Raw genomic sequence first — 54,003 nt, forward strand, 5'->3', positions numbered from 1 at the left:
TACCACGCCGCCACAGCGCTGCTCAACGCTCCCGACCGACCCGATGCCATTTTCGCCGCATCCGGGCGCGGCGCCATCAGCGCCATCTGGGCGGCCCGCGACGCTTCGTTGACCGTGCCCGACGACGTCGCCATCCTCGGCTGCGGCAACCTGCCGGAGAGCTTGATCACGCAACCGACTCTGAGCACGGTCGGCCCACCGGCCGCAGACGATTTCACCGAAGTGGCTCGCCTGCTCTTCGACCGCATCGCAGCCGGCGTCCCCTCGAAGGGCCATGAGGTCACCGAACCCTGGATCTACAACCGCCGTGCCTCGACATAGATCGCGACCGGCTCGCCCCCGACGTGAAAGGAGCACCATCATGGCTACTCCCTCTCCCTCTCGCCGTGACATCCTGCGCTGGAGCGGGACCGGTGCCCTGGCTGGCCTGGCAGCGCCGTGGCTGAGCGGCTGCGCTGGCGCGCCACAGGAGGACACCGAAGGAAGCTCCGGGGGTGACGGCGGATCCGGTGAGCAGTTCACCATCTATTGGAACGCCGGGCATGCCTACCCGACCTACGAGAAGGTGATCGCGGAGTTCGAGGAGGCCCACGGCATCACCGTCAACTTCCAGAAGTTCCAGTGGCCGGACCTGCGGACTCGGCTGCTGTCGGACTTCGCGTCGGGAAACGCTCCGGACTTGTGCGAAGACAGCCTCTGGACGCAGGAGTTCGCGATCTCCGGCGACGTCATGTCGTTGCAGAAGTACGTCGACCGCGACGGCGCCGAGATGGGCTTCCCGGACGATTGGCACCCGCGCACCATCTCGCGCAACTCCTACAACGGCGAGGTGTACGGCATTCAGCTGCATCTGACGTGCACGATGCTGTTCCACAACCGGACGATGTTCGACGACGCCGGCCTGGAGGTGCCGACGACGTGGGACGAGTTTCTCGACGCAGCCACCAAGCTGACCGGCGACGGTGTGTACGGGGTCGCGCTCAACCAGGACCACAGTTACAGCTGGCCGTGGCTGTTGCAGAACGGTGTGCGCTTCTACGACCCCGACACGAAGGAGCTGTTGACGCCGCACGACAAGGCTGCCGAAGCATTGCAGTTCCAGGCGGACCTGGTGCACAAGCACCAGGTCGCGCCGGTGCCCACGCCCGGCACTGACTACTCCGGGCCACAGAAGCTGTTCTCGGCCGGGCGGGCAGCGATGATCCTGACCGGTCCGTGGGACCTGTTGCCGATCGAGGAGACCAGCCCGGACCTCGAGTACGGCGTCGTGCCTGCGCTGAAGCAGGTCGAGCAAGCCACGATTCAGGCCGGCTCGAGCATGTTCGTGCCGGCCAAGTCGAAACACCCGGACCTGGCGTGGGACTTCATCAAGCGGATCACCGCGCTGGAAGTCGAGACAGCGACCACCGAAGAAGTCGGCATGCTGATGCCGCGTCAGTCGTGGCGAGAGGAACCGGTGGTGCAGGACGACGAGCGCTACGCGGCCTTCGCCGAAGGCTTCGACTACGCCATCGACTTCACCGAGCCGCTGCAGCTGACTGGGAAGAGTGGCGAGATCGTGGAGCTGTACAAGACCCTGTACCAGGACGTCGTCATGAACAACGCCCCGGCGACCGAGGCGCTGGACGCGTTCTTGACCGCTGGCGAGAAGGCGCTGGCGGGGTAGCCTATGCGGCGATTGACACCCGGGCCGCCGCGCCGTGCTCGTCGCGGGCGACTGGCCGCCCTGTTCGCGCCGTCGCTGAACCGGCGGTACGTGCTCACGGCATACGCCTTCCTGATTCCGGCGTTCGCGTTCTTCGCGCTGATGTTCTACCTGCCGATCGCGAACATCATCTCGAATTCGCTGTACACCGGGCCGCAGGCGGATCAATTCGCGGGACTGGAGAATTACACGCGGGCTTTCGGTGACGAAGGTGTGCAGAACTCGTTCGTCATCACCGTCATCTTCGGCGCGGGAACGACCATCGGCGCCATCGTCATCGGCCTCGCACTGGCGCTGCTGCTCAATCAGCGCTTGCGGGGGCGGGTGATGTTCCGGGCCGCGTTGCTGGTGCCGTACTTGACGTCGGTGGCGATCGTCGGATTGCTGTGGCGCAACATCCTCGACCCTCAATTGGGCATTCTGAACCGCGTGCTGATCGACCTGGGGCTGCCGACCCAGTCATGGCTGAACACGCACCCGCTGGCGACCATCATCGCGGTGACGTTGTGGATGACCGTCGGCTACACGATGGTGCTGTTCCTGGCCGGGTTGCAGGGCATCCCGATGGAGTACCACGAGGCCGCGACGGTGGACGGGGCGGGGCCGTGGCAGCGGTTCTGGCGAATCACGCTCCCGTTGCTGACGCCGACCACCCTGTTCGTGTCGGTCATGGCCGTCATCAGTGGTTTGCAAGCGTTCGGGCAGGCCTACATCATCACCGGCGGTGGGCCGGCCAATGAGACCGATCTGTACATCTTCCACGTGTTCAATGTCGCGTTCACATCCCGCGACTTCGGCTACGCCTCGGCGTTGTCGTTCCTGTTGTTCATCGTGATCGTCATCTTCACGGTGATCCAGTTGCGCGTCGGCCGGCGAAACGAGGTGCAGTACTGATGCGCGACGAACCGACTCGGGCCGGAAAGATCGGCAGCTATGTCGTCCTGATCGTGGTCAGTGCGGTGACCGTGGTGCCGCTGCTGTACATGGGCGCCTTGTCGCTGCAGACCGAGGCCGAGACGTTGTCGGCCGACCCGGTGCTGTGGCCGCAGACCCCGCAATTCGGCAATTACACCGAATTGTTCGAACGCGCCCCGTTCGGTCACTTCATCGTCAACAGCCTGGTGGTCGCCGGTGGGATCACGCTGGCACACCTGATCTTCGATCCGCTGGTCGGCTATGTGTTCGCGAAATTCCGGTTCCCGCTACGGAACACGCTGTTCATGGCATTGCTGGCGACGTTGATGATGCCGTTGTTCGTGCGCATGATCCCGCTGTACGTGATGATGTCCAACCTCGGCTGGCTGAACAGTTATCAGGCGCTGATCGTGCCGTTCTTGATGGACGCGTTCGGCATCTTCTTGATGCGTCAGTTCATTCAGCCGATTCCGGACGACCTCATCCAGGCCGCGCGTATCGACGGGGCGTCGGAATTGCGGATCTACGCCCGCGTCATCTTGCCGCAAGTCAAACCCGCGCTAGCCGTTCTCGGCCTGTTCACGTTCGTGTTCCAGTGGAACGAGTTCCTGTGGCCGTTGATCGCGACCACGACCGAGCAGATGCGAACCATCCCCGTCGGGCTCACCTTGTTCAACCAGGAATACTTCACCCTGTGGCACCTGACGGCGGCCGGGTCGGTGATCCTGTTCGTGCCGACGGTGTTGTTGTTCCTGTTCAGCCAACGCTATTTCGTCCGCGGCATCACCCTGAGCGGACTCAAGTGACCTCATCGCAGTACCTGGGGGAGGACCCGTATGGCCGTGGAGCCGGCTGATCAGCCCAACGTCATCGTCGTGTTCACCGACCAGCAACGCTGGGACACCACCGGCGTGCACGGCAACCCGCTGGGGTTGACACCGGAGTTCGACCGGATGGCGCGCTCGGGTACCCACGTCGCGCAGGCATTCACCCCGAACCCGGTGTGTGCGCCGGCGCGAGCGTCGATCCAGACCGGCCAATACGGCACCGAGAACGGTGTGTACCGCAATGCGATCGCGCTGCCGGCCCACGCCCGCACCTTGGCGCATCACTTCGGCGACGCGGGCTACAGCACCGGGTACATCGGCAAGTGGCACCTGGCCGAGGCCGAGCCCGTACCGCGTTCGCAACAGGGTGGCTACGACAGGTGGCTGGGCGCCAACGTCCTGGAATTCACCTCCGACGCGTACAAGACGATCGTCTTCGACGAGAACGAGTCGCCGGTCCTGCTCCCGGGTTACCGGTCGGATGCGTTGTTCGACGCTGCCATCCGGTTCGTCGGCGATCACAGCGACGTCGGCGGCGCGGGCCGGCGTCCGTTCTTCCTGTTCCTGTCCGTCATCGAGCCGCACCATCAGAACGAGATCGACGCCTATCCCGCGCCGGAGGGGTACGAACAGCACTACCAGGGCCGGTGGATGCCGCCGGACCTGGCGGCGTTGTCAGCGCACGGCGGTACCGCACACCAGCATCTGGGTGGTTACTGCGGCCAGATCCGCCGGGTGGACGAGGGCCTGGGCCGGTTGCTGGACGCCTTGCGCAGCCTCGACATCGCCGACGACACCATCGTGGCGTTGACCTCGGATCACGGATGTCACTTCAAGACGCGCAACGACGAGTACAAGCGGTCGTGCCACGATGCCTCGATCCGGGTGCCGATGGCGTTGCGCGGCCCCGGCTTCGACGGGGGCCGACTCATCGACCGTCCGGTCAGCACCATCGACGTGCCGCCGACCCTGCTCGACGCCGCCGGCATCGAAGTCCCCGCACAGATGCAGGGCCGGTCGTTCCTGCCGCTGGTACGCGATCCGGACGCCGCGTGGCCCGGCGAGGTCTTCATCCAGGTGAGCGAATCCGAAGTCGGCCGCGGGATCCGCACCAGCCGGTGGAAGTACTACGTCGCCGCACCCGATGCGCATCCATGGGACGACGCCGCCGCCGGCCGTTACGTCGAGACCGCGCTGTACGACTTGGCCAACGACCCACACGAGCTGGTGAACCTGGCCGGTTCCGCCCCGCACCGGGCGGTTGCCGACGATCTGCGAACACGGTTGGTCGCCCGGATGGTCGAGGCCGGCGAGCCCCAGCCGGTGATCGAGGCGGCACCGACGGCGCCGGCGTCGAGCCAGCGCCGAGTCGACCCACAGGTCCACACGTCCGGCCTGAAGCCGACGCGACTCGGCCACCAACCACCGCCGCGGTGATCGTTGGCGCGATGTGGTGGCCCTGGCAGCCAGTGCGCGCCAACGATCACTCAGGAGGCTTGCGACACCGAGGACATGTTGAAATCGGGAACGCGCAGGGTCGGCATCGCCGTACGGGGGAAGTAGTCGCCCCACTCACGGCTGAACGCCGGAACCGTCGCGCCGGCTTTCGAGAAGCGGTCGAGCACGGAGATCGGGCTCTCGTTGAACCGGAAGTTGTTCACCGCGCCGACGACCTCGCCGTTTTCCACCAGGTAGACGCCGTCGCGGGTGAGCCCGGTCAACAGCAGGTTCTGCGGGTCGACGGCGCGGATGTACCACAGGCAGGTCAGCAGGAGGCCGCGGTCGACGTCGGCGACGAGGTCGTCGATGCCCCCGCGCGCTCGTTGCACCGTGAGTCCCAGGTTGTCCACGACCGGCGTGGTCTCCAGGCCGGTCAGGGCCGCCGAGTGCCGGGTGGTCAACAGCGCCTTCAGCTCACCGTCGGCGATCCAGTCGGTACGCCGGACCGGCAGGCCGTTGTCGAAAACGCTGGATTCACTCGACGATGCGTGGGCCATGACGACGGGAGCGCATTCCAGCCCCGGGGCGGCCGGATCGGACCACAACCAGATCGGCCGAGATGAGAGTTGTTCGCCGACGCGGGTCCCGTGGCCCGGGCGGCCGTAGACCGTGCGGCCTTCATGAGCGTCGCGCGCACTCATCGTCCAGTAGGCGTAGATCATCAAGTCGGCGACGGCCGTGGGCGGCAGGATGGTGTCGTAGCGGCCCGCGGGCAACTCGATGCTGCGCTTGGCCCAGTCCAGCCGGGTGGTCAGTTCGGCGTCCAAGGCGGCCACGTCGACGTCGGACATGTCTCGCGACGCCCGGCCGACCCAGGCCGAGCGGGTGCGGTCACTGGACTTGCCGGTGACACCGATGTGCCCGGACGGTTGTTCGTGGCGCACGCGCAGGCCGGTGGACGAGCCCAGATACGTCGTACGCACGGCGTGCTCGACGTAGCCGTACAGGAGCCGGCGCTCGTCGTCGGCACGACCGAACGCGTCGCCGAGGTCATGCGCGATCTCGCCGAACACTCCGGGCGTCGTCACCCCGGGCGGATCGGACCAGTCAGCGGCGGCCGCACCCTCGACGAGGGGGTTGGCGTCGTCGGCCGGCCCGTTGTCGCGAGCGGCTTGCTCAGCCGCGCGTACGACGGTTTCCAGTGCCTCTCTGGTCACGGCGCTGCGGGCCACGACACCGGAGGAGGTGCCGGTGCTACCGGCGAGGGTCGCCACGACGGTGACGTTGCGGGCGGTGGTCATGCCGTTGGTCGTCAAGGCGTTGTTGGCCCAGCGCAGATTCGCCGTCGACACGTCGTCGACGAGCACGATCATGCCGTCGGCCTTCGACAGCTCGAGGCAGCGCTCGACGATGTCCTGCGGGGTCGTACGGGTCGTCGGCATGCTCACTGCCCGCCTTCTTCTGCAGTGTTGAGGACACGGATGTTGCGGAAGAGCGCGGACGGGCAGCCATGCGAGACCGGCGCGATCTGTCCAGGCTGCGCCTTGCCACAGTTGAACGCTCCGCCCAGGACGTAGGTCTGCGGTCCACCGACCGCGGCCATGGACCCCCAGAAGTCGGTGGTGGTGGCTTGGTAGGCGACATCGCGTACCTGCCCGTCCAACTCGCCGCCGCGGATGCGATAGAACCGCTGGCCGGTGAATTGGAAGTTGTAGCGCTGCATGTCGATCGACCAGGATTTGTCGCCGACGATGTAGATGCCGTCATCGACCTGCGAGATCAACTCGTCCGTGGACGGGCCGCCGTCGGACGGCTGCAGCGAGACGTTCGCCATCCGCTGGACCGGGACGTGCCCGGGGGAGTCGGCGAAGGCACACCCGTTCGACCTGCTGGTGCCCAGCGCACTGGCGTTCGCGGCGGCCATCGCGCGGTCGAGCTGGTAGCCGACCAGGGTGCCGCTGCTGATGATGTCCCACTTCTGCGCCTTGACGCCCTCGTCGTCGTAGCCGATGGTCGACAGCCCGTGAGGGGTGGTGCGATCGCCGGTGACGTGCATGATCGGTGTGCCGTAGCGCAAGGTCCACAGCTGGTCGAGAGTCGCGAACGAGGTGCCGGCGTAGTTCGCCTCGTAGCCCAGGGCGCGGTCGAGCTCGGTCGCGTGCCCGATGGACTCGTGGATGGTCAGCCAGAGGTTGGTCGGGTCGATGACGAGGTCGTAATGCCCGCCGCGGACGCTGGGAGCAGCGAACTTCTCCGCCAGCAGCGGGCCCAGCTCGTCGAGCGCGGCGCCCCAGTCGACGACGCCGTCGGCGCCGGTCGCGTACTCCCAGCCCCGACCGGCCGGCGCTGCGAGCGTGGCCATGGTCTCGAACCGGCCGCTGTCGGCGTCGACCTTCAGCGCCTCGAACTGCGGATGGATGCGCACCCGTTGCTGGGTGGTGACGGTGCCGTGGCTGTCGGCGTAGAACTTGTTCTCTTGGACCTGCTGCAACGATGCGGTGACGTGGTCGACGTCGTCTTGGGCGAGGACCCGCACCGAATTCCCGACCATCCGGTCGATCTTCTCGGTGTCGGGCACGTCGAACGGGCTGATCTCGTAGGCCGACACCCAGGTGACATCGGGGTACACCGGCTCGGCGGCCAGCTCGACCCGAGTCGGACTCAGCTCTCGTGACACCTTGGCCAGATCGACCGCCTGCTCGGCGGCTTTGACGGCCTCGTCCGGCGTCAGGTCGACGGCCGCGGCGAAGCCCCAGGTGCCTTGATGCAGGACGCGGACGGCGAAGCCGACGTCCTCGCCGTCGCGGCTGCCCTCGAGCTTGCCGTCGCGAAATGACAGGTCCTGGGTGCGGATCCGCTCGAACCGGAAGTCGGCGTGTTCGGCGCCCAGGTCGGCAGCTCGCTGCAGTGCGGCGTCGGCCAGCGAACGCATCGGTAGGGCCAGGAACGCGGGATCGATCTCATGCGGCACGAGGGCGAGCCTAGACCAGACCCCGGGCTCTGGGCATCGGCATTGTCCGCTCCGGTGGGGTGCGGGCGCGCCGAGTCAGGTCGTACGGGTCGTCGCGGCGGCCTGACCGGTGAGGAAGTCGTCGACCGTCTCGGGCTCGAGAACTTCCTCGATGACTGCCATCGCCGCACCATGGATACCGGCTTCGTCGCCGAATCGGGCCCGTTCCACGCGCAGGCGGCTGGTCGCCGCCGGCACCGCTCGGTGGTAGATGCTCTCGCGGATGCCGGTGAACAAATGGTCTTCGGCGTCGGCGAGGTAACCCCAGACGGTGATCACCTCAGGGTTGAGCAGGTTGATGACGCTGGCCAGCGCCGTCCCGACGTCTCGCCCAGCGGCGCGCACGGCTTGGGCTGCCTCGACGACGCCTTCGCGGGCGAGCCTGGCCACATCGCGAGCACTGGGTGCGTCGTGCCCGGCCGCGCTCAGGGTCGCAGCCAGCGCCCCTCCACCGGCCACGACGTTCAGGCAACCGCGGTTGCCGCAGGCGCAGCGGTCGTCCCGCCCGGGGACGTGGGTGTGCCCGATCTCGCCGGCCAGACCCGCGGCACCGCGCACGACCGAACCGTTGATGACGAGACCACAACCGATGACGGTGCCGACCTTCACGCACACGAACACGTCGGCATCGGGCCAGAAGGTCCGTTGCTCACCGAGGGCGAGCAGGTTCACGTCCTGGTCGACGTAGGCGGGGACGCCGAAGGCGGCCGAGAGGCGACGGGCGATCGGGTAGTCCAGCCAGGACGAGTTGGGTTCGGGTCCGGCCGGCGCCGCGGTGGCCAGTTCGACCTTGCCGGGCAGACCGATGCCGATGCCGTACACCGTCGCGGGGTCGACGCCGATCTCGTCGCAGGCGCGGACCAGCTCGTCATGTATCGCGGTGACGACGCGGTCCGGTGGCGACACGATGCCCAGATCGAGTACCCGGCTCCACCGGACCTGGGCGTCGAGGTTCGTCACCGCCACGCGAGTGCCGGACACACCGACCTGGACCGCCAGGACGGCGCCACCGTCCCCGTTGAACTCCAACACCGTGGCCGGCCGCCCACGGCCGTTCGTGACCGGTGTGGTGGGTTTGACCAGTCCAGCTTTGGTCAGTCGGTCGACTCGTTCGGCCACGGTCGATCGAGCCCACCCCATCTGCGCCGCGAGCTCGCTGGTGGTTCGGGCCTGACCGCGGCGGATGAGGTTCAGTAGAGCACCGGATCGGGCCGTGCGCAGCCGCGACTGTGAACTGGGTGCTTCGCCGTCCCGATGCCCCCGGTCCATCTCCTCGCCCCCTTCGTGGTCGTCGCTGGCACGGTCCAGCCAGCGTATCCGCCGCCTCGATGGGCGGTCGACACTATTGTGTCGGTCGCCAACAACTTTACGTTGACAATCGACATAAATACCCCCTAGCGTGCTCCGCATCACATTCGCCGCAGGCGGTTGGGGTCGGCGATCACCAGCCGGGACGTGATCGTCCCGGGGAGGGGAGATCAATGCGAAAGGGGATGCGCTTTTCAGCGATGGTCGCCGCGGCCGCGTGTGCTCTCAGCGGCTGTGTCGTGACGCCGAAGACTTTTCAGGCCGCTGACGGCAAGCAGACGCTCACGGTGTGGTCCTACATGGGTGAGGATCCGAGCCTGGTGGCGCTGAAAGATCAGTTCCTCGAGACCCACCCCGACGTGGAAGTCGAGTTCGTGGCCGTTCCGATCAACAGCTTCGGGCCCAAGCTCGTCGCGGCCGCCGCTCAGGGTGAGGGACCGGACGTCATCGTCGGCAACCCGGTAGCGGACTTCTCACTGACGGCGGCCGGGGGGACCTACGCCGACATCACCGAGCAGGTCGAGCAGTCCGACAACGTCGCCCAACTCGCCGACCAAGCATTGTGGCGGGACGACGACGGCCGGGTGCTGGCGCTGCAGTGGCGCTACAACGTGCTGGGGCTGTGGTTCAACCGCACGATCCTCGACGAGTACGGCCTCGAGGCGCCCGAGACGATCGACGAACTGGACGCTGCACTCGACGTCATCGCGAACGACGGGAAATACCAGGGCATCACGCTCGGCGCGGATCCGACCCTGCAGAGCACGTGGGCCCTCATGCAATGGCTGCTCCCCGAGGGCGTGAACTACTGCAACCTCGACTCACCGCGCACCGTCGAGGTCCTGGACATGATCAACTCCTGGCGGCTCGAGGGAGCCATGCCGGCCGACATCTCCACGGTCAGCGTCAACATCGCGTTTCAGCGTTTTCTCGCCGGTGACACCGCCTTCGTCGAAGGCGGCAGCTGGGAGTTGCGCAACCTGATGGCCGCCGACCCGGATTTCGAGGTCGGGACCGCGCCCATGCCCGGCGGCCGCGACGGCAGCGGCATCTCGTTCGCCGGCGAGTCGGTCGCTGTCGGCGCATTCGCGGACCATCCAGATCTGGCCTGGGAGTTCATCGACACGGCCTTCATGTCCGAAGCGGGTCAACTGACGACCTTCGAGCTCATCGGGGCCATCCCGACCCGCGATGATGTGCGCGCGGACCCCCGCGTGGGTGAGCACCCGATTTCCGGCCCGTTCGTCACCCAGCTCGACCCAGCCAATCTGCGGCCTTGGCCGGACAACGTGCGAACGCTCGATGCCCAAACGGATCTGGGCGTCGTCTTCTCCAACATGCTCGCCGGCGCGCTGACACCTGCCGAAGCGGCTGAACAGGGTCTGGAGCGAGTCCAGACGGCTTTCGAACGGGGGAACGGTGGCTGCTGACAACCTCTCCCGCGCACCGGGGCGTGGACGCGCACTGACCGGAATCGGCGGGCCGCGGATGGCCATGTTCGTCGTCCCGGCCCTGGTCCTGCTCGCCGCATTCACGATCTATCCGATCGTCAACCTGTTCCAGATGGCGCTGACCGAGGTCGGGGCCGCCAACTTGATGAGCGACTGGGGCTGGGTCGGCCTGGCGAACTTCGGCCCGGTGCTGACTGGACCGGAGTTCTGGCAGTCGCTGCGGGTGACGGTCGTGTTCAGCCTGCTGATTCTCGTGGTCAACCTGGTCCTGGGGTTCGTCTTCGCGAATCTGCTGGCGGTTCGCTCACTCGACGCGGTCTTCACGCAAGGGCTGATGATCTTCGTGTGGGCCTTGCCCTCAGTCGTGAACGGCAACATCTGGCGGTTCCTGTTCGCCCCTGACGGTGCGGTGAACCGAGGGCTCGGCCTGGTCGGCATCGACCCCGTCAATTGGCTGGGCGACCCGTTCCTCGCCTTGGTGACGTTGTCGTTCATCGCCTGTTGGGCCAGCCTGCCGTTCTCGGTCATGATCTACCGGGCTGCGCTGCTGGCGATCCCCAACGAGGTCTTCGACGCCGGGGCCGTCGACGGAGCGAGCGTCTGGCAGATCCGGCTGCGGATCGTGATTCCGCTGCTCCGCCCGACGATTCTCATCTTGGCGATCCTGAACCTGATGTACGGCTTCCGCAGTTTCGAGTACGTCTACGTGGTCACCTCGGGCGGTCCGGGCGATGCCACGACGACGCTGCCGTACCTGGCCTATCGGGAGGCCTTCCAGAAGTTCGACTTCAGCGCCGGTGCGGTCGTGGCGATCTTGGGGATGCTCGCGGTCGCCCTGCTCGGGCTCGCCTATCTGCGGGCGATCCGCAGGGAGGAGGCACTGTGAACAGGTATCACAGGCAGGGAACCGGGGCGTACCTCGGCCGTGGCGTCATTCTCCTGCTGTATGCCGTCCCGCTGGTGTGGGTGCTGGCGACGTCGCTGAAGTCCGAGGGCGCGGTGCTGACCGACCCGTCGGGTCTGCGTTTCACCCCGACCCTGGAGCAGTACTCCAACCTGCTCCCCACGATCTGGCCGTCGGTGCTGAACTCCGCGCAAATCGCGGTCGGCACGGTCGCGCTGACCCTCGGGCTGGCAGTTCCGGCGGCCTACGGTCTGGCGCGGCGGCGTACGCCTGGGTGGACGAAGGCGGTGGCCGTTCTGTTGGGCGCGTTCATCCTGCTGCAGATGGTTCCGCAGCCGATGACCCTGATGCCGCTGTACCGGATCCTGGCCGGGTGGGGGCTGACGAACACGATCATCGGCCTGGTCGTCGTGAACTCGGCCTTCATGCTGCCGTTCGCCATCGTCTTGCTGCGGCCGTTCTTCCAGTCCATCCCGAGTGACTTGGAGGAGGCGGCGGCGCTCGAGGGAGCTTCGCTGTGGCGGACGTTCCGCTCGGTCATCTTGCCGCTGGCCAGCAATGGTGTCATCACCGTCGGTGTCATGGTGTTCATGCTGGCCTGGGGGGAGTTCCTCTACGGGACCACGTTCCTGACCGAGCCCGACGCGTATCCGGTCGGCGCGCTGCTGGTGTTGCAGACGAGTCTGTACGGCACCCAGTGGGGACGCCTGATGGCGTTGAGTGTGCTCATCTCGCTGCCGATCCTCGTCGTCTTCCTGTTCGCCCAGCGGCGCCTGCTGGAGGGCATGTTGAGCGGGGCGATCAAATGAGTCGGCAGGACCAGCCCGAACCACGGGTGGTCCTGGTCGGGACGCTGGACACGAAAGGCGACGAGTACGACGTCCTGCGCAGCCGGCTCCAGGCCGCCGGGGTGGGGGTGAGCCTGATCGACGTGGGGGTGCTCGGTTCGCCCGGGATCCGGCCCGACATCGACAGCGAGCAGGTCGCCCGGGAAGCAGGGGCCGACCTGTCGACGCTTCGTGGCAACGGCGACCGAGGCCAGGCCATCGCGACCATGGCCGACGGTGCCGCACGCATCGTGCGGCGGCTGGTCGAGACAGGGCAACTCGATGGTCTGCTGGTCGCCGGCGGGTCCAACGCGGGCACGATCTTCGCCTCGGTCGCGCCGATGCTGCCGTTCGGGACGCCGAAGGTGCTGCTGGCGACCATCGTGGCCGGGGAGACGAGGCCCTACATCGGTGACTCGGACGTCACCATGATCTACCCGGTCGTCGACATCGCCGGGCTGAATGTTCTGTCGCGCCAGGCGTTGGCGAATGCAGCCGGAGCGCTGGCGGGCATGGTGCGCGCGAACCAGGACCACGATCCCGGCACCGGCGGGCGGAGAGTCGTGGCAGCGACGATGTTCGGCGTCACCACGGCGGGTGTCACCGCGGCCCGCAAGCAGCTGGAGGCATACGGCTACGAGGTGCTCGTCTTTCATGCCAACGGCCAGGGCGGCGCAGCGATGGAGCACCTGATCCGGCAGGGCCGTATCGACGCCGTCCTGGACCTGACCACGACCGAGATCGCCGACGAGCTCGTTGGCGGGGTGTGCTCGGCCGGGCCCGCACGGCTGACGGCGGCAGCCCGGGCAGGAATTCCGCAGGTCGTGAGCCTCGGCGCGCTCGACATGGTCAACTTCGGCCCGTCAGCGACCGTGCCGGAGTCGTTCCGGCAGCGGCGGCTGTACCAGCACAACGACAACGTCACCCTCATGCGGACCAGCCCGGCGGAGTGCGCAGCGATCGGCACCCGGATCGGCGATGCTCTCGCGATGGCACCGGAGGGACACGCCCGGGTGTACGTGCCTCGAGGCGGGTTCTCCGCGATCTCCGGCCCGGGCGGGATCTTCCACGATCCGGAAGCCGACCAGGCCTTGATCGACGCTCTGCACCGCCGCGCGGCGTCCACGACGCCCATCGTCACCTCGCCGAAGCACATCAACGACGAGGACTTGGCTCGCGACATGGCCGATGCCCTGCATCACATGCTGTCCGCGAGCCTCCATGTAGATCAACCACGAGGGAACAGGCAATGAGCAGAACCGAGATCGTGCAGCGACTTCGAGACAAGGTCGACCAGGGCCGGGCCATCGTCGGCGGTGGCGCCGGGACCGGGCTGTCGGCGAAGTGCTCCGAGATGGCCGGATTGGACTTCATCGTCGTCTACAACTCGGGGCGGTACCGCATGGCCGGTCGCAGTTCGATGGCCGGGCTCATGCCGTACGGGGACGCGAACGCGATCGTCATGGAGATGGCCGACGAGATCATTCCGGTGGTCGGCCCCGACTTTCCGGTGGTCGCCGGTGTGTGCGGCACCGACCCGTTCCGCTCCATCCCGCGCTTCCTACGCACCGTCCGCGACGCCGGGTTCGCCGGGGTGCAGAACTACCCGACGGTGTGCCTGTTCGACGGGATGATCCGGGCCAACCTCGAGGAGACCGGGCTCGGGTTCGACCGTGAGGTGGAGATGATCGCCCACGCTCACGAGCTCGACCTGTTCACGGCGAGTTACGTGCACTCCGAGGCCGAAGCGCGGGCGATGGTCGACGCTGGGGCCGACGTCATCGTGGCGCACGCCGGCCTGACCACCAGTGGCACCATCGGCGCGCAGACGGCGTGGACGATGGCGGAGTCGATCGACTTCGTCACGCGCATCCTCGCCACGGCCACGGCAGCCCGCCCGGACGTGCTGGTCCTGGCGCACGGTGGGCCGATCGCACAGCCGGGCGACGTCGCCGAGGTCCTGCGTGCCGTGCCCGGCCTGCACGGCTTCCTGGGTGCGTCGAGCATGGAACGCCTGCCGACCGAGGTCGCCCTCGTGGAGCAGATGAAGAGTTTCCTCGATCTGCAGGTCGGAGGCTGAGCGACATGTACAAGGCGACCGTGCTGTACGGGCATCCCGACGATCCTGAAGCATTCGACCGGCACTACCGCGACGTGCACATCCCGCTCGCCCGGCGCATGCCGGGGCTCGCGGGCTGGACCATCACGTGGCTGCGGCCGGACTTCGACGGCAACCCGCCGGAGCACTACCTGATCGCGGAGTTGTGGGCCGACACCCGCGAGCAGCTTCAGGCCGCCTTCGACAGCGAGGCCGGACGAGCCGCCGCAGACGACGTGGAGAAGTTCGCCACCGGCGGGGTCACGTTCCTGTTCGGCCCGGTGACCGAGGTGCTGAACGCCGAGGTGGTCTGATGGCCACGATCGACGTCGCCGTGGTCGGCAGCCGCTTCGGTGCGCACTTTCTACCCCTGTATCGCAGTCATCCGCAGGTGGGTTCGGTAGCGCTGGTGGACGTGGACACCGCGGCGCTGCACCGCGTGGCCGACGAGTTCGGCGTCAATGATCGGTTCACCAGCCTCGACGAGTTGTTGGCCACGGACCGCTACGACGCGGTCCACGTCGCCTCGCCGGTGCGATTTCACGTGGAGCACAGCGTCGCGGTGTTGCGCAGCGGACGGCATTGCGCCAGCGCGGTGCCGATGGCGACCACGCTGGACGGGATCGAGCAGGTGCTCGACGCCGAACGGGACTCCGGCCGGGTCTACATGATGATGGAGACGATGGTGTTCGGCCGCGCGTTCTTCTACGTCAAAGACCTGATCGACATCGGGCGGCTCGGGCCGTTGACCCTGATGCGCGGCGACCACATCCAGAACCTGGACGGCTATCCCAGCTACTGGCGCGGGTTCCCGCCGCTGAACTACGCCACGCACATCGTCTCCCCGCTGCTGGCGCTGGCTGACGCGCGGGTGGAGAAGGTCGCCGCACGGGGGAGCGGCATCCTCACCGAGGAGCGTCGTGGCGACTTCTCCAATCCGTTCCCGGCTGAGACCGGGCTGTTCGCCCTGGACCGGGACGGGCTCACCGCCGAGGTCACGGTGTCGTTCTTCCAGACCGCGCGGTCGTACTACGAAGGGTTCTCCGTGTTCGGACACGACATGGGGGTGGAATGGCCGATGCTCGACGAGGAGGACGGGCTCACCGTCTACTCCCTCGAGCCCGTCCAGGCGAACTGGAGCCGGCCGGCGCGGGCGCAGACGGTGCACCCGCCGGATCGAACACAGGTGCTGCCGGCAGAGCTGCGCAGGTTCACCCGGCCGAGTGAGTACGATCCCGGCGACGGTCGGCCGGTGGTGCGCGTGGGCGCGGCTCACGGGGGCTCGCATCCCCACTTGGCCCACGAGTTCGTCAGCGCTGCGGTGGCGGACCGGCCCGCGCTGGTCGACGGCGTGACGGCGGCGACGTGGACGGCCCCGGGCATCTGCGGGCACGCCTCGGCCATGGCGGACGGCGCGTGGACGTCGGTGCCTGGATTCGGCACACCGCATCGGTTGCTCGACTCGCCGCCAGGCGCTGCCGCCCGATGACCGTCCCGGTCCTGCTCGATGCCGCCCGGACGCCGTTCGGCCGCTTCGGCGGCAGCCTTCGGCAGTGGTCCACCCGTGAGCTGCTGGCTCGCCCGATCCGGGCCTTGCTCGAGCGGCACGCGCGACTGCCGACACCGGACGGCGTGCTGCTCGGCCAGGTGTTGCAGGCCGGGCACGGCCAGAACCCCGCACGGCTGGCCGCAGCGGCCGGTGGGCTGTCCTGGACGGTGCCGGCGGTCACCGTGAACAACGTCTGCCTGGCCGGGTTGGCGACCGTGGCCGAGGCGAGCCGGCGGATCCGGCTCGGTGAGGGCGAGGTCTACGTGGTCGGCGGTGGCGATTCGATGACGCGGGCCGCTCACGCGGGGCTGCTCCGCGGTGATCACGGCGCATCGGTGGGACTGGTCGACACGCTCGTCGTCGACGGTCTCCGGTGTGGGCTGACCGGACAGGGGATGGGCGAGCTCTCCGAGGAAGCCAACGCCGGGCTCGGTGTGAGCCGGGCGGTGCAGGACGAGATCGCCGCGCGCAGCCAGCAGCGTGCCGCAGCGGCCAGTCGCAGCGGATGGTTCGCTGACGAGATCGTCGCCTTCGACGCGTTGCGCTGCGATGAGGGGATCCGGCCCGAGACCAGCATCGACGCCCTGGCTCAGCTGCGTCCGGCCTTCAGCCCCGACGGCACGATCACCGCCGGGAACGCCTCGCAGCTGAGCGACGGAGCCTCGGTGGGGATCCTCACCTCGTCGAACGTGGCCGACCGCCTCGGCGTGACTCCGCTGGCCCGGGTGGTGGCTTGCGCCGAAGTGGCGGGGCCGGACCACACGCTGCATCTCAAACCGGCCGCGGCCGTGCGGGCCGGGTGCGAACACGCTGGACTCGCTGTCAGCGACATCGACCTGTTCGAGATCAACGAGGCTTTCGCCGGTGTGGTCGCCGCCAGCATCGACGAGCTGAGTCTGCCCATGGACGTGGTCAACGTGAACGGTGGCGCCATCGCCCTGGGGCATCCGCTCGCCGGGACCGGGCTGCGGCTCGTGCACACACTGGCCCGCGAACTCCGCCGCCGGGGGCAGCGTCATGGTGTGGCCGCGTTGTGCGGTGGCGGTGGACAGGGAATGGCCGTGGTCATCGAGGTCACGCCCGGGTAGCGACCGGGTACGGCGGAGGGATGTCAACGCCGCGGTGCGGTCGTGGGAGGATTCGTGACATGCTCAGATGGCTCACGGCGGGGGAGTCGCACGGCCCCGCGCTCGTCGCGATTCTCGAGGGACTGCCGGCTGACGTCCAGGTCACCACGGCCGACGTCGCCGCTGCGTTGGCACGGCGCCGCCTCGGATACGGCCGCGGCGCCCGCATGAAGTTCGAGGCCGACGAGGTCACGTTCGTCGGTGGCGTCCGCCACGGCCGGACCATGGGCGGGCCGGTGGCGGTACAGGTCGCCAACACCGAATGGCCCAAGTGGGAGCAGGTCATGGCGGCGGACCCGGTCGACCCGGGTGAGCTGGAGGGGCTTGCGCGCAACGCGCCGCTCACCCGGCCCCGTCCCGGGCACGCGGACCTGGCCGGTATGCAGAAGTACGGCTTCGACGAAGCCCGGCCCGTGCTCGAGCGGGCCAGCGCCCGAGAGACCGCCGCACGCGTGGCGTTGGGCTGCGTCGCCGCGGCCTTCCTGCAGCAGGCCTACGGGGTGCGCCTGGTCAGCCACACGGTGGAACTGGGCACGGTGGCGGTTCCGGCCGGCTCGCCAGTGCCCGGCCCTGACGACGTCGAATACCTCGATGCCGACCCGCTGCGCTGCTTCGACGCCGATACCAGCGCGGCGATGGTCGCCGAGGTCGATGCCGCCCGCCGCGACGGCGACACCCTCGGTGGCGTCGTGGAGGTCGTCGTGCACGGCCTGCCTCCGGGCATCGGCAGCTACGTGCACGGCGATCGCAAGCTGGATGCGCGCCTGGCCGGTGCGTTGATGGGCATTCAGGCGATCAAAGCTGTGGCGGTCGGCGACGGCTTCGAGCTGGCGCGTTCCCGGGGTTCTGCGGCGCAGGACGAGATCGAACCGGCCGACGACGGCGGCGTACGGCGCACGTCGGGGCGCTCCGGTGGCATCGAGGGCGGCATGTCCACGGGCGAGACCCTGCGCGTGCGTGCCGCGATGAAACCGATCTCGACCGTTCCCCGGGCGTTGCGCACCATCGACACCAGCACCGGTGAGCCGGCCCGGGCACACCACCAACGCTCGGACGTGTGTGCCGTTCCCGCGGCGGGAGTCGTCGCCGAGGCGATGACGGCACTCGTGGTGGCCGAACTGGCGCTGGAGAAGTTCGGCGGCGACTCGGTGACCGAGACCGCGCGCAACGCCCAGGCGTACGTGGACTCGATCCCGTCGCATCTGGCGGTGCGCTGATGGCGCCGCGCGTGATCATCGTCGGCCCGCCCGGTGCGGGCAAGTCGACCGTCGGCGCGGCCGTGGCGCAGCGGCTGAAGGTCGGGTTCCGCGACACCGACACCGACATCGAGCAGTCGGTCGGCAAGGTGATCGCCGACATCTTCATCGAGGACGGCGAAGCCAGATTCCGTGAGCTGGAACGAGCGGCTGTCGCCACGGCCTTGGCCGAGCACGACGGCGTGCTGGCGCTCGGCGGCGGCGCCGTCGGCGACGAGAGCACCCGTGAGCGGTTACGTGGACACCTGGTGGTCTTCCTTGACGTCGGGCTGACCGACGCGGTGGCCCGGGTCGGATTCAACCGTGACCGCCCGCTGCTGCTCGAAAGCCCCCGGGCACAACTCAAGCGGTTGCTCGACGCGCGGCGTCCGCTCTATCTCGAGGTGGCCACGGTGACGGTGGACACCAACGGGCGTGAACCCGACGACGTGGCCGATGAGGTCGTCAGCCATGTCGAGTGAAGCGCGGGCGCTGATCCGGGTGCACGGCGAGCGGCCCTATGACGTCGTCGTCGGGCACGGCGTGGTCGGGGAGCTGGCCGACCACCTGGACGCCGGTGTTCGACGGGTGGCGATCATCCATCCGGCCACGGTGCGCAGCACCGCCGAGCGGGTCCAGGCCGACCTGTACGCGCGTGGTTTCGACGCCCACGTGCTCGAGGTGCCCGACGCCGAGCACGCCAAGACCGCCGAGGTCGCAGCCCAGTGCTGGTCGGTGCTGGGCCGGATCGGCATGACCCGGTCCGACGTCGTCGTCGGCATCGGCGGCGGCGCGAGCACCGATCTCGCCGGGTTCGTCGCAGCGACCTGGTTGCGCGGCGTGTCGTGGATCGCCGTGCCGACGACGGTGCTCGGCATGGTGGACGCGGCGGTCGGCGGAAAGACCGGGATCAACACGGCGGAGGGAAAGAACCTCGTCGGCGCGTTCCACACCCCGGCAGCGGTGTTGTGCGACGTGAGCGCGCTGGAGACGCTGCCGCAGGACGAGTACGTCACCGGGTTGGCCGAGGTGGTCAAGGCCGGCTTCATCGCCGATCCGGTGATTCTCGAGTTGGTGGAGACCGATCCGGCCGGGGCGGCCCGCCCGGACGGGCCGCACACGCGCGAACTGATCGAACGCTCGGTCAAGGTCAAAGCAGACGTCGTGGGTGCCGATCTGCGCGAGGCGGGCCCGCGGGAGGTCCTCAACTACGGGCACACGCTGGCTCACGCCATCGAGAAGGTCGAAGAATATCGGTGGCGCCACGGTGCGGCCGTCGCCGTCGGCATGGTCTTCGCCGCCGAACTGGGCCGCTTGGCCGGACGGCTCGACGACGCCACCGCCGATCGGCATCGACGCATCCTTGACGCGCTCGGTCTGCCGACGTCGTACGACGCTGCGGCCTGGCCACGGCTGCTCGAGACGATGCGGGTCGACAAGAAGACTCGCGGCGACCGCCTGCGGTTCATCGTCCTCGACGATCTCGGCAAGCCCGGCGTCCTGGAGGCTCCCGACATCGAGCTGCTCGAGTCGGCATTCGCGGCGGTCAGCCGGCCCAGGCCGGACAGTGAGCATGAGGGCGGCGAACATGGTTAGGGTCACGTCGTGACGAAGCAGGTGCTGGTGGTCAACGGGCCGAATCTGGGCCGGCTGGGCTCGCGAGAACCCGATGTGTACGGCGACACGTCCTACGAGGCGCTCGCGCAGCGATGCCGGGCGACCGGCGCGGAGCTGGGCCTGGAGGTCGACGTACGCCAGAGCGACGACGAGGCCGAACTGGTGGCCTGGTTGCACGACGCCGCCGACGCCGCCGAGCCGGTGATCCTCAACCCAGCGGCGTTCACGCACTACTCGTATGCGCTGCGGGACGCGTGCGCGCAGCTGCGGGCGCCACTGATCGAGGTGCACATCTCCAATCCCGCGGCCCGTGAGACGTTCCGGCACACGAGCGTCGTGGCCGGCGTCGCCACGGGAACCATCGCGGGGTTCGGCCTGAACTCGTACGACCTCGCCCTACGCGCGGTCGCTGCCCTGGTGTGAATGCCCGCGGCCGTCAGCCGGCGTGGCCTGGTGCCTCACAAGGCGTCGAGGAAGCGTCGCGCATCGCGGTTGTTCATGCCGGTGCGCTCCCTCAGCAGCCTGATGGCGGCCGTACGGCGCAACCGGTCCTGCACGACGAGCCGGCGCAGCGTGGTCAACAGCTCGGCGTCGACCGGTGCCCGGCGGGTCGGCTCGGCTGTCGCTGCGGTGCTGGTGGGTTCTGGCTCGGGGAAGACTTGCCCCGTCTGGAGCGCATACACGACGGCGGTAGCCTGCGTGGTGGGCAGACCGGCTTCCTTGTGCAAACGCTTGGCAGCCTGTTCGGGGTTGCCCCGCGAGGCGGTGTCACGCACCGCCTCTTGGAGTTCACGGCTGATCCGGACGCCGGCGGGGGGCGTCGGGGGAGAGGAAAAGGTGGGCACATTCCGGCTTGACGGGCCGCTACGAATGACCACGTAGCTCATGACGAGGGCCAGGATGACGGTGACGATCAGGCCGAATATGAGCATGATCAACATGCTAAAGGCCCAGTGAAAACCTGCGAAGTGGCAGTCTCAGTTAATGGAATGGGCCGGTGATTTAGCTGGTCACAGCAATAGGAGGCCGAAGTTGCCCGAGATTCACGTCGACCGTCGCGCTCGACTAGCGGAACTTCTGACTTATGACAAGTTGGATGCTGCGTTAGTCACTAACCTTACTAATGTACATTACTTGACCGGGCTCGCCAGTAGTAACGCCGCATTGCTTCTCACCGCTGACGGCGCAGCCACGCTGGCGACCGACGGCCGGTACGCCACCGCTGCCGCCGATGTCGCAGCAGACGTGGAACTCGTCATCGAGCGGCATGTGGCGCCCGCGCTGGCCGTGCGAGCCGCCGCCGGCACGACGGCCGCGCGCCTGGGTGTCGAGGAGCACCACCTCACCCTCGAATCATGGAAGTCGATCCGTCGAGCGCTGGACGAGGCGGACGGCTCGACCGAACTCGTCGACCTCGGCCGCGCCGTAGAGAAGCTGCGCACCACGAAGGACGACACCGAGATCGAGGCGCTGACCGAGGCGTGTGCCATCTCCTGCCGTGCGCTCGAAGACCTCTACGCCGCAGGCCGGTTCGTCGGCCGGACCGAGAAGGAGGTTGCGCTCGACCTCGAGCGGCGAATGTACGCGCACGGCGCCGACGGCATCGCCTTCGAGACCATCGTCGCTGCCGGCGAGAACAGTGCGATTCCGCATCACCGCCCGGTGGACCGGCAGATCGCCAAGGGCGATCTGCTGAAGATCGACTTCGGGGCGATCTACCGCGGTTACCACGCCGACTGCACCCGTACGTCCGTGGTGGCCGCCGAGCCGGCCGACTGGCAGCGCGAGATCTACGACATCGTGCAGGCCGCTCAGCGGGCGGGGAGACAGGCGCTGGTCGTGGGCGAAGACTGCCTTGGCGTGGACACCGCGAGCAGGTCGGTCATCGACGCTGGCGGCTACGCTGACCAGTTCGGTCACGGCACCGGCCACGGTGTAGGGTTGCAGGTGCACGAAGCGCCGACGCTCGGGTACTCGGCGACGGGTACACTGGCCGACCGCATGACCGTGACCGTCGAACCCGGTATCTACCTACCAGGGCGTGGCGGAGTCCGGATCGAGGACACCCTGGTGGTCCGTGCCGCTGGAGTGCCCGACCTGCTCACACCGACAACCAAGGACCTGCTCGTCCTGGACGCGTGACGTCGGCACGCGGGCTCGTCAGCCCGGGTGTGCTGCACGCGATCAGGCGGCACCGACGAGGAAAAGGCAACTCACGACGTGGCGACGACGAACGACCTGAAGAACGGCATGGTGCTCAACCTTGACGGCCAGCTCTGGAGCGTCGTGGAGTTCCAGCACGTCAAGCCCGGTAAGGGCGGCGCGTTCGTACGCACGAAGCTGAAGAACGTCGTCTCGGGCAAGGTCGTGGACAAGACGTTCAACGCCGGCGTCAAGGTCGACACGGCCAATGTCGACCGGCGCGAGATGACGTACCTGTACCGCGACGGCGACGAGTTCGTGTTCATGGACACCGAGACCTTCGACCAGATCAACGTGTCCGCCGCGACCGTCGGCGACGCCGCGAACTTCATGCTCGAGAACCAGACCGCCACGGTGGGCATGCACGAGGGGACTCCTCTGTTCGTCGAGCTTCCCGCCTCGGTCGTCCTGGCCATCGAATACACCGAGCCCGGCCTGCAGGGCGACCGCTCCACCGGTGGCAGCAAGCCGGCCACGCTCGAGACCGGGCACGTGGTGCAGGTCCCGCTGTTCATCACCACGGGCGAGAAGGTCAAGGTCGACACCCGCGACGGGTCCTACCTCGGTCGCGCCGGCTGACGGGCCGGAAGACCATGCCTGCTCGTACCCGTGCCCGTAAGCGAGCTCTGGACATCCTGTACGAGTCCGACCTGCGCGGCCTCGGCCGCGGGGCCACGCTCGCCCATCGGATGACCACGGCCGATCCACCGCTGAACGAGTACACCGTGACGCTGGTCGAAGGGGTCATCGCGCACGGCGAGCGCATCGACGAGCTGATCTCGACCTACGCCGAAGGCTGGACGCTCGAGCGGATGCCCGCGATCGACCGCAACATCCTGCGTCTCGGCGTCTACGAAGTTCTCTATCGCGACGACGTCCCCGATCCGGTCGCACTCGACGAGGCGGTCTCGCTCGCGCGCGAGCTGTCCACCGAGCAGTCGCCCACGTTCGTCAACGGGTTGCTCGGGCGGATCGTGAAACTCAAGCCCAGTCTCAGCGGCTGAAGCTGGGCGTGTTGGTAGTCGGGCCGGTCACGATCGGCGGGCCCGGTTGGCGATGTTGTCGAAGATCTTGCCGCCGGTCTCGGCGACGCTGTTCGCGACGTCGCGCAGCGTGCTGATCAGGGGGTCGGCGGTTCGGCTCCACGATTCCTGATACGACTTCGCGGCGTTGCGGACCTCGTCGGAGATCGAGGCGTCGCGGTCGTCGGAGCGCCGAGGGTAGTCGCCGGCGAGAATGCGGCTGTACTCGCCGGAACCCGCCCAGCGATCGAGTTCGTCCAAGCGGATGACGGCGTGCGGGTGGGTGCGACCCATGAGGCTGAGCAGCTTGATCACCCCGTCGCGGGCATCCTCGGCCGCATCGTAGTCGCGCGCCTGCTCCTTGAACGCCGCCACGCTCATCTCGCCCAGGCGGGAGCCGCCGGCCAGCTTCATCAGCGCTCGCTTGGATGCCTCCGGATCCTGGGAGGCCAACAGCCCGGCGCGGTCACACGACAACTCCGACTTGCGGTGCCATTCCTCCAGCGCCAGGACGATGGCACGCAGGCCCATGTAGCCCAGCGGAATCCACGCCACCCGCAGGGCCAGACTGGTGAGCGCGAGGAGCAGGGTCCGGTAGACGGCATGACCGGACAGAATGTGCCCGACCTCGTGGCCGATGGTGAACCGGCGTTCCTCGGCGTCGAGAAGGTCGAAGAGCCCGGTACTGATGACGATGAACGGCCGGTCGGAGCCGATCGCCATCGCTCGCGGGTAGGGGTCGGCGACCACGTAGAGCTCCGGCGTCTCGGGCAAGTCCAGGATGTGCGCGGCGTCGACGACGTCCTGGTGCACGTCGCGGAACTGCTGCTCGCCCACGCGGACCGAGCCTGCGAGGAAGTGCAGGCGCAGACTGCGTTCGTTGAACAGCCCGGACATCTTCTTCAGCACCGTGTCGAACCCGCGCAGCGACCGCAGCGCCACCAGGGCGCCGCGGTCGGCTGGGTGTTCGTACGCCCGGGCGCTGATGCCGGGGAATCGGGTACGGCTGCGGTCGGGCTCGGTCGTCATGGCGTCATCGTAGGCGCGAGCCGCCGGTCAGCTCGAACGTCGAGGCGACCGGTTTCACGCACCACCAGGCGTTGTGCTGCACCACCAGGCGTGTACGGGTGGTGCAGCAGGCAATCGCCAAGTGAACATGATCATTTGGAAGCTGTTCGGGCTAGTTGATCGCGACGGTGGTGTGGGTCGAACTGCCCTCGTAGGTGACCGTGCCCAGGTAGGGGAGGCTGTCGTCGAGGCCCTCGTAGGTGACGGTCACGGTTTCGGGTGTGCCACGGGTGCCCTGGATCGGATCCGGGGCGACGGTGGCGTTGCCGGCGGCCTCGGCGCCCACAGCGAAGTTGCGCAGGCTGAAATCGACCGGCGCACCGTCGGCGCTGGAGAACAGATGCACCACGATGGCGTAGGTGCCCGCGGCCGGCTCGGTCAGATCCACCCGCTCGCTCGAGGCTCCGGTGGCGCCGTTCACCGCGAGTTGTTCGCCGTCCGGCCCGTACACGTACATGTCGTAGTCGGCGCCGTCGGAGCCTGAGACGAGATCGAACCGGGCGAGATCGGTGCCCTCGGGGACCTCGAACTCGACCGTCTGCGAGGACGTGTTCCCCTCGGGATCGGACGGCTCGCCCGGGGTGAGCGTGCCATCGGTGACCACGCCGGGCACGAGCCCGGTCAACGCGACGTCGATGTCGCCGTCGGAGCCGGGCACCACGTCGTAGGTCAGTTCACCTGCGCTGCCGGTTCCGGTGACCTCGTCGGGCACCGCCACGGCCACGGGCTGCGCGACGATCGGACTGCGGACGGTCGTCCCACCACCGCTCCAGGTCAGCGTGCCCTGCGCGTACTCGTCGAGGGGTGCCGTGGTGCGGGTGAGCGTGACCTCGAATCGCTTCGTCTGCCCGGGCCGGCCGAGGTAGAGCACGGACGGCGTGACCTCGGCATCGAAGCCGGGAACGTCGATGTCGGCCCGGTAGAGCCCCGGCGTCACCGCGGTGACCTCGCGAGTGATGACCTGTCGGCCCGCCAAGGCGCCCACGGCGATGGAGGCCTGGTTCAGGTCGGACGGGTCGATCGGCTCCACGCCGGGGATACCGGTTTCCTCACCGATGCCTTCGATGAACGACAGCCAGTCGTCCGGTCCGGACTCGTAGACCAGGCCCGGGTCGAGGAACCTGGTCGGGTCGACGTGCCCGGCGCCGGAGTTGAAGCGGTCGGTGTCGGCGGACACGTCGACGCCGTCTGTGCTCTTGAGGTCGTATGCGGTGGTCATGAGCGCAGACTTGACCGCCATCGCCGACCAGCCCGGTTCGGCGCCGCGGATCAGGGCAGCCAGGCCGGCCACGTGCGGCGAGGCCATCGACGTGCCGGAGAGGAAGCCGAAGTCGTTGTCGCCGCTCGGGCCCGGTGCCACACCGGCGAGTACGTCCACCCCCGGGGCGGCGACGTCGGGCTTGAGCACGTCGCCGCCGTTGGCCAACGCGGGCCCACGTGAGGAGAACCCGGCGATGACCGGCGTCGGCGTCGGCGGCAGGTCGGTCTGGTCGCCAGGCAGCAGCGCGGCGGTCGCCGCGCCGTCACCGGTGACGTAGTCGCGGATCACGTCGCCGTCGTCGGCTCCGACGTGCGTGGTCGCGATGACGTGCAGGTCGGCATTGAGTCCTTCGGCCGGGTCGGTGTTGGCCAGGATCGATCCCGCGCCGCCGGCCCGGGCCACTTCGGCTGACTTGTCCACCCGCGCATGCACGCCCCGGTCACACAGGACGATCGCGCCGGCCGCCGCGGCGTCGTCGAGCGTGTCCGGGCCGCACAGTGCGGCCTCGGCCGGGTCGACGCCGTCGGCCGCGATGTCGCCGGCGTAGACCAGCGGGGTCTGCTCGGGCACGCCGGCGTCGTCGATCATCGAGCCGCGGAACCGCTGCCCGTCACCGAGCTCGACGGTGCCCTCGTAGACGGCGTGGGTGCTCGCACCGACCGAGGTGAGCCACGGGCTGTTGTGGGCCACGGTCGACGAGCCGGGCCCGCTGTTCCCCGCCGACGCGGCGACGAAGACGTTGGCCGAGGCCGCGGAGAGGAACGCCAGCTCCACCGGGTCCACCACCGTGTCGACAGCTCCGGAGATCGAGTAGTTGATGACGTCGACGCCGTCGAGCACCGCCTGATCGATGGCGGCGACCGAATCGGACGGGTAGCAACCGCCGGTGCTGGCGTCGTCGTCGTTCCAGCACACCTTGTACGCGGCGATCTTCGCGCCCGGCGCCATGCCGGAGCCGGTGCCGAACCCGCGGTCGTCGACCGACATCGCCACGTCGTGGTTGCCAGCAGCCGTGCTGGCCGTGTGGGTACCGTGCCCGTCGCCGTCACGGGTGGAGATCCGCTCGAACTCGTCCCGGTGCTCCGGTGGCACGTTGCTCACGAAGCCGTCCGGGAAGTAGCGCGCCGAGATCAGTTTGTCGTTACACAGATCGGCGGTCCACTCCTCGCCCGGCTCGCACTCGCCGGTGAACGTGTCGCCGTTCGCCTTGAGCATCGCGGTGCCGGTCTCGGACGTGCTGTACGGCTCGCCGACTTCGCCGGTGGGCTCGCTGGGCAGCTGCTCGCCGGCGAACGACGGGTTCTCGGGCCAGATCCCGGTGTCGATGACGCCCACGACCACGCCGTGTCCGGCCTCGGGGGCGCCACCGAGCTCCTGCCATACCCCGTCCGCACCGGACAGCCCGAGGAACTCCGGCGAGCTCACTGTGTCGACGTGGCGCGGCGTGTCCTTCACCACGGCCCGCACCCCTGGCGTGCGCTGCAGCGTCTGAGCCTGCTCGGCCGACAGCCGGGCGGAGAAGCCGTTGAGAGCCACCGTGTAGTGGTGGACCGGGTCGGCGCCGACGGCGTCGGCTACCTCCTCCTGCTGCTCGCGCAGGTGAGAGCGGTACGTGCGTACGGCTGCGGAGTCCGCGCGCAGGGTCTCGCCCGCAGCGGGTGCCGTGCGGCGCAACCCGCTCGTCGTGCCGTCGTAGGTCGCGGCCGGCTGCTCGCCGAGGATGACGATGTAGCCGCCGGCTGACAGCTCGTGTTCGACGGCGAGGCCGGTGCCGTCGATGACGGGCTCGGCGGCCGGCGCCGCACTACCCGTGGCCAGGGCCGTGGCGAGGGCGAGCCCCACCGCGGCTGTGGCCGCGGTGAGCCGGGTGCGGTGGCGCGATCTGATCATCGGCAGCGACACGTGCGCTCCTCCAGGAGGGGTGAGAGCCGGACGATTTCCGGCGCACCGGGGCGGATGCTGTGGAAGATGCTGATCTGTCGCGAACCTGTCGTCAAGTCGCACCGCTGGTTTCCAGCCGTTCGGTCGACTGGCCCATGACATCTGTCATGTCCTCCGCCTGAATCAGTCATATGAGGTGATGACGCTGTTCACGGCCATGAAGCGCGACAGCGATCGAGGATGGTCTCCAGGAAATCGACATGTGACCGACGACTGGAGAACGTGCGATGCCAGATGTCATCGAAGTGACCGACCTCCGCCGCAGTTACACCGGCGGATTCGAGGCGGTCAGCGGCGTCACCTTCACCGTGCGCCGCGGCGAGTTGTTCGCGCTGCTCGGCACCAACGGCGCCGGCAAGACCTCCACACTCGAGGTGATCGAGGGGCTCACCGTGCCGTCCGGCGGGACCGTACGCGTGCTCGGTCATGATCCGTACGTGGACCGGGCGGCGGTTCGCCCGCGGACCGGAGTCATGCTTCAAGCCGGTGGATTCCCGAGTGATCTGACGGTCGGTGAGACGGCGGCCATGTGGGCCGGGACGTTGTCGGCACCGCGGCCGGTGGACGAAGCGCTGGACATGGTGGGTCTGGCCGGGCGTGGCGACGTGACGGTCAAGCAGCTGTCCGGGGGAGAGCGGCGTCGTCTCGATCTTGCGCTGGCGTTGCTGGGCCGCCCGGAGGTGTTGTTCCTCGACGAGCCCACGACCGGCCTGGACCCGGAGAGTCGCCGCGACACGTGGCGCTTGGTGCGTGACCTCCTCCGGGACGGCACCACCGTCTTGCTCACCACCCACTATCTGGACGAAGCCGAGGAGCTCGCCGATCGCCTGGCGATCATGCATCGTGGGCGGATCGTGCGGACCGGCACGGTCGCCGACATCGTCGCGACCCAGCCGTCGACCATCACGTTCGACCGTCCCGACCCGACGTCCAGCCCGCCGCTGCCCGAGCTGCCCGGAGCGCTCGTCGTCGACGACAGCCAGGACGTCGTCATCCACACCGACATGCTCCAGCGCAGCCTCACCGAGCTCCTGGAGTGGGCCCGCGACCACGGAGTCGAACTGCACGGGTTGTCGGCCCGGTCGGCCTCGCTGGAGCAGGCGTTCCTGGCCGTGGCCGCCGAACACGAACCCCGCACGCCGCAGACCGAGGAGGTACCGGCATGACCACGCTCACCGCGACCCGGCGGCGCCCGAAGCGCCCCCAGCGCCCACGCCGAGCCAAGGGAGGCGCTCGCCGAGTCGCCGCCCTCGCGCGAGCCGAGCTGCGCCTCCTGGTGCGCAACCGAACCGCCATGTTCACCGCGCTGGCGCTGCCCATCGCGATGGTGGGACTGCTGCGGATGTCGGGTACCGGCGACGACGCTGCCGCAGGTGTGGGCGCCACGATGACCGCGATGATGATCGGGTTCGTCCTGCTGTTCGTCGTCTACTACAACCTGGTGTCGGCCTACGTCGGACGCCGCGAGGAACTGGTGCTCAAGCGCCTGCGGGTCGGCGAGGCCAGCGACGCGGAGATCCTCACCGGCACGGCGCTGCCCTCACTGATCCTGGCGCTGGTCCAAACCGTGCTCATGACGCTCGGCGTAGCGATGACCATCGGCTTCGACTCCCCGGTGAACCTGCTGCTGGTCTTCGTCGCCCTGGTCGGCGGCTCGATCGTGTTCGTCCTGCTCGCGGCGGCGTCCACCGCGTTCACGAAGAACGTCGAGACAGCGCAGGTGAGCACGTTGCCGGTGCTGATGGTGTGCATGCCGCTGTCCGGGATGATGTTCCCGCTGAGCCAGTGGCCCGACGCCGTGGCCGACGTCGCGCGTTTCCTGCCGCTCACCCCGGTGGTCGATCTGGTCAACCTCGGGCTGTCCGGCGTGTCGGTTGATGGCAGCGTGGTGGATTTCGCCGCCAGCTTCGAAGCGGCGATGATGCCGGTCGCCGTCCTCGTCGCGTGGATCGGTGTCGGGGTCTGGGCGCAGCGGCGCTGGTTCCGCTGGGAGCCGCGAGGTTGATCGGCTGTGCATTCGTCGATGACCGGTGCCGAGTCGAGGGCGGCCGGTGCCGCTGGGGCGCACCGTGCTCATGAGAGGGTCATTCCCGTGTCGATGGTGAACCGCTGGTGGAGCGAACGCAGCGCGGCGCAGCGGTTCGACCTCTACACCCGCGGTTCACTGTACGGGCTGGCCGCCGGTGAGGTGGTCCTGGCGGCGATGCTCGTCCTCAGCCTGTCCGAGCAGGACGTCCGCCCGGCCGGCGTCGCGGTCTTCCTCGCCCTGGCCGTGGTGCACACGGTGGTGACCATCTGGATCTTGCGCGCCGGGATGAAGTGGTACCTCGGGCAGGGGCCGTGGCCGCGGTGGGCCGTGGTCGTGCTCGCCGTGGTGACCGCGCTGGGCGCGGTGACCGCGGTGTGGGCGTTCCACGGCTCGACCGTCGACGTACCCCCGGAGGGGTCAGGGGCCAGCGCCGCCGGTGTGCTGCTGTTCGCCGGGTTCTTCGTCCTGGCCTTGACGCCGCGGCTGACCTCGTCGTGGTTGTTGTTCGCCACGGTCGTCGTGACCGGATGCGTCGCCGGGGCGATACACCTGCTCGGCTGGCCGGGCGCGCGGACGGTCGCCTTCGGCATCTCCACCGGCTTGGCGCTGCTCGGCGGCGTGTTCGCCTTCCGGGCATCGGTGTGGATGCTCGGCGTCATGTGGGAGCTCGAAGGGTCGCGCCGGACCCAGGCGCAGCTGGCCGTGGCCGAAGAGCGGCTGCGCTTCGCGCGCGACCTGCACGACGTGCTGGGCCGCAATCTGTCGGTGATGGCGTTGAAAAGCGAGCTCGCGGCCCAGCTGAGCCGCCGGGGCCGGGCCGAGGCGGAGGCGGAGATGATGGCTGTTCGCGACATCGCGCAGGAATCGTTGCGTGAGGTCCGCGAGGTCGTGCACGGCTACCGGGCGGCCGATCTGACCAGCGAGCTGGCCGGTGCCCGATCGGTGTTGCGTTCGGCTGGTGTCGACACGCGCGTGGTGGGTGACGGCGCGCAGTTGCCCGGCGACGTGCAATCCGTGCTCGGCTGGGTGGTCCGGGAAGCGACGACGAACGTGCTGCGGCACAGCCAGGCGCGCAGCTGCGTGATCACCGTGGCTCGAGACGGCGGACAGGTGCGGCTGACCATGCGTAACGACGGTGTCGGTGCCGCGCCGCTGGAGCAGGGCGATGCCGGCTCCGGCCTGTCCGGGCTCGAGGAACGGCTCCGGGCGATGGGCGGCACCTTGGCGGTGGAGCGCCCGCAGCCAGGGTCGTTCCAGCTGGTGGCGAGCGTGCCGGTGCAGACGGTCAGGGAAGGTGCGAGATGACCGAGACGATCAGGGTGATGCTCGCCGAGGACGAGCACCTCATCCGTTCGGCGCTGCGGGCACTGCTCTCGCTCGAAGACGCTGTCGACGTGGTCGCCGAGGCCGCGACGGGCGACGAGGCTTTGGCCATGGCTCGCGCGCACACTCCTGACGTGGCGGTGCTGGACCTGCAACTGCCCGACATGGACGGCATCGCCGTAGCCGCGGCGATCCACGCCGACGTTCCCGGCTGCCGGACCATGATCGTCACCAGTCACGGCCGGCCGGGATATCTCAAGCGCGCCCTCGAGGCCGGAGTCGGCGGGTTCCTGCCGAAGACGGTGTCCGCGCAGGTGTTGGGCGACGTGGTGCGCACGGTGCACGCGGGCGGGCGCTACGTCGACCCGGAACTGGCCGCTGAGGCCATCAGCGCCGGGGACAGCCCGCTCACCGCCCGCGAGGCGGACGTGCTCGAACTGGCCGCCGAGGGTGCGCCGGTCGACGAGATCGCCCAACGCGCCGCGCTCACTCCGGGGACCGTCCGCAACTACCTGTCGTCGGCAGCGGCCAAGCTCGGTGCGGCCAATCGGCACGAAGCCGTCCACGTCGCCCGGCGGCACGGCTGGATCTGACTTCGCTGGTCGTGTCGGTCGCCGTGATGGCGCTGTGTGACCGGGCCGACAACGCCACTCGCGCAGAACGGGCCGGTGTGCTTGATAGGGTCGTGGCGACCGACGTCCTTTAAGTCCCGTCCCGTGAGGCGGGGAAGGAGGTCCAACCTCGCATGTCTCGCGATCTGCACAGCTCGCGGGCAGTGCTCGATGACGACGATGTCGCCCGAGCGCTGACCCGCATCGCCCACGAAGTGGTGGAACGCAACAAGGGCGCCACCGATCTCGTGCTTCTCGGCATCCACAAACGAGGCGTGCCTCTCGCGCGGCGGCTGGCCGAGCGCATCGCCGCCGTCGAAGGCGTCGATGTCCCCGTGGGTGCTCTCGACGTCACCATGTACCGCGACGATCTGCGGATGCGTCCGGCGCGTGCGCTCGAACCCACTGACATCCCACCTGGGGGAGTGGACGACAAGATCGTGGTGCTCGTCGATGACGTGCTGTTCTCCGGGCGCACCATTCGCGCCGCCCTGACCGCGCTCGATGACATCGGACGCCCTCGCGCGGTCCGGCTGGTCGCGCTGGTCGATCGCGGCCATCGGCAGCTGCCGATCCGCGCCGACCACGTCGGCAAGAACATCCCGACCTCCATGGCCGAGTCCGTCAAGGTCCTGCTGTCCGAGGTGGACGGCCACGACGCTGTGCTGATCGGCCGGCGAGGCGAGGCGTCGGAGGTGGTCTCGTGATCCGCCACCTGCTCTCGGCCGCCGACCTGTCGCTCGAGGACGCCACCCTGGTGCTCGACACCGCCGAGGAGATGTCCCGGCTCACCGAGGGCCGCTCGGTGAAGAAGCTGCCGGCGCTGCGCGGGCGGACCGTCGTCAACCTGTTCTTCGAGGATTCCACTCGCACCCGCACGTCGTTCGAGATCGCCGCGAAGCGGCTGTCCGCCGACGTCATCAACTTCTCCGCCAAGGGGTCGAGCCTGTCGAAGGGCGAGAGCCTGAAGGACACGGCGTTGACCCTGGAGGCCATGGGCGCCGACGGCGTCGTGGTCCGACACGCCGCCAGCGGGGCGCCGTACCGGCTGGCCAGCTCCGGCTGGATCAGTGCGAACGTGCTCAATGCCGGCGACGGCACGCACGAGCACCCCACCCAGGCCCTGCTCGATGCGTTCACGCTGCGTAAACGCCTCGGCGAGCTCGCCGGCCGGCACATCGTGATCGTCGGCGACGTGCTGCACAGCCGGGTCGCGCGCAGCAACGTCCTGCTCCTCGCGACGCTGGGCGCCCGGGTCACGCTGGTGGCGCCGCCGACGCTGCTGCCCACGGGCGTCGATCAGTGGCCGTGCGCGGTCTCGTACACCCTGGACGACGTGCTGCCCAGCGCCGATGCCGTCATGATGCTGCGGGTGCAGCGCGAGCGGATGAACGACGCGTTCTTCCCGTCGGCCCGCGAATACAGCCGCCGGTACGGTCTCGACCTGCGGCGATTCTCGCTGCTGCCGGCTGAGGCCCTGGTCCTGCACCCGGGGCCGATGAACCGGGGGATGGAGATCACCGCCGACGTCGCCGACGACGAGCGCTCGGTCATCGTCGAGCAGGTCTCCAACGGCGTTCATGTGCGGATGGCCGTGCTGTACCTCATGCTCGCCGGAGCGGCGAGCGACGGAGCGAGGGACGAGCGTAGGAGCGAGCGCGACCAGGTAAATGGAGCGGTGAGCGACGGAGCGAGGGGCGAGCGCGACCAGGCTGCCGGAGCAAGTGATGCAGCGACGAACGAGGGGGCCGAGTGAAGCCCGACGGCCTGCGGAACCAACAGGGGACTGGCATGAGTAGCGAATCGATCTTGATCACCGGTGCCCGGGTGCTCGGCCAGGAGCCGTCGGATCTGCTCCTGCGCGACGGCGTGATCGCCGAGACGGGGTCGGGGCTGGAGGCGGCCGGGGCGCGGGTCCTCGACGCGGACGGCTTGATCGCCTTGCCCGGGCTGGTCGACCTGCACACCCACCTGCGCGAGCCGGGGCGCGAGGACGCCGAGACCGTCGAGTCGGGGACCCTGGCCGCCGCCCGCGGCGGTTTCACCGCGGTGCACGCGATGGCCAACACCGAGCCGGTCGCCGATACCGCGGGGGTCGTCGAACAGGTCTGGCGGCTCGGCAGCGAGGCGGGGCACGCCGACGTCCGCCCGGTCGGGGCCGTCACTGTCGGGCGCGAAGGCCGCCGGCTGGCTGAGCTGGGCGCGATGGCCGACTCGGCGGCGGGGGTCCGAGTGTTTTCCGACGACGGCACCTGCGTGTCCGACGCGGTGCTGATGCGCCGGGCACTGGAGTACGTCAAGGCTTTCGACGGCGTGATCGCCCAGCACGCCCAGGAGCCACGGTTGACCGAAGGCGCCCAGATGAACGAAGGCGAGCTGTCGGGACGGCTGGGCCTGCGCGGGTGGCCGTCGGTGGCCGAGGAGGCGATCATCGCCCGTGACGTGCTGCTCGCCGCGCACGTCGGGTCGCGGGTGCACATCTGTCACCTGTCCACGCGCGGGTCGGTCGAGATCGTCCGGCTGGCCAAGCAGCGAGGGTTGCCGGTGACCGCCGAGGTGACGCCGCATCATCTGCTGCTCACCGAGGACCTGGTGGCCACCTACGACCCGCGGTACAAGGTCAATCCGCCGCTGCGCACGGCCGACGACGTCGCCGCCGTACGCGAGGGGCTCGCCGATGGCACCATCGACATCGTGGCCACCGACCACGCGCCGCACCCGGTCGAGGACAAGGACTGCGAGTGGGACGCCGCCGCGTTCGGCATGCTCGGGCTGGAAACGGCGCTGTCGGTCGTGCAGCACACGATGGTCGACACCGGGATGCTGGACTGGGCCGGGGTGGCCGATCGAATGTCTTACGCACCGGCGCGGATCGGGCGCTGTGACACGGCCGCGGTCGGCGGGCAGGTGCACGGTCGGCCGTTGGCGGCCGGCGAGCCGGCCAACATCGTGCTGGTCGACCCTGCGGCCTCCGGCATCGTCGATCCGCGGGCGTCGTCGTCGTTGTCTCGCAACACGCCGTACGCGGGGATGAAGCTGCCCGGCGAGGTCGTCGCGACGTTCCTGCGTGGGCGCGTGACCCACAGCTTCGGTGATCGTTGGCGAGATTCGGCGGCCATGACGACCAATTCACGCCAACGATCACCGAAGGGGGGTACCCCATGACCGCCGGCAGCGCAGTCCTGGTGCTCGAGGACGGGCGGACGTTTCGGGGCGAGGCGTACGGCGCCACCGGCGAGACGTTCGGCGAGGCCGTGTTCACCACCGGCATGACCGGCTACCAGGAGACTCTGACCGACCCCTCGTACCACCGGCAGGTGGTGGTGCAGACGGCGCCGCACATCGGCAACACCGGCATCAACGACGACGACCCGGAGTCCGGGCGGATCTGGGTGGCCGGCTACGTCGTGCGCGAACCGGCCCGCATCCCGTCGTCGTGGCGCTCGAAACGGCCGCTGACCGACGAGCTCCGAGACCAGGGCGTGGTCGGCATCAGCGGTGTGGACACCCGGGCGCTCACTCGGCACCTGCGTGAACGCGGCGCGATGCGCGTCGGCATCTCCAGCGTGAGCACCGACACCGACGCTCTGCTCGAGCGGGTGCTGGCCAGCCCGGCCATGCTCGGCGCCGATCTCGCCGGTGAAGTCAGCACGGCCGAGCCGTACGTCGTCCCGGCCCAGGGCGAGCGCCGGTTCACCGTCGCCGCGCTCGATCTCGGTATCAAGCGGATGACGGCGATGCGCCTGGCCGAGCGCGGCATCGAGGTGCACGTCGTGCCGGCGTCGTCGTCGCTGGACGACGTGGTGGCACTGCAGCCCGACGGGTTGTTCCTGTCGAACGGTCCCGGCGACCCCGCCACCGCCGACGGGCCGGTCGCCGTGGTGCGCGGCGCACTGGAGCGCAGGCTGCCGGTCTTCGGCATCTGCTTCGGCAACCAGATCTTCGGCCGGGCGCTGGGTTTCGGGACGTACAAGCTCGGTTACGGCCATCGGGGCAGCAACCTGCCGGTGCAGGACCGCAGTACCGGCAAGGTCGAGATCACCACGCACAACCACGGGTTCGCCGTCGACGCCCCGCTCGATCACCCCGTGCAGACGCCCTACGGCCAGGCGCAGGTGAGCCATGTCTGCCTCAACGACGACGTCGTCGAAGGACTCGCCCTGACCGGGCCGGATGGAAAGCTCAGCGCGTTCTCGGTGCAGTATCACCCCGAGGCGGCCGCGGGTCCGCACGACGCCGCGTACCTGTTCGACCGGTTCGCCGACGTCCTGTCGACGGCAAACGGAAACGGAGCACGCGCGCATGCCTAGGCGTACCGACATCAACAGCGTCCTGGTCATCGGCTCCGGCCCGATCGTCATCGGGCAGGCGTGCGAGTTCGATTACTCCGGCACGCAGGCCTGCCGAGTGCTGCGCGCCGAGGGCCTGCGCGTGATCCTGGTCAACAGCAATCCGGCCACGATCATGACCGACCCGGACATCGCCGACGCCACCTACGTCGAGCCGATCACCCCCGAGTTCGTCGAGCAGGTCATCGCCGCCGAGCGCCCGGACGCCCTGCTGGCCACTCTCGGTGGGCAGACGGCGCTGAATGCGGCCATGGCGCTGCACGAGCGCGGTGTGCTGGAACGATACGGCGTCGAGCTGATCGGTGCCTCCATCGAGGCGATCGAGCGTGGTGAGAACCGAGAGTCGTTCAAGAAGATCGTCGACGAGATCGGCGGCTCGACGGCCACCTCGGTGATCTGCCACTCGATGGACGAGTGCCTGGCCGCCGTCGAACAGCTGGGCTATCCGGTGGTCGTCCGGCCGTCGTTCACCATGGGCGGCGCCGGCTCCGGGATGGCCTTCGACGAGGACGATCTGTACCGCATCGCGGGCAGCGGGCTCGACGCGTCGCCGACCACCGAGGTGCTGCTCGAAGAGTCGATCCTCGGCTGGAAAGAGTACGAGCTCGAGGTGATGCGCGACAGCGCCGACAACGTCGTCATCGTCTGCTCGATCGAGAACATCGACCCGATGGGCGTGCACACCGGCGACTCCATCACCGTCGCGCCGGCGATGACCTTGACCGATCGCGAATACCAGGCCATGCGCGATCAGGCGATCGCCGTGATCCGCGCGGTCGGCGTGGACACCGGCGGGTGCAACATCCAGTTCGCCGTCGAGCCTTCGACCGGGCGGATGATCATCATCGAGATGAACCCGCGCGTCTCCCGCTCGTCGGCGCTGGCGTCCAAGGCCACCGGCTTCCCGATCGCGAAGATCGCGGCCAAGGTCGCGCTCGGGTACACCCTGGACGAGATTCCGAACGACATCACCGGCCAGACGCCGGCGTCGTTCGAACCGACCCTCGACTACGTCGTGGTCAAGGCGCCGAGGTTCGCCTTCGAGAAGTTCCCAGCCGCCGACACGACGCTGACCACGCACATGAAGAGCGTGGGCGAGGCCATGGCCATCGGGCGCAACTTCACTGAGGCGTTGCAGAAGGCGCTGCGCTCGCTGGAGAACGCGAGCGCTCCGCTCGACTTCGTTTCGCCGCCCGGCGATGCCGCCGAGCTCGCCGGGAAGGTCGGGCGTGCCTACGACGGCCGGCTGCGTGACGTCGTCGATGCGCTGCGCGCCGGGGTGTCGGTGCAGGAGCTGTACCGGGTGACCGGAATCGACCCGTGGTTCCTCGACCAGCTGGTGCTGCTGACCGAGCTCGCCGCGAAGGTGCGCGACTCGGCCGAGCTGTCCGCGCAGCTGCTGCAGACGGCCAAACGGCACGGATTCTCCGACGCGCAGATCGCCGCGCTGCGGGCCACCTCCGCAGACGTCATCAGGGGCGTACGGCACGCGCTGGGTGTGCGCCCGGTGTACAAGACCGTCGACACCTGCGCCGCGGAGTTCGCCGCGCGCACGCCGTATCACTACTCGTCCTACGACGAAGAGACCGAGGTGCTTCCGCGCGACAAGCCGGCGGTGATCATCCTCGGCAGTGGGCCGAACCGGATCGGGCAGGGCATCGAGTTCGACTACTCCTGTGTCCATGCCGCCATGGCGCTGCACGATGCCGGCTACGAGACCGTGATGGTCAACTGCAACCCCGAGACGGTCTCCACCGACTACGACACCTCCGACCGGCTCTACTTCGAGCCGCTCACCCTCGAGGACGTTCTGGAGATCGTGCACGCCGAGCAGCAGGCCGGCCCGGTCGCCGGGGTGATCGTGCAGCTCGGCGGGCAGACCCCACTCGGGCTGGCCAAGGCGCTGGAGGAGGCCGGGGTGCCCATCGTGGGGACGACGCCCGCGGCGATCGACCTCGCCGAGGAGCGCGGCGCCTTCGGCCGGGTGTTGCAGGCCGCCGGGCTGCCGGCGCCGAAGCACGGCACGGCCAGCTCGTTCGCCGAGGCCAAGGTCATCGCGGCCGACATCGGATACCCGGTGTTGGTGCGTCCGTCGTACGTGCTGGGCGGGCGCGGCATGGAGATCGTGTACGACGAGGCGACCCTCGCCGACTACATCGGGCGGGCCACCGATGCCAGTCCGGAGCATCCGGTCCTGGTCGACCGGTTCCTCGACGATGCGGTGGAGCTCGACGTCGACGCGCTGTTCGACGGCGAGGAGCTGTACCTCGGTGGCGTCATGGAGCACATCGAGGAGGCGGGGATCCACTCCGGTGACTCCGCGTGCGCGCTGCCGCCGATCACCTTCGGGCGCGACGAGCTCGAACAGATCCGCGCCTCCACCGAGGCGATCGCCCGCGGCGTTGGCGTGCGGGGCTTGCTCAACGTCCAGTACGCCGTGGCCGGGGACGTCCTCTACGTCCTGGAGGCCAATCCGCGAGCCTCGCGGACGGTGCCGTTCGTCTCCAAGGCGACCGGGGTGGCGCTGGCCAAAGCCGCGGCTCGGGTCATGCTCGGGGCCACGGTGGCCGACTTGCGAGTCGAAGGCTTGTTGCCGCCCACCGGCGACAGCGTCGACCTGCCGCCCGACGCCCCGGTGGCGGTGAAAGAGGCGGTCATGCCGTTCAACCGGTTCCGGATGCCCAACGGGCGCACGGTCGACACCCTGCTCGGCCCGGAGATGCGTTCCACCGGCGAGGTCATGGGCATCGACGAGCTGTTCGGCACTGCTTTCGCCAAGTCGCAAGCTGCCGCCTTCGGCGCGCTGCCGTCGTCGGGAACGGTGTTCGTCTCGCTGGCCAACCGCGACAAACGACACATGATCTTCCCGGTCAAGCGTCTGGCCGACCTGGGCTTCCGGATCATCGCCACGGCCGGCACGGCCGACGTGCTGCGTCGTAACGGCGTGGACTCCGAGGTGGTGCGCAAACGCTGGGTCGGCCACGAACCGGACGGCACGCCTACGATCATCGGGCGGATCCTGGCCGGCGACGTCGACCTGATCATCAACACCCCCAGCGGGACGACCACCGGGGGCAGCCCTCGCGCCGACGGCTACGAGATCCGAACCGCCGCCATTCAGGCGAACATCCCGTGCATCACCACCACGCAGGGGCTGGCTGCCGCAGTGCAGGGGATCGAGGCGATCCGGGCCAATTCGATCGGTGTCCGGTCGCTGCAAGCGTGGAGCGCGATCGTGCGGCGCGGGATGAGCGCGTGAACACGTACGCACGCCTCTTCGACAGCCTCTTGAGCAGGATGGACGCTGAAACGGCTCATCGCGCGGCGATCACCGGCATGCGCGCGGCGGCCCGGGTGCCCGCTGCCGCCGCGCAGGCCTGGCGTCGGCTCGTGCCGGAGGCCGACCGGCTCGGCGTCGAGGCGCTCGGGTTGCGGTTTCCCGGCCGGTTGGGGGCGGCGGCAGGCTTCGACAAGAACGCGGTGTGCATCGATGCGCTCGGTGCGCTGGGCTTCTCGTTCGTCGAGGTCGGCACCGTGACGGCGATGCCGCAGCCGGGGAACCCGCGGCCCCGGCTGCACCGGCTGGTCGCCGATCAGGCCATCGTCAACCGGATGGGCTTCAACAACGACGGTGCGGCCGCGGTGGCTGCCCGGCTGGCGCGCCGGCGCCGGCGACGGTCGGCGCTGCCGATCGTGGTCGGGGTGAACATCGGCAAGTCGAAGGCGGTGCCGGAGCACCACGCGATCGCCGACTACGAGGCGTCGACCCGGCTGCTCGCACCGTACGCCGACTATCTCGTCGTCAACGTGAGCTCACCGAACACCCCCGGCCTGCGCGACCTGCAGGCCGTCGAACGGCTACGGCCGCTGCTGGCCGCGGTACGCCGCCAAGCCGACCAGGTCACCGCGCACCACGTGCCGCTGCTGGTCAAGATCGCCCCGGACCTCAGCGACGACGATGTGCGCGACATCGCCGCGCTGGCCCTCGAGCTGCGCCTGGACGGCATCGTGGCGACCAACACCACCACCACGCGGACCGGATTGGTCTCTTCGCCAGCTGAGGTCGCCGCGGCGGGTGAAGGCGGGTTGTCCGGGCCGCCGCTGCGCCGGCGCTCGCTCGAGGTGCTGCAGATCCTGCGGGCGGCCGCGGGCGAGCGCCTGGTGCTCGTGGCTGCCGGAGGCATCACGACGGCCGACGACGCCCGCGAGCGGATCCACGCCGGTGCGACCCTGCTGCAGGCCTACACCGGGTTCGTCTACGGCGGCCCGACCTGGCCCGCCCGGATCCAGCGTGAGCTGGCCGTACTCCACGAGGACGACACATGACCATGACGTTCGGTGAACGGCTGCGTACGGCGATGCGAACTCGGGGCCCGTTGTGCGTGGGCATCGACCCGCACCCGGCTCTGCTGCACGCTTGGGGCTTCGACGACGACCCCGCCGGCCTCGAACGCTTCGGGCGGGCCGTCGTGCAGGCGCTGGGCGGTGACGTGGCCGTGCTCAAACCGCAGTCGGCCTTCTTCGAGCGGCACGGCTCCAAGGGCATCGCGGTGCTCGAGCGCGTGGTGGCCGGGGCTCGCGAGGCCGGTTCTCTGGTGCTCATGGATGCCAAGCGAGGCGACATCGGCTCGACGGCCCAGGCCTACGCCGAGGCCTACCTCGACCCGTCGTCGCCGTTGTGCTCCGACGCCGTCACCGCGTCGCCGTACCTGGGCTTCGGTTCGCTGCGGCCCCTGATCGACATGGCGCTCACCCACGGCAACGGCGTGTTCGTGCTGGCACTGACGTCCAATCCGGAGGGCGCTGAAGTGCAATCGGCGATGGGTGCCACCCGGCGCACGGTGGCCGGAACCGTCCTCGACCACGTTCGCGAGACCAACCGCCAGGGCGAAGGGTGGGGGAGCGTGGGCTGTGTCGTGGGCGCGACTCTCGGTGTGACCACCGAGAACCTCGACGTCGGCGGACCGCTGCTGGCCCCCGGCCTGGGCGCGCAAGGCGCCACCCCGCACGACCTACCGCGCGTGTTCGGCGCCGCGCTGACCTCGGTACTTCCGGCCTTCTCACGCAGCGTGCTGACCGCCGGACCGGACCCCGATGACCTTCGTGCGGCCGCCGCTTCGGCCCGTGATGCGGTGAAACAGGTGCTCGTTGGGGGTTCACCAAGCCGTGAACAGGGCTAATCTGACGACATGCGACACGACACGCGGGAGACCTTGTACCGAGGAGTGCTCGGGGCAGGTACCGTGGATCGCGTTGCTGACCTGGCGGTTCAGTCGCTAGGTTCCTCAATGGTCGCTGTGGAATTCACACAGAGACGTTGTCCGACAAAATCCCTACAGACACAACAGAGGTGACCCGCTCGTGGCGCTCCCCAACTTGACTCCCGAACAGCGTGCGGCTGCGCTTGAGAAGGCCGCTGAAGCTCGCCGGGAGCGTGCGGAGGTCAAGAACCGCCTGAAGAACGCCGGCGCACGGCTCGGCGACGTGCTCAAAGAAGGCGAGACCAATGAGGTCATCGGCAAGATGAAGGTCTCCGCCCTGCTCGAGTCGATGCCAGGTGTGGGCAAAGTCCGCGCCAAGCAGATCATGGAAGAGATCGGCATCGCCGAGACCCGCCGAGTGCGTGGCCTGGGTGCGAACCAGTCCGCGGCTCTCATCGAGCGTTTCGGCGGTTGAGCCTGCACACGTCGAATCCGCGGTCGGCCCCACGGGCGATCGTCCTATCGGGGCCGACCGCTGTCGGTAAGACCACCGTCGTCAAGAAGCTGCGGGCGGCACACCCGGAGTTGTGGATCTCGGTGTCCTGGACGACGCGACCGCCGCGTCCGCGCGAGGTCGACGGCGAGCACTACCATTTCGTCGACGACGAGACGTTCGACCGCATGGTCGAGCGGGGCGAGTTCCTCGAGTGGGCCGTGGTGCACGGTCGCGCCAAGTACGGCACGCCGCGCGCACCGGTCGAGGCCGCCCTGGCGCAGGGCCGTTCGGTGCTGCTCGAGATCGACCTGCAGGGTGCACGCCAGGTCCGCAAGTCCTTACCGAACGCGTTGTACGTGTTCCTGGCTCCGCCGAGCTGGGACGAGCTGGTCCGCCGGCTCGTGGGCCGTGGAACCGAGTCCGAAGCCGAGCGAGAACGCCGGCTGCGCACCGCTCGTGAGGAGCTGGCCGCGGAGTCCGAGTTCGACATCACCTTGGTCAACACCGACGTCGAACAGGTCTGCCGGAAATTGGTAGACTTGATGAATTCAGCGCACCTCACTCATACGAGTGGTTCCCCATCTACCCGCCCGGAGGCATGAGAGCGTGTCCGGAACCCAAGGCGTTGCCGAGGGCATCACTTACCCGCCGATCGACGATCTGCTCGCCAAGACCGACTCCAAGTACAGCCTGGTGATCTACGCCGCCAAGCGCGCGCGCCAGATCAACGCGTACTACTCGCAGCTGGGCGAGGGGCTGCTCGAGTACGTCGGCCCGTTGGTCGAGACGCACGTCCAAGAGAAGCCGCTGTCGATCGCCCTGCGCGAGATCGACGCCGGTCTGCTCACTGCCGAGCAGGTCGACCCGGCTGAGCCCGCGCCTGAGGTGCGGCCCGGTACTCCGGCCACCGCGGTGGCCGTCGAAGCCATCGACGACGAGTCCGACGACACCGAATCCGATTCCGATTCCGAGCAGGAGTGAGCGCACCGTCTGAGGTCGTGCTCGGCGTCGCGGGCGGTATCGCCGCCTACAAGGTCGCCGACGTGCTCAGACGGCTCACTGAGGCCGGCCACCGCGTCACCGTCGTGCCTACCGAGGCCGCGTTGCGGTTCGTGGGTGCGCCGACGTGGGCTGCGCTGTCCGGGCGGCCGGTGGCCCACGACGTGTTCGACGACGTGCACCAGGTGCCGCATGTCGCCCTCGGGCGCCAGGCCGACGCTGTGGTCGTCGCACCGGCCACGGCCGACCTGATGGCCAGGGCCGCCACGGGCCGCGCCGACGATCTGTTGACCTCGGTGCTGCTCACCGCCCGCGGGCCGGTGATCTTCGTCCCGGCGATGCACACCGAGATGTGGGAGCACCCGGCCACCGTCGCCAACGTCGCCACGTTGCGCCGGCGCGGCGCCATCGTCGTCGAGCCGGCGGTCGGGCGGCTCACCGGTGTCGACTCGGGCAAGGGCCGGCTGCCCGAACCCGACCAGATCGCCGGGCTCGTCGACGACGTGCTGACTCATGGTGCCCAGCCCGATCTGAGCGGGCGGCACGTGGTCGTCTCGGCCGGCGGCACTCGCGAGTTCCTCGACCCGGTGCGATTCCTGGGCAATCGGTCGTCGGGGCGGCAGGGCTACGCCCTGGCCCGGGCCGCAGCCGCCCGTGGAGCCCGGGTCACGGCGGTCGCGGCGAACGTCCAGCTGGACGATCCCGCCGGTGTCGACGTCGTCCGGGTCACCTCCGCGGCTGATCTGTACGAGGCGATGATCACCGCCGCGCGCGAGGCCGATGCGGTGGTGATGGCTGCGGCGGTCGCCGACTTCCGTCCGGCGCAGTACGTCTCGGCCAAGATCAAGAAGACCGACGACGGTTCGGCTCCGACCATCGAGCTCGAGCGCACCCGTGACGTGTTGGCCCACCTGTCCGCACACCGCGCGCGGCCCGGCCAGGTGGTGGTGGGGTTCGCAGCCGAGACCGGCGACGACACCGGCGACGTGTTGCATCATGCGCGGGCGAAGCTGGCGGCCAAGGGGTGCGATCTCCTCGTGGTCAACGAGGTCGGCGTCGATCGCGGATTCGAGTCCGACCAGAACGAAGCGGTGATCCTGGGCGCCGACGGCACGTCGGTCCCGGTGGAACGGGGCCCGAAATCCGCCTTGGCCCACGTCGTGTGGGACCTCGTGCGCGACCGCCTGAGCTGACGACACCGGCCCCGGCGCGGGCGCGTGACCCGGGCATTCTTCTGCTCTGTCCTGCGCGTCGCTTAAAGTATCGTCTCGAGAGCCCGCTGCGGGTTCACATCTAGGGGGCCGGTCGTGTCGTTACGCCTGTTCACATCTGAATCCGTCACCGAGGGTCATCCGGACAAGATCTGCGACCAGATCAGCGACGCGGTCCTCGACGCACTGCTCAAGGACGACCCCGCCAGCCGAGTGGCCGTCGAGACCATGGTGACCACCGGGCTGGTCCACGTGGCAGGCGAGGTCACGACGGTGGCGTACGCCGACATTCCCGGCATCGTGCGCGAGACGATTCTCGGCATCGGCTACGACTCGTCGACCAAGGGGTTCGACGGCTTGTCCTGTGGTGTGTCGGTGTCGATCGACGCTCAGTCTCGCGACATCGCCCAGGGGGTCGATTCGGCCTACGAGCACCGGGTGGAGGGCGATCAAGATCCGCTGGACCTGCAGGGCGCCGGTGACCAGGGGCTGATGTTCGGCTATGCCTGCGACGAGACGCCGGAGATGATGCCGCTGCCGATCATCGTCGCGCACCGCCTGGCCGAACAGTTGACGACGGCGCGCAAGTCCGGCGCCGTGCCGTACCTGCGGCCCGACGGCAAGACGCAGGTGACCATCGAGTACGACGGCGACTGGCCGGTCCGTCTCGACACGGTCGTGATCTCCACGCAACACGCGAGCGATATCGACCTCGACCGGCTCCTGACTCCCGACGTGCGCGAGCAGGTGGTCGAGCCGGTGCTGCGCAGCTTCGACCTGCACGCCGACGACTACCGGCTGCTCGTCAACCCCACGGGCCGGTTCGAGATCGGCGGGCCGATGGGCGATGCCGGTCTGACCGGCCGCAAGATCATCATCGACACCTACGGCGGCATGGCCCGCCACGGTGGGGGCGCGTTCAGCGGGAAGGACCCGTCCAAAGTCGACCGCTCCGGGGCGTACGCCACCCGGTGGGTGGCGAAGAACGTCGTGGCCGCCGGGCTGGCGCGGCGCTGCGAGGTGCAGGTGGCTTACGCCATCGGCAAGGCCGAGCCCGTCGGGCTGTTCCTCGAATGCTTCGGCACCGAACGAGTGCCGGTGCAGCGCATCGAGGCGGCGGTCACCGAGGTGTTCGACCTGCGGCCGGCGGCCATCATCGGCATGCTCGATCTGCTGCGCCCCATCTACGCCCAGACCGCCGCGTACGGCCATTTCGGCCGCGAACTGCCGGACTTCACCTGGGAGCGCACCGATCGTGTCGAGGCGTTGCAAGCAGCCGCCGGTTGACCGCGGTCTGCGAAGTTCACGCCGCGGCCGGCTCGGCGGCAGCCTTGCCGTCCGGCGTGTCCGCGACGTGCTGTAGAACACCGGTGTGAGCGAACCCGAGCCTGAGCAGCCGGCCTTGGTGGCCGCGCCTGCCGCCAAGCGCCGCCGGGCTGCCCGCCCGGCCGAGGCGGTGGCGGCCCAGCTGCCCGTGGCTCGGGTCGTGGTCGACCTCGGGCTGCCGCACCTCGACCGGCCGTTCGACTACCTCGTGCCGGAGTCGATGGCCGACGATGCGGTGGTCGGTGCGCGGGTGTCCGTGCGTTTCGCCGGGGCCGACCACAACGGCTTCATCATCGAACGGGCGGCCGAGAGCGACCACACCGGCAAGCTCGCCCGGCTGCGCCGGGTGGTGTCCGCCGAGCCGGTGCTCACGCCCGAGGTGGCCCGGCTGGCTCGCGCCGTCGCCGATCGATACGCCGGTACCCTCGCTGACGTGCTGCGCCTGGCGATCCCGCAGCGCCACGCCACCACCGAGCGCAAACCGTCGCCCGAGCCGCTCGCGCCCCCAGCAGCGCCGGCGCCCGGCGCCTGGGCCGATCACGTCGACGGCCCGGCGTTGTTGGCGTCGCTGGCGGCCGGGGGAACGCCCCGGGCGGTGTGGAACCCCGGCCCAGCTGCGGACTGGCCGGATCTGATCGCCCGGATGATCGCGGCGACCTTGGCCGGCTCCCGCGGCGCGCTGGTCGTCCTGCCCGATGGCCGCGACGTGGCCCGGGTCGAGGCGGCGCTGGTGGCGCTGGTGGGCGACGGGCGACACGTCGCGCTGGAAGCCGACGCGGGCCCAGCTCGGCGCTACGCGCGCTGGCTGGCGGTGCGGCGCGGGTCGGTGGGAGCGGTCGTGGGCACGCGGGCAGCAGCGTTCGCCCCCGTCCATCGGCTGGGTCTGGTGTGCATCTGGGACGACGGTGACGACTTGCACGCAGAACCGCGCGCGCCGTACCCGCACGCCCGCGAGGTCCTGCTCCTGCGGGCGCACCAGACCGGAGCCGCCGCCGTCGTCGGCGGGTTCGCCCGCACCGCCGAAGCCGAGCTCCTGCTGAGCACCGGGTGGGCCCGGCCACTGACGCCGGATCGAGCAACGGTGCGCAAGCTGGCGCCGCTCGTCCGCACCACCGGTGACGATCGGGAGCTGGCCCGCGACGAAGCCGCCCGCAGTGCCCGGTTGCCGTCGCTGGCCTGGCGGGCAGCGCGCGACGGGCTCAGCCGCGGTCCGGTCCTGGTGCAGGTGCCGCGCGCGGGCTACCTGCCGTCCGTGGCGTGCGGGCGGTGCCGCTCACCGGCCCGCTGCCGGGCGTGTGCTGGACCGTTACGGCTGGGACAGGCCGACGAGCCGCCGCAGTGCCGGTGGTGCGGTTCGGCGTACCCGCACTGGCGCTGCGCGGAGTGCGGGTACGCCGCCTTGCGCGCGATGGCGGTGGGTGTGGGCCGCACGGCCGAGGAGCTCGGCCGGGCCTTCGCCGGGGCCACCGTACTGATGTCGCGCGGCGAGGCCGTGCGCTCGTCCGTGGGGTCCGAGCCCGCGCTCGTCGTGGCCACGCCGGGTGCGGAGCCGCTGGCCGACGGCGGGTACGCCGCGGCGGTGCTGCTCGACGGTACGGCCCTGCTGACCCGCCCGAGCCTGCGCGCCGGTGAGGAGGCGCTGCGACGCTGGCTGCGCGCTGCTGCGCTGGTGCGGCCGGGGCCGGACGGCGGGAGCATCGTCGTGGTGGCCGAGCCGTCCGCGCCGGCCGTTCAAGCCTTTGTTCGCTGGGATCCGGCCGGATTCGCCACGCGTGAGCTGGACGAGCGAGCCGCCCTGCATCTGCCGCCGGCGGCTCGAGTCGCCGAGATCACTGGAGCCGACGCCGACGTGGATGACCTGTTGGCGCAGGCCCGGCTGCCCGATGCCGCCGAGGTCCTGGGCCCCGCGCCGGTCGACGACGGCGTCCGGGTGGTCGTGCGGGCGCCTCGAGCCTCCGGAACCGCCCTGGCCGCGGCGTTGCGGGCGGCTGCCGGGGTGCGTTCGGCCCGCCGCAGCGGCGGATCGGTGCGGGTCCGCATCGACCCGGTCGACCTCGGCTGAGTGTCACGCCGCCACGATCTGGCGATACCGGGCGACCGCCTCGGCCGGTGGGCCGTCGAACACGATCGAGCCGGCGTCGAACACCAGCACCCGGTCCATCCGCAGTGCGGCGTCGAGGTCATGAGTAACCAGGACCACCCGCTGTGAAAGCCCGGCCAGCAGATCGAGGACATGGCGGGTGTTGCGAAGATCCAGCAGGGTGGTGGGCTCGTCGCACACCAGCACCTTGGGCTCGGTCACCAAGACCGCGCACAGCGCGAGCAACTGCTTCTGGCCCCCGGACAGCAGGTGCGCCGGATGGTCGGCATGGGCCGTCAGGCCGAAGGTGTCCAGTGCCTCGGCCACGACCCGAGCCGTCTCGGCCGGACCCAGGTGGTGCTTGCGCAGACCGAACGCGACGTCCTCGGCCACCGTCGGCATGACGATCTGCGCGTCGGGGTCGGTGAAGACGAACCCGACGCGTCGCCGGACGCCTGCTGGATCGTCGCGGGTGTCGATGCCGTCGACACGCACCGACCCGGAATCGGGCACGACGAGGCCGTTGAGCAGCCGAGCGAACGTGGACTTGCCCGACCCGTTGGCGCCGATCACGCCGACGCGTTGCTCGGTGAGCTCGACGTCGACCTCGCGCAGCACCAGACGGTTGCCGAAGCTGTGTGTGACCCCGCGTACCTCGACCGTCATGTGTCGACCTTACGAGGGGCGCAGCGCAGCACCGAAATGCACTTGACCGATTCGCATAGACTGGCGGGCATGATGACCGTGGCCGATTAGCGCGTCGTGTCCGCTGCCAGCTCGACGACCGCATCAACCACGCGACGCCACGGAGAGTTTCGTTCCACATGATCACTGCACACCAGGTCGAGGTGCGCGCAGGCGCTCAGATCCTGCTCGCTGACGCCAGCTTCCGCGTCGGCCCCGGCGACAAGATCGGCCTCGTCGGCCGCAACGGCGCGGGCAAGACCACGCTGACGCGCATCCTCGCCGGCGAGGGACAGCCGGCCGCCGGCACCGTCACTCGCCTCGGCGACGTCGGTTACCTGCCGCAGGATCCACGGACCGGCGATCCGGACGTCATCGCCCGTGACCGTATCCTCAGCGCCCGCGGGCTGGACGTCGTCGTCGCCGGCCTGCGCCGTGCCGAGAAGCAGATGGCCTCCAGCGACGCCGCTGAGCACGAGCGCGGCATGCGCCGCTATGCGCGGCTCGAGGCGGAATTCCTCGCCCTGGGCGGTTACGCCGTCGAGAGCGAAGCCGCGACCATCGGCGCGAGCCTCGGCCTCGACGAGCGCATCCTGGGCCAGCCGCTGCGTACGCTGTCCGGCGGTCAGCGCCGTCGGGTCGAACTCGCGCGGATCCTGTTCTCCGATTCCAGCACGCTGCTGCTGGACGAGCCGACGAACCACCTCGATGCCGACTCCGTGGTGTGGCTGCGCGAGTTCCTGCGCGCCTACAAGGGCGGGTTGGTGGTGATCAGCCACGACGTCGCGCTGCTCGATCGCACCGTCAACCGGGTCTTCCACCTCGACGCCAACCGCACCACGCTCGACGTCTACAACGTCGGCTGGAACGCCTACCTCAAGCAGCGCGAGACCGACGAGCGCAGGCGGCATCGCGAGCGGGCGAACGCGGAGAAGAAGGCTGCGGCGCTGAAGGCGCAAGCCGACCGGATGCGCTACAAGGCGACCAAGGCCACGGCGGCGCAGAACATGATCCGGCGTGCGGACCGGATGCTCGGCGAGCTGGAGGAGCAACGGCGCTCGGACAAGGTCGCCAAGCTGCGATTCCCCGACCCCGCTCCGTGCGGCAAGACGCCGCTCACCGCGCATGGCCTGTCGAAGTCCTACGGCTCGCTCGAAGTGTTCACCGACGTCGGCCTGGCCATCGACCGTGGCAGCCGGGTGGTGGTGCTGGGCCTCAACGGCGCCGGGAAGACCACTCTGCTGCGGCTGCTGGCCGGCGTGGAATCGCCCGACACCGGCGTCGTCGAGGCCGGCCACGGGCTGCGCCTCGGGTACTACGCCCAGGAACACGAGACCCTCGACACGTCGCAGACGGTGTTCGAGAATCTTCGTTCGGCCGCTCCCGACCTGCCGGCCCCCGAAGCGCGGCGGGTCCTCGGGTCGTTCCTGTTCTCCGGCGACGACGTCGACAAGCCTGCCGCCGTCCTCTCCGGTGGTGAGAAGACGCGGTTGGCATTGGCTTCGCTGGTGGTCTCGAGCGCGAACGTTCTGTTGCTCGACGAGCCCACGAACAACCTCGATCCGGCCTCCCGGGCCGAGATCCTCGGCGCTCTACGTTCTTTTGCCGGTGCGATTGTGCTGGTCACCCACGATGAGGGCGCAGTCGAGGCACTCAATCCGGAGCGAGTCGTCCTGCTTCCCGATGGCGTCGAAGACCTATGGAACCCCGACTATGCCGAACTCGTCTCACTCGCATAGAGGTTTGTGATCCAACCCCCGTTTTGGGCACCATCCGGACATGATCTTGTCTTCGAGTGGCGAAAAACGGTAATGGGGCGGATCATTGTCCTCTGTCATGCAGGACAACGAAACGGGAGGACGCGTGGCCGAGAAGTTGGTAAAGGGCGCGCGGATCAGTGGGGGGCAGCGTGACAAGCTCGCCTCTGACCTGAAGAAGAAGTACGAAAGCGGTCGGAGTATCCGCGAGCTCGCGGCCGAGACCGGACGTTCCTATGGGTTCGTCCACCGGGTTCTCTCCGAGTCCGGGGTCAATCTACGTGGCCGCGGAGGGGCCACACGGGGTAAGGCGAAGAAGAAGTCCTGAACCAGCGAGGCTGGGTCGAGATGCCGGGGGAAGGGTGGCCTCCGTACTCTCGATCTCACCACCGCGAGCGAGCAATACCGGAGTGCGCGGCCCCGGACGCGCAGCCTCGCACATCTGCGTGCGAGAGGTGCTCATCGGTCCCTGTCGGACCATGAGTCGCGGGGGTGGATTTCGAGTGATCGAAACTCGATGTCCGGGGCCTCTTTGAGCGCAGATCATGATCATCGGCCAGGCGGTCCGAGCTTGGCATTCCCGGCGAATCGCCGTGATTCTCGCCGGTATGTTGATGATCTTGATTTGTGTCGGAGCCGAGTTCCGTCAGTACCTTCGCGCCGTCACGCGCATTGAGTGCGGCGTAGCAGTCGGCTGGACAGCGGCCGCAACCTCAGCCCAGGGCGAAGTGCGCCCAAAAATGATCATGATCGGTGGCGCTATGAGATGTGACAGCGCCAATGGTGCACCACCAGCCTTTCTGTCGCGGCAACAGGCTTACGGGCATGGTGGAGGTGGCATTTCCCTGCTGAACATGATCATTTGACCGTCTGGCCGGGAAGAAAGCGACGGTCGAGGACGTTGTCGGCTCGGAGTAGCCGTCAACTTCTGAGGAGGTCGCCGCCGGTGTCGATGGGCGGGGCGTGGATGGCGTCCAGGTCGTTCTCGCGCGATCGGTCCGTGACCGATCAGCGCCTGGCGGCGGGCACCACGAAGCGAGTGATCAGCTATGCGCGCCCGTACCGGTTCCAAATGGCCGTCTTCCTGGCGACGACGGTCGCCGCGGCGGCGTCGGCGGCTGCGGTCCCGCTGCTGCTGAAGGTCCTGATCGACAGCGGCGTCAGCCAGGGCGACCGCCGCGTGGTGGTCTGGGCCGCTTCCGCGGTGGCGGCGCTGGCGGTGGTCGACGCCGTGCTGGGCATCGTCGGGCGCTGGATGTCCGCGCGCGTCGGGGAGGGGCTGATCTTCGATCTGCGTCGCCAGATCTTCGATCACGTTCAACGCCAACCGATCGCGTTCTTCACCCGGACCCAGACCGGCTCGTTGGTCTCGCGTCTCAACAGCGACGTCATCGGCGCCCAGCAGGCGTTCACCGGGACGCTGTCGCAGGTCGTCAGCAATGTGGTGACCCTGGTGCTCGCGCTCGGCGCGATGATCGTGCTGTCGTGGCAGATCACCCTCGTCGTGCTGGTCCTGGTCCCGCTGTTCCTGCTGCCCGCACGCGTGATCGGGCGCAAGCTGGCCGACATCACCCGGCAGTCGATGCAGCTCAATGCTCAGTTGAGCCAGACCATGACGGAGCGTTTCAACGTCTCCGGGGCGCTGCTGGTCAAGATCTTCGGACGCTACGAGGCCGAGAACGACGAGTTCGGCCGGGCCGCGGGCCGGGTGCGCGACATCGGCGTGATCCAGGCGCTGTACGCGCGGTACTTCTTCCTCGGCCTGACCTTCCTGGCCTCGCTGGCCACCGCGCTGGTCTACGGCATCGGCGGGTGGCTGGCCATCGACGGCGTGCTGCAGGTCGGCACGCTGGTCGCGCTGGCGGCCCTGCTGACGCGGCTCTACGGACCGCTGACCGCGCTGTCGAACGTCCAGGTCGACATCATGACCGCGCTGGTGAGCTTCGAGCGGGTCTTCGAGGTGCTGGATCTGGAGCCGATGGTGCGCGACGAGCCGGGTGCCAAGCCGCTGGACCGGTCCGAGCCGCTGTCCATCGAGTTCGAAGACGTGGAGTTCAGCTATCCCGGGCCCGACGACGTCTCGCTGGCCTCACTGGAATCGGTCGCGCGGCCCGAGACGTCGGCGCCCGAGCAGGTTTTGCGCGGTGTGTCGTTCCGGGTGGATCCGGGGCAGATGGTGGCGCTCGTGGGCGCCTCCGGCGCAGGCAAATCCACCATCACCCACCTCGTGTCGCGGTTGTACGACCCCACTTCGGGGGTGGTGCGCATCGGGGATGTCGACGTGCGCTCCGTGACGCTGGAGTCGCTGCATCAAGCGGTCGGGGTCGTCACCCAGGACGCCCACATGTTCCACGACACGATCCGGTTCAATCTCGCCTACGCTCGCCCGGACGCCACCGACGACGAACTCCTGGCCGCGCTCGACGCGGCCCAGATCGGGCGGCTGGTTGCCTCGCTGCCCGACGGCCTGGACACCATCGTGGGTGACCGCGGCTACCGCCTGTCCGGGGGCGAGAAACAGCGCATGGCCATCGCCCGGCTGTTGCTCAAGTCGCCGCAGGTTGTCGTGCTCGACGAGGCGACCGCGCACTTGGACTCCGAGTCCGAAGCGGCGGTCCAGCAGGCATTGCGCAACGCCTTGACCGGACGGACGTCGCTGGTCATCGCGCACCGTCTGTCCACGATCCGCGACGCCGATGCCATCTTGGTGGTCGACGACGGGCGCATCGTCGAGCGGGGCACCCATCACGAACTCCTGGCCGCGGGCGGCCAGTACGCCGAGCTGTACGCCACGCAGTTCGCCGGCCAGCACGAGCCGGTGACCGCCGATTGACGTCGGCGGACATGGGTACCTGCGCAGAGGAGGAACGTCAGCAGGGAACCGTGCGGACCCCCGGGGGTGACCCATGACGACGGTGACGATCATCGGAGCGGGCAACATGGCCCGTGGTATCGGCACGCGCTGGGTCGGCGAGGTCGAACAGCTCCAGATCCTCGCGCCCACGGCCGAGCATGCCACCAGCCTGGCTGACGAGCTCGGGGGCGCCGCGACTGCAGGCAGCGCCGACGACCCGATCGGCGGTGCGGTCGTGGTCCTGGCGACCCCGTACGAGGGGGCTGTCGACTTCGTCGAGAAGCGTGGTCGAGACCTGACCGGAAAGATCGTCGTCGACATCACGAACCCGATCGACTGGGCGTCGTTCGACCGGCTGGTCACCCCGCCCGACTCGTCGGCCGCCCGAGAGATCGCGGCCAGGCTGCCTGGGGACGTCGCAGTGGTGAAGGCTTTCAACACCACTTTCGCCGCGACGCTGGTCAACGGTGCGGTCTCCGGACAGCCACTCGACGTTCTGGTCGCCTCCGACGACGAGGCCGCCAAGCAGCAGGTGACCACGCTCGTGGCGGCCGCCGGGATGCGTGCCATCGATGCCGGGCCGCTGCGCCGCGCGCAGCAATTGGAACATCTGGGGTTCTTGCACATGGCGCTGCAGGACAAGCTCGGCAGCGGCTTCGCCAGCGCGGTCAAGATCGTCACACCCTGATCGGGCCCCCGGAGGCCGATCAGGCGTATCCGGTGGCCGGCGCGGGCATGTCGGAGAACAGATACGCGGCCGTGACCAGCGGGATGTGGCTCAGCGCTTGGGGGAAGTTGCCGACCATCCGGCCGATGCGTGGATCGTACTCCTCGGCGAGCAGGCCGAGGTCGTTGCGCAGGGTCAGCAGCTGATCGAACAGCTCCTGGGCGCGTCCGGTGCGGCCGGTGAGGTACAGCGCCTCCACCATCCAGAACGAACACGCCAGGAACGCGCCTTCGTCGCCGGGAAGCCCGTCGATGCTGTGCTCGGGGCGGTACCGCAGCACCAGACCGGAGTCGGTCATGAGATCGTCGGCGACAGCGTCCACGGTGCCCACCACCTTCGGGTCGTCGGGTGGCAGGAAGCCGACGATGGGGATCTGCAACAGGGCAGCGTCCAGCGCCGGATGACCGTAGGACTGGGTGAAGGTGTTGCGATCGGCGTCGAACCCTTTGGCCATCACTTCTGCATGGATCGTGGCCCGCATCGCCTTCCAGCGCTCGATCTGCCCGGACAGGTTCATCTGCTCCAGCGTCTGCGCGGCGCGATCGGCTGCGACCCAAGCCATGACCTTGGAATGGACGAAGTGGCGGCGGGCGCCGCGGATCTCCCACAGCCCCTCGTCCGGGCGATCCCAGACCTGGTCGAGGTGTTCGAGCAGCCGCTCCTGCAACGTCCAGGCATGGCGCTCCAGCGGCATTCCGTGCCGCCGGGCGCGGGCGAGGGTGTCCATCACCTCGCCGTACACGTCGATCTGGACCTGTTCGGCCGCGGCGTTGCCGATGCGCACCGGACTGGAGTCTTCGTAGCCGCTCAGCCAATCGAGCTCGTGCTCGGCCAAGCGCCGTTCGCCAC

The 54,003-nt window shown here is 69.0% G+C and carries 50 protein-coding genes; 42 read left to right on the plus strand and 8 right to left on the minus strand.

What is annotated here, in order from left to right:
• From M6444_RS00710 to M6444_RS00730, 5 genes are all read left to right on the plus strand, one after another.
• Positions 1–321, plus strand: a 321-nt coding sequence (locus M6444_RS00710; RefSeq protein WP_298321893.1) for a substrate-binding domain-containing protein, incomplete at its 5' end; no start/stop codon positions are given.
• Positions 322–361: 40 nt separating this feature from the next.
• Positions 362–1,666, plus strand: coding sequence for a sugar ABC transporter substrate-binding protein (locus M6444_RS00715; RefSeq protein ID WP_298321895.1), 1,305 nt, complete (start codon positions 362–364; stop codon positions 1,664–1,666).
• 12 nt (positions 1,667–1,678) lie between these two features.
• A complete protein-coding gene (locus M6444_RS00720; protein ID WP_298321897.1) occupies positions 1,679–2,599 on the plus strand; it encodes a sugar ABC transporter permease in 921 nt (306 codons plus the stop codon).
• Positions 2,599–3,426 carry a carbohydrate ABC transporter permease gene (locus M6444_RS00725; protein ID WP_298321899.1) on the plus strand — a complete coding sequence of 276 codons (828 nt, stop codon included), beginning with the start codon at positions 2,599–2,601 and terminating at the stop codon, positions 3,424–3,426. The genes M6444_RS00720 and M6444_RS00725 overlap by 1 nt, the downstream gene beginning before the upstream one ends.
• Positions 3,427–3,456: 30 nt before the next feature.
• Positions 3,457–4,884: a sulfatase-like hydrolase/transferase gene (locus M6444_RS00730; RefSeq protein WP_298321901.1), complete on the plus strand. Its 1,428-nt coding sequence runs from the start codon at positions 3,457–3,459 to the stop codon at positions 4,882–4,884.
• Between the two features lie 50 nt (positions 4,885–4,934).
• Here M6444_RS00730 and M6444_RS00735 read toward each other — a convergent pair whose 3' ends face one another.
• The 3 genes from M6444_RS00735 to M6444_RS00745 form a co-directional block, all read right to left on the minus strand.
• Positions 4,935–6,329: a metallopeptidase TldD-related protein gene (locus M6444_RS00735; RefSeq protein ID WP_298321903.1), complete on the minus strand. Its 1,395-nt coding sequence runs from the start codon at positions 6,327–6,329 to the stop codon at positions 4,935–4,937.
• Positions 6,330–6,331: 2 nt separating this feature from the next.
• Positions 6,332–7,858: a TldD/PmbA family protein gene (locus M6444_RS00740; RefSeq protein WP_298321905.1), complete on the minus strand. Its 1,527-nt coding sequence runs from the start codon at positions 7,856–7,858 to the stop codon at positions 6,332–6,334.
• Between the two features lie 75 nt (positions 7,859–7,933).
• Complete coding sequence (locus M6444_RS00745) at positions 7,934–9,166, minus strand: ROK family transcriptional regulator (protein ID WP_298321908.1); 1,233 nt, start codon at positions 9,164–9,166, stop codon at positions 7,934–7,936.
• Positions 9,167–9,444: 278 nt separating this feature from the next.
• On the opposite strand from M6444_RS00745, the gene M6444_RS00750 reads away from it, so the two are divergent.
• From M6444_RS00750 to aroQ, 12 genes are read left to right on the plus strand one after another with little or no spacing between them, the layout of a single operon-like run.
• Complete coding sequence (locus M6444_RS00750) at positions 9,445–10,635, plus strand: extracellular solute-binding protein (protein ID WP_298321910.1); 1,191 nt, start codon at positions 9,445–9,447, stop codon at positions 10,633–10,635.
• Entirely contained in the window at positions 10,625–11,542 is a 918-nt protein-coding gene (locus M6444_RS00755) for a sugar ABC transporter permease (protein ID WP_298321912.1), read from the plus strand. Before M6444_RS00750 ends, M6444_RS00755 begins: the two co-directional genes overlap by 11 nt.
• Positions 11,539–12,369, plus strand: coding sequence for a carbohydrate ABC transporter permease (locus M6444_RS00760; protein WP_298321914.1), 831 nt, complete (start codon positions 11,539–11,541; stop codon positions 12,367–12,369). The genes M6444_RS00755 and M6444_RS00760 overlap by 4 nt, the downstream gene beginning before the upstream one ends.
• A complete protein-coding gene (locus M6444_RS00765) occupies positions 12,366–13,640 on the plus strand; it encodes a Tm-1-like ATP-binding domain-containing protein (protein ID WP_298321916.1) in 1,275 nt (424 codons plus the stop codon). The genes M6444_RS00760 and M6444_RS00765 overlap by 4 nt, the downstream gene beginning before the upstream one ends.
• The gene (locus tag M6444_RS00770; RefSeq protein WP_298321917.1) at positions 13,637–14,467 is read left to right on the plus strand and encodes a phosphoenolpyruvate hydrolase family protein; all 831 of its coding nucleotides are present in this window, start codon (positions 13,637–13,639) and stop codon (positions 14,465–14,467) included. The genes M6444_RS00765 and M6444_RS00770 overlap by 4 nt, the downstream gene beginning before the upstream one ends.
• 5 nt (positions 14,468–14,472) lie before the next feature.
• Positions 14,473–14,799 carry an EthD family reductase gene (locus tag M6444_RS00775; RefSeq protein ID WP_298321919.1) on the plus strand — a complete coding sequence of 109 codons (327 nt, stop codon included), beginning with the start codon at positions 14,473–14,475 and terminating at the stop codon, positions 14,797–14,799.
• Positions 14,799–15,974 carry a Gfo/Idh/MocA family oxidoreductase gene (locus M6444_RS00780; protein WP_298321921.1) on the plus strand — a complete coding sequence of 392 codons (1,176 nt, stop codon included), beginning with the start codon at positions 14,799–14,801 and terminating at the stop codon, positions 15,972–15,974. Before M6444_RS00775 ends, M6444_RS00780 begins: the two co-directional genes overlap by 1 nt.
• Positions 15,971–17,122, plus strand: a complete 1,152-nt coding sequence (locus M6444_RS00785) for an acetyl-CoA C-acyltransferase (protein ID WP_298321923.1) — start codon at positions 15,971–15,973, stop codon at positions 17,120–17,122. Before M6444_RS00780 ends, M6444_RS00785 begins: the two co-directional genes overlap by 4 nt.
• A 59-nt stretch (positions 17,123–17,181) precedes the next feature.
• Entirely contained in the window at positions 17,182–18,378 is a 1,197-nt protein-coding gene (gene aroC, locus M6444_RS00790) for a chorismate synthase (protein WP_298321925.1), read from the plus strand.
• Positions 18,378–18,878: a shikimate kinase gene (locus M6444_RS00795; protein WP_298321927.1), complete on the plus strand. Its 501-nt coding sequence runs from the start codon at positions 18,378–18,380 to the stop codon at positions 18,876–18,878. The genes aroC and M6444_RS00795 overlap by 1 nt, the downstream gene beginning before the upstream one ends.
• On the plus strand, positions 18,868–19,992 hold the full coding sequence (gene aroB, locus M6444_RS00800; RefSeq protein ID WP_298321929.1) for a 3-dehydroquinate synthase: 1,125 nt from the start codon (positions 18,868–18,870) through the stop codon (positions 19,990–19,992). The genes M6444_RS00795 and aroB overlap by 11 nt, the downstream gene beginning before the upstream one ends.
• Positions 19,993–20,001: 9 nt before the next feature.
• Positions 20,002–20,436 carry a type II 3-dehydroquinate dehydratase gene (aroQ, locus tag M6444_RS00805; protein WP_298321931.1) on the plus strand — a complete coding sequence of 145 codons (435 nt, stop codon included), beginning with the start codon at positions 20,002–20,004 and terminating at the stop codon, positions 20,434–20,436.
• A 35-nt stretch (positions 20,437–20,471) separates the two neighbouring features.
• Here aroQ and M6444_RS00810 read toward each other — a convergent pair whose 3' ends face one another.
• The gene (locus tag M6444_RS00810) at positions 20,472–20,945 is read right to left on the minus strand and encodes a hypothetical protein (RefSeq protein WP_298321933.1); all 474 of its coding nucleotides are present in this window, start codon (positions 20,943–20,945) and stop codon (positions 20,472–20,474) included.
• Between the two features lie 52 nt (positions 20,946–20,997).
• Here M6444_RS00810 and M6444_RS00815 point away from each other — a divergent pair, with 52 nt between their 5' ends.
• The 3 genes from M6444_RS00815 to nusB all read left to right on the plus strand — a co-directional run bounded on the left by M6444_RS00815 (position 20,998) and on the right by nusB (position 23,219).
• Positions 20,998–22,155, plus strand: a complete 1,158-nt coding sequence (locus M6444_RS00815) for an aminopeptidase P family protein (protein ID WP_298321934.1) — start codon at positions 20,998–21,000, stop codon at positions 22,153–22,155.
• Between the two features lie 78 nt (positions 22,156–22,233).
• Positions 22,234–22,794, plus strand: a complete 561-nt coding sequence (gene efp, locus M6444_RS00820) for an elongation factor P (protein WP_298321936.1) — start codon at positions 22,234–22,236, stop codon at positions 22,792–22,794.
• Between the two features lie 14 nt (positions 22,795–22,808).
• Complete coding sequence (gene nusB / locus M6444_RS00825) at positions 22,809–23,219, plus strand: transcription antitermination factor NusB (RefSeq protein WP_298321939.1); 411 nt, start codon at positions 22,809–22,811, stop codon at positions 23,217–23,219.
• 27 nt (positions 23,220–23,246) lie between these two features.
• Here the strand turns inward: nusB and M6444_RS00830 are convergent, their stop codons facing one another.
• Entirely contained in the window at positions 23,247–24,266 is a 1,020-nt protein-coding gene (locus M6444_RS00830) for a M48 family metallopeptidase (protein WP_298321941.1), read from the minus strand.
• 151 nt (positions 24,267–24,417) lie between these two features.
• On the minus strand, positions 24,418–27,468 hold the full coding sequence (locus M6444_RS00835; RefSeq protein WP_298321943.1) for a S8 family serine peptidase: 3,051 nt from the start codon (positions 27,466–27,468) through the stop codon (positions 24,418–24,420).
• Positions 27,469–27,734: 266 nt separating this feature from the next.
• Between M6444_RS00835 and M6444_RS00840 the strand changes: the two genes are divergently transcribed.
• From M6444_RS00840 to M6444_RS00920, 17 genes are all read left to right on the plus strand, one after another.
• Positions 27,735–28,673 (plus strand): ABC transporter ATP-binding protein, encoded by a 939-nt coding sequence (locus tag M6444_RS00840; protein WP_298321945.1) that lies wholly within the window; start codon positions 27,735–27,737, stop codon positions 28,671–28,673.
• Complete coding sequence (locus M6444_RS00845; RefSeq protein ID WP_298321947.1) at positions 28,670–29,512, plus strand: ABC transporter permease; 843 nt, start codon at positions 28,670–28,672, stop codon at positions 29,510–29,512. The genes M6444_RS00840 and M6444_RS00845 overlap by 4 nt, the downstream gene beginning before the upstream one ends.
• Positions 29,513–29,605: 93 nt before the next feature.
• The gene (locus M6444_RS00850) at positions 29,606–30,841 is read left to right on the plus strand and encodes a sensor histidine kinase (RefSeq protein ID WP_298321989.1); all 1,236 of its coding nucleotides are present in this window, start codon (positions 29,606–29,608) and stop codon (positions 30,839–30,841) included.
• A complete protein-coding gene (locus tag M6444_RS00855; RefSeq protein WP_298321949.1) occupies positions 30,838–31,452 on the plus strand; it encodes a response regulator transcription factor in 615 nt (204 codons plus the stop codon). The genes M6444_RS00850 and M6444_RS00855 overlap by 4 nt, the downstream gene beginning before the upstream one ends.
• Positions 31,453–31,604: 152 nt before the next feature.
• Positions 31,605–32,177, plus strand: a complete 573-nt coding sequence (gene pyrR / locus M6444_RS00860) for a bifunctional pyr operon transcriptional regulator/uracil phosphoribosyltransferase PyrR (RefSeq protein WP_298321951.1) — start codon at positions 31,605–31,607, stop codon at positions 32,175–32,177.
• The gene (locus M6444_RS00865) at positions 32,174–33,226 is read left to right on the plus strand and encodes an aspartate carbamoyltransferase catalytic subunit (protein WP_298321953.1); all 1,053 of its coding nucleotides are present in this window, start codon (positions 32,174–32,176) and stop codon (positions 33,224–33,226) included. Before pyrR ends, M6444_RS00865 begins: the two co-directional genes overlap by 4 nt.
• Positions 33,227–33,261: 35 nt before the next feature.
• Positions 33,262–34,635 carry a dihydroorotase gene (locus M6444_RS00870; RefSeq protein WP_298321955.1) on the plus strand — a complete coding sequence of 458 codons (1,374 nt, stop codon included), beginning with the start codon at positions 33,262–33,264 and terminating at the stop codon, positions 34,633–34,635.
• Positions 34,632–35,780 carry a glutamine-hydrolyzing carbamoyl-phosphate synthase small subunit gene (carA, locus tag M6444_RS00875; RefSeq protein WP_298321957.1) on the plus strand — a complete coding sequence of 383 codons (1,149 nt, stop codon included), beginning with the start codon at positions 34,632–34,634 and terminating at the stop codon, positions 35,778–35,780. Before M6444_RS00870 ends, carA begins: the two co-directional genes overlap by 4 nt.
• Complete coding sequence (carB, locus tag M6444_RS00880) at positions 35,773–39,078, plus strand: carbamoyl-phosphate synthase large subunit (protein ID WP_298321959.1); 3,306 nt, start codon at positions 35,773–35,775, stop codon at positions 39,076–39,078. The genes carA and carB overlap by 8 nt, the downstream gene beginning before the upstream one ends.
• Positions 39,075–40,145 carry a quinone-dependent dihydroorotate dehydrogenase gene (locus M6444_RS00885; RefSeq protein WP_298321961.1) on the plus strand — a complete coding sequence of 357 codons (1,071 nt, stop codon included), beginning with the start codon at positions 39,075–39,077 and terminating at the stop codon, positions 40,143–40,145. Before carB ends, M6444_RS00885 begins: the two co-directional genes overlap by 4 nt.
• Entirely contained in the window at positions 40,142–40,999 is an 858-nt protein-coding gene (gene pyrF / locus M6444_RS00890; RefSeq protein ID WP_298321963.1) for an orotidine-5'-phosphate decarboxylase, read from the plus strand. Before M6444_RS00885 ends, pyrF begins: the two co-directional genes overlap by 4 nt.
• Positions 41,000–41,180: 181 nt before the next feature.
• Positions 41,181–41,495: an integration host factor, actinobacterial type gene (gene mihF, locus M6444_RS00895; RefSeq protein ID WP_298321965.1), complete on the plus strand. Its 315-nt coding sequence runs from the start codon at positions 41,181–41,183 to the stop codon at positions 41,493–41,495.
• Complete coding sequence (gene gmk, locus M6444_RS00900; protein ID WP_298321967.1) at positions 41,492–42,118, plus strand: guanylate kinase; 627 nt, start codon at positions 41,492–41,494, stop codon at positions 42,116–42,118. The genes mihF and gmk overlap by 4 nt, the downstream gene beginning before the upstream one ends.
• Before the next feature lie 4 nt (positions 42,119–42,122).
• Positions 42,123–42,497: a DNA-directed RNA polymerase subunit omega gene (rpoZ, locus tag M6444_RS00905; RefSeq protein ID WP_298321968.1), complete on the plus strand. Its 375-nt coding sequence runs from the start codon at positions 42,123–42,125 to the stop codon at positions 42,495–42,497.
• Complete coding sequence (coaBC, locus tag M6444_RS00910; protein ID WP_298321970.1) at positions 42,494–43,708, plus strand: bifunctional phosphopantothenoylcysteine decarboxylase/phosphopantothenate--cysteine ligase CoaBC; 1,215 nt, start codon at positions 42,494–42,496, stop codon at positions 43,706–43,708. Before rpoZ ends, coaBC begins: the two co-directional genes overlap by 4 nt.
• A 114-nt stretch (positions 43,709–43,822) precedes the next feature.
• The gene (gene metK, locus M6444_RS00915) at positions 43,823–45,013 is read left to right on the plus strand and encodes a methionine adenosyltransferase (RefSeq protein WP_298321971.1); all 1,191 of its coding nucleotides are present in this window, start codon (positions 43,823–43,825) and stop codon (positions 45,011–45,013) included.
• 118 nt (positions 45,014–45,131) lie between these two features.
• On the plus strand, positions 45,132–47,114 hold the full coding sequence (locus M6444_RS00920; protein WP_363326190.1) for a primosomal protein N': 1,983 nt from the start codon (positions 45,132–45,134) through the stop codon (positions 47,112–47,114).
• Positions 47,115–47,117: 3 nt separating this feature from the next.
• Here the strand turns inward: M6444_RS00920 and M6444_RS00925 are convergent, their stop codons facing one another.
• Positions 47,118–47,798 (minus strand): ABC transporter ATP-binding protein, encoded by a 681-nt coding sequence (locus tag M6444_RS00925; RefSeq protein ID WP_298321975.1) that lies wholly within the window; start codon positions 47,796–47,798, stop codon positions 47,118–47,120.
• Positions 47,799–47,956: 158 nt separating this feature from the next.
• Here M6444_RS00925 and M6444_RS00930 point away from each other — a divergent pair, with 158 nt between their 5' ends.
• From M6444_RS00930 to M6444_RS00950, 5 genes are all read left to right on the plus strand, one after another.
• The gene (locus tag M6444_RS00930) at positions 47,957–49,555 is read left to right on the plus strand and encodes an ABC-F family ATP-binding cassette domain-containing protein (RefSeq protein ID WP_298321977.1); all 1,599 of its coding nucleotides are present in this window, start codon (positions 47,957–47,959) and stop codon (positions 49,553–49,555) included.
• 124 nt (positions 49,556–49,679) lie between these two features.
• A complete protein-coding gene (locus M6444_RS00935; protein WP_363326191.1) occupies positions 49,680–49,901 on the plus strand; it encodes a helix-turn-helix domain-containing protein in 222 nt (73 codons plus the stop codon).
• Positions 49,902–50,118: 217 nt separating this feature from the next.
• Positions 50,119–50,439, plus strand: a complete 321-nt coding sequence (locus M6444_RS00940) for a hypothetical protein (RefSeq protein WP_298321981.1) — start codon at positions 50,119–50,121, stop codon at positions 50,437–50,439.
• An 86-nt stretch (positions 50,440–50,525) separates the two neighbouring features.
• Complete coding sequence (locus tag M6444_RS00945; RefSeq protein ID WP_363326192.1) at positions 50,526–52,406, plus strand: ABC transporter ATP-binding protein; 1,881 nt, start codon at positions 50,526–50,528, stop codon at positions 52,404–52,406.
• Positions 52,407–52,479: 73 nt separating this feature from the next.
• Positions 52,480–53,115 carry an NAD(P)-binding domain-containing protein gene (locus M6444_RS00950; RefSeq protein ID WP_298321985.1) on the plus strand — a complete coding sequence of 212 codons (636 nt, stop codon included), beginning with the start codon at positions 52,480–52,482 and terminating at the stop codon, positions 53,113–53,115.
• Between the two features lie 19 nt (positions 53,116–53,134).
• Here the strand turns inward: M6444_RS00950 and M6444_RS00955 are convergent.
• Positions 53,135–54,003 (minus strand): glycoside hydrolase family 15 protein (locus M6444_RS00955; RefSeq protein WP_298321987.1); only part of this gene is annotated, 869 nt, incomplete at its 5' end.

This window comes from Haloactinopolyspora sp. (assembly GCF_027324685.1).
Taxonomy (GTDB): Bacteria; Actinomycetota; Actinomycetes; order Jiangellales; family Jiangellaceae; genus Haloactinopolyspora.

Excerpts from the sequence above, each read along its gene's own strand:
- M6444_RS00795 (WP_298321927.1), top strand. The coding sequence starts at position 18,378 with ATGGCGCCGCGCGTGATCATCGTCGGCCCGCCCGGTGCGGGCAAGTCG.
- M6444_RS00775 (WP_298321919.1), top strand. The coding sequence starts at position 14,473 with ATGTACAAGGCGACCGTGCTGTACGGGCATCCCGACGATCCTGAAGCA.
- M6444_RS00730 (WP_298321901.1), top strand. The coding sequence starts at position 3,457 with ATGGCCGTGGAGCCGGCTGATCAGCCCAACGTCATCGTCGTGTTCACC.
- M6444_RS00855 (WP_298321949.1), top strand. The coding sequence starts at position 30,838 with ATGACCGAGACGATCAGGGTGATGCTCGCCGAGGACGAGCACCTCATC.
- M6444_RS00785 (WP_298321923.1), top strand. The coding sequence starts at position 15,971 with ATGACCGTCCCGGTCCTGCTCGATGCCGCCCGGACGCCGTTCGGCCGC.
- M6444_RS00745 (WP_298321908.1), bottom strand. The coding sequence starts at position 9,166 with ATGGACCGGGGGCATCGGGACGGCGAAGCACCCAGTTCACAGTCGCGG.
- pyrF (WP_298321963.1), top strand. The coding sequence starts at position 40,142 with ATGACCATGACGTTCGGTGAACGGCTGCGTACGGCGATGCGAACTCGG.
- M6444_RS00810 (WP_298321933.1), bottom strand. The coding sequence starts at position 20,945 with ATGCTCATATTCGGCCTGATCGTCACCGTCATCCTGGCCCTCGTCATG.
- M6444_RS00945 (WP_363326192.1), top strand. The coding sequence starts at position 50,526 with ATGGGCGGGGCGTGGATGGCGTCCAGGTCGTTCTCGCGCGATCGGTCC.
- M6444_RS00780 (WP_298321921.1), top strand. The coding sequence starts at position 14,799 with ATGGCCACGATCGACGTCGCCGTGGTCGGCAGCCGCTTCGGTGCGCAC.
- M6444_RS00930 (WP_298321977.1), top strand. The coding sequence starts at position 47,957 with ATGATCACTGCACACCAGGTCGAGGTGCGCGCAGGCGCTCAGATCCTG.
- M6444_RS00870 (WP_298321955.1), top strand. The coding sequence starts at position 33,262 with ATGAGTAGCGAATCGATCTTGATCACCGGTGCCCGGGTGCTCGGCCAG.
- M6444_RS00725 (WP_298321899.1), top strand. The coding sequence starts at position 2,599 with ATGCGCGACGAACCGACTCGGGCCGGAAAGATCGGCAGCTATGTCGTC.
- carB (WP_298321959.1), top strand. The coding sequence starts at position 35,773 with ATGCCTAGGCGTACCGACATCAACAGCGTCCTGGTCATCGGCTCCGGC.
- pyrR (WP_298321951.1), top strand. The coding sequence starts at position 31,605 with ATGTCTCGCGATCTGCACAGCTCGCGGGCAGTGCTCGATGACGACGAT.
- nusB (WP_298321939.1), top strand. The coding sequence starts at position 22,809 with ATGCCTGCTCGTACCCGTGCCCGTAAGCGAGCTCTGGACATCCTGTAC.
- M6444_RS00925 (WP_298321975.1), bottom strand. The coding sequence starts at position 47,798 with ATGACGGTCGAGGTACGCGGGGTCACACACAGCTTCGGCAACCGTCTG.
- aroB (WP_298321929.1), top strand. The coding sequence starts at position 18,868 with ATGTCGAGTGAAGCGCGGGCGCTGATCCGGGTGCACGGCGAGCGGCCC.
- M6444_RS00950 (WP_298321985.1), top strand. The coding sequence starts at position 52,480 with ATGACGACGGTGACGATCATCGGAGCGGGCAACATGGCCCGTGGTATC.
- aroC (WP_298321925.1), top strand. The coding sequence starts at position 17,182 with ATGCTCAGATGGCTCACGGCGGGGGAGTCGCACGGCCCCGCGCTCGTC.
- M6444_RS00715 (WP_298321895.1), top strand. The coding sequence starts at position 362 with ATGGCTACTCCCTCTCCCTCTCGCCGTGACATCCTGCGCTGGAGCGGG.
- M6444_RS00940 (WP_298321981.1), top strand. The coding sequence starts at position 50,119 with ATGATCATCGGCCAGGCGGTCCGAGCTTGGCATTCCCGGCGAATCGCC.
- M6444_RS00735 (WP_298321903.1), bottom strand. The coding sequence starts at position 6,329 with ATGCCGACGACCCGTACGACCCCGCAGGACATCGTCGAGCGCTGCCTC.
- carA (WP_298321957.1), top strand. The coding sequence starts at position 34,632 with ATGACCGCCGGCAGCGCAGTCCTGGTGCTCGAGGACGGGCGGACGTTT.
- M6444_RS00830 (WP_298321941.1), bottom strand. The coding sequence starts at position 24,266 with ATGACGACCGAGCCCGACCGCAGCCGTACCCGATTCCCCGGCATCAGC.
- M6444_RS00840 (WP_298321945.1), top strand. The coding sequence starts at position 27,735 with ATGCCAGATGTCATCGAAGTGACCGACCTCCGCCGCAGTTACACCGGC.
- M6444_RS00815 (WP_298321934.1), top strand. The coding sequence starts at position 20,998 with ATGGAATGGGCCGGTGATTTAGCTGGTCACAGCAATAGGAGGCCGAAG.
- M6444_RS00850 (WP_298321989.1), top strand. The coding sequence starts at position 29,606 with ATGGTGAACCGCTGGTGGAGCGAACGCAGCGCGGCGCAGCGGTTCGAC.
- M6444_RS00765 (WP_298321916.1), top strand. The coding sequence starts at position 12,366 with ATGAGTCGGCAGGACCAGCCCGAACCACGGGTGGTCCTGGTCGGGACG.
- M6444_RS00845 (WP_298321947.1), top strand. The coding sequence starts at position 28,670 with ATGACCACGCTCACCGCGACCCGGCGGCGCCCGAAGCGCCCCCAGCGC.
- M6444_RS00770 (WP_298321917.1), top strand. The coding sequence starts at position 13,637 with ATGAGCAGAACCGAGATCGTGCAGCGACTTCGAGACAAGGTCGACCAG.